This window comes from Pseudomonas sp. PME37.24/006 (genome assembly GCF_055556635.1).
Genome location: NZ_JBVHNL010000003.1, coordinates 1071986 through 1112731 on the forward strand (window position 1 = coordinate 1071986; position 40746 = coordinate 1112731).

A 40746-nucleotide genomic window follows, 5' to 3' on the forward strand; every position below is an offset into this window, starting at 1 on the left:
AACCCACCAGCGCTTTCGCGGGCAAGCCCGCTCCTACAAACCCAGTAGGGTGGATGACGCCTCACCCATCCACCGGAGCCGCGAGCGTGTGGTGGATGAAAAAAGCGTCGGCTACGCGCCCCGATCCACCCTGCGGCGCGCACCACTACCTGCCGATCACAGTGCGATCAGGTGGAAGGCGTCAGAACGCAAAACACGAACACCCAAAGGCGCCCCAGAAGCCGGCGTAGTCGCTGATCGGCACCTTGCTCTGCCGCGCCCGCTCATGGCTGTGGGCATGTACCGCGCAGGAGCCGATGCACTGGTGCACGGCAGCCTGCAGAGGGGCCGACGGCTTCCAGTGCCCAGGTACCTTGGCCACCGGCGACCATTCCGGCAGTACCGGCAGCGGCGGGTTGCCGAGCGTGTCGAACTCACCCGCACCGTAGACGACCTTGCCGCCAACCACGGTGAGTACCGACTCGAGGTGCTTGATGGCTTCTTCGGTCACGCTGAAGTAATCCGCCGAGAGCACCGCCACGTCGGCTAGTTGCCCGACCTTGATCTGGCCTTTCTTGCCCTGCTCGCTGGAGAACCAGGCGCTGCCCTGGGTGAACAGTTGCAGCGCAACGGCGCGAGACAAGCCTTCGGGATACAGCGCGGTGCCGCCCACGGTCTTGCCGCTGACCAGCCAATACAGCGAAGTCCAGGGGTTGTAGCTGGCCACGCGGGTGGCGTCGGTACCGGCACCGACCGGCACGCCTTCGGCGAGCATGCGTTTGATCGGCGGCGTGGCTTCGGCGGCCTTGGCGCCGTAGCGGTCGACGAAGTACTCACCCTGGAAGGCCATGCGGTGCTGGATGGCGATGCCGCCACCCAGCGCCCGAACCCGTTCGATGTTGCGCGGGGTGATGGTTTCCGCGTGGTCGAAGAACCACGGCAGGCCGTTGAACGGAATGTCGCGGTTGACCTTCTCGAACACGTCGAGCATGCGCGAGATGGATTCGTCATAGGTGGCGTGCAGGCGGAACGGCCAGCGGTGCTCGACCAGGTGGCGCACCACCGGTTCGAGATCGGCCTCCATGCCGGCCGGAAGATCCGGGCGCGGCTCGAGGAAATCTTCGAAGTCGGCAGCGGAGAACGCCAGCATCTCGCCCGCGCCGTTGTGGCGGAAGTAGTCGGTGCCCTGGCCGTAGGTAACGGTCTTCGTCCATTTCTGGAAGTCGGCCAGTTCTTCCTTGGGCTTTTGGGTAAACAGGTTGTAGGCGATGCGCACGGTGAGCTGGTCGGAGTCGGCCAGTTGCTGAATCACCTGGTAGTCGTCCGGGTAGTTCTGGTAACCGCCGCCGGCATCGATGGCGCTGGTCAGGCCCAGGCGGTTGAGTTCGCGCATGAACTGGCGCGTCGAGTTGACCTGGTATTCCAGTGGCAGCGCTGGCCCTTTCGACAGCGTCGAGTAGAGGATCATGGCGTTGGGGCGGGCGATCAGCATGCCGGTCGGGTCGCCGTTACTGTCACGCTGGATCTCGCCACCGGGCGGATTCGGCGTGTCCTTGGTGTAGCCGACCACACGCAGTGCGGCGCGGTTGAGCAAGGCACGGTCGTAGAGGTGCAGCAGGAACACCGGGGTGTCCGGCGCCGCCTGGTTGATCTCGGCCAGGGTCGGCATGCGCTTTTCAGCGAACTGGAATTCGTTCCAGCCGCCAACCACGCGTACCCACTGCGGCGTGGGGGTGCGATCCGCCTGGTTCTTGAGCATGCGCAGGGCATCGGCCAGGGACGGCACGCCCTCCCAGCGCAGCTCCAGGTTGTAGTTCAGGCCACCACGAATCAGGTGCAGGTGCGAGTCGTTGAGGCCGGGAATCGCGGTGCGCTTGTTCAGGTCGATGACCTTGCTGCCTGCGCCCTTGGTAGCCATGGCTTCGGCGTCGCTACCCACGGCGATGAAGCGGCCGTTCTTGATGGCGACTGCGGTGGCGTGCGGCCGCTCGGGGTCGACGGTGTGGAATTTACCGTTGAGCAGGATCAGGTCAGCGTCGTTCATGTTCGCTCCGAATGCGTAGCCGGCGCGACCGGCGAAAGGTAAGGCAGACCAGAGCGCGCCAGCGGCGCCAAGCAGGCTGCCGGCAGCGACGACCTGGCGGCGCTTGGGATCTTTGGGATCTGAAGTCATGGCTGGGCGCTCCGGGTGATCAGCGGGACACGAAGGCCAGTAGGTCTTCGTTGAGGCGTTGCTGGTGGGTCACGGCGAAACCGTGGGGCGCGCCCTCGTACACCTTCAGCTCGGAGCCCTCGATCATCTGCGCGGCAAGCCGGCCGGTGGTCTCGAACGGCACGATGGCGTCGGCGTCGCCGTGAATCACCAGGGTCGGCACATCGACCTTGGCCAGGTCGGCACGGAAGTCGGTTTGCGAGAATGCGGTGACGCAATCCACGGTGCCCTTGAGCGATGCCAGCAGGGCGATATTGAGGGTCTGGCTGAGCACGCCATCAGAGACCTGCTGGCCCTTGTCGATGCCATAGAAAGGCGTGGCGAAATCAGCGATGAACTGCGCGCGATCCTTGAGCAGACCGGCCTTGATGCCGGCGAATACCGACTCATCGACACCCTCGGAAAAATCCGCTGCCTTGCCGAAGATCGGCGTGACCGCACCGAGCAGCGCCAGCTTGGCGACCCGCGACGTACCGTGGCGACCGATGTAACGGCTGACGTCGCCGCCGCCCATGGAGAAACCGACCAGAGTCACCTCACGCAGGTCAAGGTGCTCGATCAGTTCATGGATGTCGTCGGCGAAGGTGTCGTAGTCGTAGCCTGTCCACGGCTGGCTGGAGCGCCCGAAACCACGGCGGTCGAAGGCGATGGTGCGATAGCCGCGGTTGCTCAGGTACTCCATCTGGTATTCCCACATGTCCGCGTCCAGCGGCCAGCCATGACTGAACAGCACGGGCTTGCCGCTGCCCCAATCCTTGAAATAGATCTCGGTGCCGTCGCGGGTCGTGAAAGTGCTCATGGGCGTGTCCTCTCGGGTATCGCAATGGATGGGGAAATCAACGGGCGCTCAGCCAACCCGCGCAGCAGCGGGTGACCACCGGCATAATCCAGAACACCACCGGCACGACGATGCACAGGGTGATCAGCAGGTTGCTCGCTACCACTCCACCCAGGGCCGGGTACTGCTGGAACAACGGCAGCCACAATTGCGGGATGAGCATGGTCAGCGGGCAGATGACCAGATAGGTCAGTACCGCCTGCTTCCACTTCGGTGGCTGCGGCGCCTGGGCGTGTTCGGGGGTGAACCAGAATTCATGATCGCGGCTGACCTGGGTCTGGTCGCCGCCTTCGAGCAGTGGCAATACCTCGTCGATCAGCAGGCGCCGGCGGTCGGAGGCGATCCACTCATCCAGCTGCCAGCTTTCGGCAAAACGCAGGACGGTGGTGAAGGTGTCGCTCTGGCCGTCCGAACGGATCACGTTCACGCCCAGGTGACCACTCTGCTGCTCGGCGGCCGTCAGGGCACGCTTGAGCCAGGCCTCATAGGCCGGCACATGACCGGGGCGCACCTTGTGCTGGATGACCAAGGTCACCACGTCGCTGGGTTGAACGGCAGTCATGATCACCGGCCTCCTGCCAGATACACGCAGCCAAGCCACGCACTGAGACGCTCGAAGGCGGATGACGACGCGCGGAGCAACGGCTTCAAGGGCATCTCCCGTAGCGAAATCGACGAAACGCATGGCCATGCAAGGGCCAGCGACGTGACAAGTGACGGGCGCTCAGGCGCACGACGACCGTGCAGCCACTATGCCGCCGGGGTCGGCTTATCGATTGGACGTATGTGCTGAATCGTCGCAGGCCGAGGGGATCGGCCGGAGGGAGTGGTTACTGCAGCACCAGCTCGACGAGCAGGAACAGACCGGCGATGCTCAACAGCAGCACGCCCAGCCAAAAGAACGAAGCGCCGCGCTGCACCGGGGTGTCGATCACCGCACGCTTGGGAAAAGCAGGGTCGTAGCGAACCGGTACCGCATCGCCTTTTCGATAGTGGCGCCAGCTGCTCATGCTGCTCTCGTGCATGTGCAGCTTGCCGTGTTCGTCGCGCCATTCGAAACGCGGATAGCGGCTCGAAGTGCTGAGCCCCAACTCGCTGGCGATGATTCGCCCCTGAACCTGTAGCCAATCCTGGCTGGCGCGGCGACGGGACATGCCAATGCCCACCAGCACAGCACCGACGCAACCGAAGACCAGGGCGAGAAACACGGAAACAGGCATGATTGACTCGAATAGCTGAACGTCAACAATAGGCGCACTAGCGCAGCGAAGGTTCATGGAGAAACAGCACCGTTCGGCGGTTGTATGATCTCCCTCTTGCCGTATGTAACACCGCACGTCCGAAATATTCGGCCGCAGACTGCACCTGAAAATTTAGGTTGAGTTTTCTGCAACCTCCTCCTGTCCATAATCATGGACACGGATTAAGGAGAGTCACCGATGAAAACCACGCCTACCCTCAGCGTTTTGCTTGGCACTTTGATGGTCGCCGGCCTTGCCCACGCGGCCGATCCGGCAGAGCAGGAACCGGCCCGTGAGGTCTATCAGGAGCAGGTGCTCAAGCAGCAACCTGATCAGGAAGACCCGCAAGCCAAGGATCCAATGCACATTGGTGATCTCAAGGAAGGCACCCCCGCGCCACACAAATACTGGCGTGACGATTACGCCATCAAGGATCTGAAAAAGCACGACCTGCCCGAGCCGGAAGACAAGGAACAGGAGCACTGGGTGAAGATCGGTACCGACTACGTGTTGCTGAATAAAGACACCGGTACTATCCAGCGCATCATCAAGGCCAAGTAACCGCTCTAGCGCAGCATGCAGATACGCAAAAAAGCTTATTAGCTGCGCGGAAGTGGCTATTATTCACGGACGTTTCGGCCATGCGCACGTGTCGGCCTTTTCTCTTCTAGAGATGGATGATGAAAGCTCACTTTAGTAAAGCTTACAGCCCGCGCAACGAGCTGATGCTGGGTGCCGTGGCTGTAGCCGTAGGCGCTGTGTTGGCCTATGGAGGGGCGCTTCTGTTCGCCATGCTGCGCCCTGAGCCACAGCCGGCGGCGCCGCAAGCCATCGCAGTGCCAAACATTGCTGCGCGCACGACGCCGATCACTGTCGAAGCACCTGCTGTGGGTGAAGATCCCTGGTGGCGGGGCGACGCTGCGTTTTGGCAGGATCAGGCACGCCTGAACAGCGCGGCTGTGGCACCTCAGTACCGCGACTTGCAGTTCGCCTGGTCCGAGAAGATGGCGGCCAATGCCAAACAGCGTGCCTTGCAGGATGCAACGGGCAGCGAATCACTCGCCGTACCGGCCAAAGAAGCACAAAACACCGAGTTGCACATTACCGCGCCCCTGCGCCGCTGATTGCTGCGCCCCCTCCCTACTTCCTAGTCTTTCGTCGCCGCGCCCCTGTTCGACGGAACGCTTGTGCTAAGCACGGCTCAAACGACTGCCTGAACCCGTGTAGCACGCGCCTTTGCACGCTGACGCGAGCATAATGCCGCCCCCAAGCAGCCCGCCCCTGAACGCGCCGGGCCGCGCATATCGTTGGAGCCCTCGATGGAATTCATTCACCTGGTTATCGATTTCATCCTGCATATCGACCAACACCTGGCGGCCCTGACCGCCCAATACGGCACCTGGATCTACGCGATCCTGTTCCTGATCATTTTTTGCGAAACCGGCCTGGTGGTCACCCCCTTCCTGCCAGGCGACTCGCTGCTGTTCGTGGCCGGCGCCATCGCCGTACACGGCACCATGAACGTGCACCTGCTGGTGCTGTTGCTGATCACCGCAGCGATCCTCGGCGACGCACTGAACTACACCATCGGCCGCTTCATGGGCCAAAAGCTGTTCAGCAACCCAGACTCGAAAATCTTTCGCCGCAGCCACCTGGAAGTCACCCAGAACTTCTACGCACGGCACGGCGGCAAGACCATCATCCTCGCGCGCTTCGTGCCCATCGTGCGTACCTTCGCGCCCTTCGTCGCCGGCATGGGCCGCATGAACTACGCCCACTTCGCCGCCTACAATGTGGTCGGCGCGATTCTCTGGGTGACCCTGTTTACCTACGGCGGCTACTTCTTCGGCAACCTGCCGGCGGTGCAGAGCAATCTGCATTACTTGATCATCGGCATCATCGTGGTCTCGATCCTGCCGGGCGTGATCCAACTGATCCGCCACAAGATGAACCGTTCGCCCCGTGTGCAGACGCCGTAACCGGCGAATCGCGGATATGAAAAAGCCCCGGAATTCCGGGGCTTTTTTTGGCCTGGCCGCAGTGAATCAGGATTGCGGTGCAGCGACTGGCGCAGGTGCTGCCTGGGTACGTTCGTTCCAGCCACCACCGAGTGCCTTGTACAGGTTGACCTCGCTGGTGAGCTGCGACAGACGCACACCGATCAGCTCTTGCTGCGCGCTGAACAGCTGGCGCTGGGCGTCGAGCAGAGTCAGGTAGCTGTCCACCCCGGTACGGAAGCGGCGATCGGCGAGGTCGTAGTAGTTCTCGGAGGTTTCTACCAGGCTGCGCTGAGCCTGCAGTTGCTCCTCAAAGGTGCCACGAGCGGCCAGGCCGTCGGAAACTTCCTGGAAGGCGGTCTGGATCGCTTTCTCGTAGCTCGCCACCTGGATGTTCTTCTGGATCTCGGCATAGTCGAGGTTGGCGCGCAGACGCCCGGCCGTGAAGATCGGCAGGTTGATCTGTGGCTGGAACAACCAGGTACCCGAACCGCCATCGAACAGCCCCGACAGCTGGCTGCTGGCGGTGCCGGCGTTGGCGGTCAGGCTGATGCTCGGGAAGAAAGCGGCACGCGCGGCGCCAATGCTGGCATTGGCAGCGAGCAGTTCACGCTCGGCCTGCAGCACATCGGGACGACGCTGCAGCAGATCGGACGGCAGACCCGCCGGCACATCGGCCAGCAGTTGCTTGTCCAGGCCTTCCCCCTTAGGCAGATCGGCCGGTACCGGGCCACCCAGCAACACGCCCAGAGCGTTGCGATCCTGGGCGACCAGGCGGGTGTACTGCGCCAGGTTGGCCTGGGCGGTCTGCACCGAGGTGCGCGACTGGCTCAGGGCCAGTGCATCGGTCACGCCGACGTCGAAGCTGCGCTGGGTCAATTCCAGGCTGCGCTGGAAGGTTCCCAGGGTGTCACGCGTCAGTTTCAGCAGCGCCTCGTCGGCCTGCAGGGTCAGGTAGGCGTTGGCCACACTGGCGATCAGGCTGATCTGCGTGCTGCGCTGCGCTTCTTCAGTGGCGAAGTATTGCTGCAGGGTCTGTTCGTTGAGGCTGCGCAGGCGACCGAAGAAGTCGACTTCCCAGGCATTCACACCAACGGTCGCACTGTACTGGCCGCCAACGGTGGAGCGACCGGTCTGCGATAGATCGGCCGGCGTACGTTGACGGGTACCGCTGCCGTCTGCCGAGATGTTGGGGAACAGCTCGGAGCGCTGGATGCGGTACTGCGCGCGATACGCCTCAACGTTCAACGCGGCGACACGTAGATCGCGGTTGTTGTTCAAAGAGGCTTCCACCAGACGCTGCAGCGCCGGGTCACGCAGGAACTCGCGCCAGCCGAGATCGGCCGCGGCGACCGAGCCCTGCACGGTGCTGCCCTCGTAAGCCTGGCCCTGAGGCCAGGCACCTTCGACTGGCGCCCCGGGGCGCTGGTAGTCGGGGATCATGCTGCAGCCGCTGAGCACGATGCTCGCGACTGCCAGAGACAACAGGGACTGCCTCACAGGCCGGCCTCCTTCTCGTTGGTTTCTTTGACGCTCTTGTCCTTGAACATGGAGCTGACCACCACATAGAACAGCGGAATCCAGAAGATCGCCAGAACCGCCGCAGTCAGCATGCCGCCGATCACGCCCGTACCGATGGCGTGCTTGCTACCGGCACCGGCACCGCTGGAAATCGCCAGCGGAACCACACCGAGGATGAACGCCAGGGAAGTCATGATGATCGGGCGCAGACGCATGCGGCACGCCTCCACTGCAGCTTCAAGATGGCTCATACCCTGTTCGTGCAAGGACTTGGCGAACTCGACGATGAGAATCGCGTTACGCGCTGACAAACCGATGGTCGTGATCAACCCCACCTGGAAGAAGACGTCGTTCGACAGCCCGCGCCCCAAGGTGAACAGCAGCGCACCGATGATGCCCAGCGGAACCACCAATATCACCGAGAACGGAATTGACCAGCTTTCGTACAGGGCTGCCAGAGCCAGGAACACGACCAGCAACGACAGTGCATAGAGTGCCAGCGTTTGCGAGCCCGCCAGGCGCTCCTCGTACGACTGTCCCGTCCAGGCGAAACCGACACCCTGCGGCAACTCGGCAGCAATCCGCTCGACCTCGGCCATGGCCTCACCCGAGCTGTGTCCTGGTGCTGGCGTACCGAGAATCTCGATACCGCTCACCCCGTTATAGCGCGACAGTTTGGGCGAACCATAGGTCCACTCGCCAGAAGCGAAGGCGCTGAACGGCACCATCTGGCCCTGGTCATTACGCACGTGCCATTTATCCAGGTCCTCGGGGTTCATCCGCGAAGAACTCTCGCCCTGCAGATACACCTTCTTGACGCGACCGTGATCGATGAAGTCATTGACGTAACTGCCACCCCAGCCAATCTGCAGGGTGCTGTTCACGTCTGACAACGACACGCCCAGAGTGCGCACCTTCTCGTCGTCGATCAGCAGCTTGTACTGCGGTTCGTCGAGCAGGCCGTTGGCCCGCACGGCGCTGAGCACCGAGCTCTGGTTGGCCAGTTGCAGGAACTTGTCGCGCGCTTCGTTCAGGGTCGCCTGACCGACGCCGGCACGATCCTGCAGGAACAGGTTGAAACCGGTAGCGTTACCCAGCTCCATTACCGCTGGCGGGGCGAAGGCGAAGACCATGGCATCGCGGAACTCACCACCGAAGAATCGGCCCTGAGCACGCTGCGCGAGGTCGAATACGCTGGTGCCTGCGGCGGTACGCTCGGACCATGGCTTGAGCATGATGAACGCCATACCCGAACTCTGCCCACGGCCGGCGAAGTTGAAACCGGTCACGGTGAATACCGAGTTGACCACATCCTTCTCATCCTCGAGCAAGTACTTGCGCATGTCGTCGACGACGGCCTGGGTACGCTCGGCGCTGGAGCCGGACGGGGTTTGTACCTGGGCGAACAGAACGCCCTGATCTTCCTCGGGCAGAAATGCCGACGGGATCAGGGTGAACAGCCAGATCATCGCCCCGACGATCACCGCGTAGATGATCAGGAACGGTGCCTTGCGCTTGACCACACTGCGCACACCACGCTCGTAGCTGTTAACACTGCGCTCGAAGGTGCGGTTGAACCAGCCGAAGAAACCGCGCTTCTCGTGATGATCGCCCTTGGCGATGGGTTTGAGCATGGTGGCGCACAGCGCCGGGGTGAAGATCAGTGCAAGAATTACCGAGAGCACCATGGCCGAAACGATGGTGATGGAGAATTGCCGGTAGATAACCCCCACCGAGCCGCCGAAGAAGGCCATCGGCAGCAATACCGCCGACAGCACCACGCCGATGCCCACCAGTGCGCCCTGAATCTGGCCCATGGATTTACGCGTTGCCTCGAGCGGCGAGAGCCCCTCTTCGCGCATCACCCGCTCGACGTTTTCCACCACCACGATGGCATCGTCCACCAGCAGGCCAATGGCCAGAATCATGGCGAACATGGTCAGAGTGTTGATGCTGTAGCCGAATACCGCGAGTACGCCGAAGGTACCCAGCAGAACCACCGGTACGGCGAGGGTCGGAATCAGCGTGGCACGGAAGTTCTGCAGGAACAGATACATGACCAGGAAGACCAGCACGAACGCTTCGATCAGGGTCATGATCACGCCGTGAATCGACTCTTTCACCACTGGAGTAGAGTCGTATGGCATGACCACCTCCATGCCTGCCGGGAAGAAGGGTTTCAGCTCATCGATCGTGGCGCGGATCGCATTGGCGGTATCCAGCGCGTTGGCGCCGGAAGCCAGCTTGATCGCCAGGCCGGATGCCGCGTTGCCATTGAACTGCGCACGGATGTTGTAGTTCTCACCGCCCAACTCGACCTTGGCCACATCGCCAAGCCGCACCTGGGAACCGTCACGGTTGACCTTGAGCAGAATATCGCGGAACTGCTCGGGCGTTTGCAGACGGGTCTTGCCGATGATGGTGGCATTGAGTTGCTGACCAGGGCTGGCCGGTAGTCCACCGAACTGACCGGAGGATATCTGCACGTTCTGCGCCTGCACGGCGGTACGTACGTCGACCGGGGTCAGTTGAAAGTTGTTGAGCTTGGCGGGATCCAACCAGATACGCATGGCGTACTGGGCACCGAACACCTGAAAGTCACCGACACCCGAGGTACGGGAGATCGGATCCTGCATGTTGGCGACGATGTAGTTGGACAGATCCTGATTGGTCATGCTGCCATCGGTGGACACTACACCGATTACCAGCAGGAAGTTACGTACCGACTTGGTGACGCGCAGACCCTGCTGTTGCACTTCCTGGGGCAGCAATGGCGTTGCCAGCTGCAACTTGTTCTGTACCTGAACCTGGGCGATATCCGGGTTGGTGCCCTGGTTGAAGGTAACGATGATCTCCATGCTGCCGTCGGAGTTGCTCGCCGAACTGATGTAACGCAGCCCGTCGATACCGTTCATTTGCTGCTCGATCACCTGCACCACGGTGTCCTGCACGGTTTGTGCAGAAGCACCCGGGTAGTTGACCTGGATGCTCACGGCCGGGGCCGCAATACTCGGGTACTGGTTGACCGGCAATTTGAGAATGGACAGACCGCCCGCCAGCATGATCACCAGCGCGATCACCCAGGCAAAAATCGGCCTGTCGATGAAGAAATTCGACATCGTGTAATCGCTCCTTAGCGGTTGTCAGCCTGGTCGGAAGCCGACGCCTGCTGCGGTTCAGCGACATTCTTCGCTTCGGTGGTCTTCACCTCGGCACCTGGCTGCACGAACTGCAGACCTTCGGTGATCAGCTTGTCACCGGCGTTCAGGCCTTCACGAACGACCCAGCGATTGCCTGCGGTACGCTCGGCCTTGAGTTGACGCAGCTCGACCTTGTTTTCCGCATTGACCACCAGTGCGGTCGGATCACCCTTGGGATTGCGCGTTACACCTTGCTGCGGGGCGAGGATGGCTTGTTGATTGACCCCGGCGGCCAGCCGCGCATGCACGAACATGCCGGGCAGCAGATTGTGATCCGGGTTGGGGAACACGGCGCGCAAGGTGACCGAACCAGTGCCCTCGTCGACTGACACTTCGGAGAATTCCAGGGTGCCTTCATGCTCGTAGGTGCTGCCGTCTTCCAAGCGCAGTTGAACCTTGGCGGCATTTTCACCGACCTTTTGCAGCTGGCCACTTTCCAGGTCGCGGCGCAGGCGCAGCAGATCCTTGCTTGGCTGGGTCACATCGACGTAGATCGGATCGAGCTGCTGGATGGTCGCCATGGCGTTGGTCTGGCCGTTGCTGACCAAAGCACCTTCGGTCACCACAGAGCGACCAACCTGACCGGCGATTGGCGCCAGCACCTTGGTGTAACGCACATTGATGCGGGCCTGCTCCAGTGACGCCTCGGCCTGCAGGCGCGCGGCCTGGGCTTCGTCATAGGCTTGGCGGCTCACGGCCTGATCAGCGACCAGATCCTTGTAACGCTCGGCCAGCGACTTGGCGGATGCCAGGGTGGCCTGAGCGCTCTTGGCAGCAGCCTCATAGACCGACGCATCGATCTGATACAGCTGCTGGCCAGCTTTGACTTCCGAGCCTTCCTTGAACAGGCGCTTCTGGATGATGCCATCGACCTGCGGGCGCACCTCGGCAATTCGGTACGCAGCGGTGCGGCCCGGCAATTCGGTGGTCAGGGTGTAGGGTTCGGCCTGCAGCGTGACAATGCCCACAGTAGGCGCTTGGCGGGGCGGCGGCGCGGCATCGTCGCTGCAACCAGCGAGCGTCAGCGTGGCCAGAGCGATAGCGGAAACCATAGCGGCGAAGGCTGGCTTCTTCTGCATCTGAAAGAACCTCATTGTCATATTGATTCGAGCCGTACGGGCGGTACCTAGGCAGATAGCCGAGGTGGATAGTAGGAATAGACGGCAAATATACTTACATCCGAGAATGTTTGTAAACGCATCTTTTATGTAACACTGTGGACGCCTGAGACCCTGCACCAGGGTTTTCATCCACTTTTTCGACCGTGGAAACTGCCCAAATGGCGAGACGCACCAAAGAGGAAGCCGAAGAAACCCGTACGCACATTCTTGATGCGGCCGAGCGGGTGTTCTATGCCAAAGGCGTATCCAGCACTTCGCTGGCCGATATCGCGACCTCGGCCGGTGTGACACGCGGCGCCATCTACTGGCACTTCCAGAACAAGGTCGACGTATTCCAGGCCATGCTCGATCGCCTCATGCTGCCCCAGGAAGAGCTGGCCCGCGCCTGCGAAAGCGAGGACGAGCCCGATCCGTTGGGCAGCATGCGCAAGCTGTTGGTGCAGCTACTCCTGCGCATGTACAGCGACGCCCAGTGCCGCCGGGTTGGAGAAATCCTGCAATACAAATGCGAATACACCGCTGAACTCGGCGACCTGCGCCAACAGATGCAAACATTCAACCAAGATTGCGATCAGCGCATTGCAAAGACGTTACGCAATGCCGTGAACCGCGGCCAACTGCCTGCCGATCTGGACTGCCAGCGTGCGGCCATCTGTCTGCACGCCTATATGGATGGCATCCAGGCACACTGGTTGCTCAACCCCGAGGCCTATGACCTTGGCGCCCATGCTCATGCCATGGTGGAAGCGATGATCGACATGCTGCAGTACAGCAAGGCCCTACGCAGCGCCTGACCCTAGCAAGCGGCTGTGCTGCTCCAAGACGTTCTGGGCATACTCTACCAACGTCGGCAGTGTTTACATTCATGCCACCAGTCAACACAGCGGCAATAGGCTACCGCCGCGCCCAAGCGGCTTGACTCACCGCCAAACCTGCGCAAAAGGATGGCCCATGTCAGCACGCACGCTGCTCCTCACTGCCGTTGCCATGCTCGCCTTCGCGGGCAACTCTCTGCTCTGCCGTCTGGCCTTGAAAACCACGCAGATCGACCCCGCCACCTTTACCAGCCTGCGCCTGCTCAGCGGCGCATTGATGCTGACGCTGCTCTTGCGCCTGCGCCACAGCGGCGCTCCCGTCGGAGGCAGTTGGTATGGCGCCGCCGCTCTGTTCATCTATGCGGCGGCGTTTTCCTTTGCTTACGTCAGCCTGGATGCCGGCACAGGCGCCCTGCTGCTGTTCGGCGCGGTGCAGATCAGCATGTTGCTGTGGGGCTGGCGGCAGGGTGAACGACCAAGCCCGGTGAGCCTTGCCGGTTTGCTGCTGGCCTTCGCCGGGCTGCTGGTACTGCTGCTACCCGGCGCCAGTGCACCCGCACTTGTTCCCTCGTTGCTGATGCTGTTCGCGGGCGCGGCATGGGGCGCTTACTCGCTAATGGGGCGCGGTGCCAGCGATGCACTCGCCGCCACTACAGGCAACTTCCTGCGTTGCGTGCCCGTCGCCGTGCTGCTCAGCCTGGTACTGATCAACAGCGCCAGCTGGGACATGCCCGGCGCTCTCTATGCCCTGGCCTCCGGCGCCCTGGCGTCCGGCCTCGGTTATGCGATCTGGTACACGGCCATCAGCGAGCTCAAGGCCATTCAGGCGGCCACCGTGCAACTGAGCGTGCCGATCATCACCGCCCTGGCTGGCAGCCTGCTCCTCGGCGAAGCACTGAGCCTGCGCTTGAGCTTGAGTTCACTGGCCGTACTGGGCGGAATCGCGCTGGTGCTTGGCGCCAAGCAGCGGGCAAAGGTCTGAGTCGAACGGTGCCATGCGCGGTCACAACTGCATGATCGATTACCCTCGGAGAACGCCATGCGCTTCGTAGCACCCCTGCGCCATCTGACCACCCTGTTTCTAGTCGTGGCTCTCACCGCCTGCGCCAGTTGGGCGCCGCGCGACCCGCTGCATATCGACCTGGTCGGCCTCGAGCCACTGCCAGGTGAAGGCCTGGAAGTGCGTTTTGCGGTGAAACTGCGGGTTCAGAACCCCAACGAAAGCGCCATTGATTTCAATGGCGTGTCGCTGCAGCTGGATATCAATGATCAGCCCCTGGCCCGGGGCGTCAGTGACCAGAGCGGCCAGGTACCGCGTTTCGGCGAGACCGTGATCAGCGTGCCGGTCACCATCTCCGCCTACTCGGTGTTCCGTCAGGCCTGGGGCGCCAGTGTCTATCAACCTGGCCAAAGCCTGCCGTATCAACTACGCGGCAAACTCGCCGACGGCCTGTTCGGTACCCGCCGTTTCAGCGACAGCGGGCAACTGACCTGGCCGACGGCACAGCCCACCGTCAGGTAGTGGGCTCGTTTTCCGGCAGGATTTCCTTGTCGCCCGGCTTCTTGCCTTCTTTCGAGAAATGCTCGATCACGGCATTCAGTTCGGCGCCGAACAACAGCACCGCACAGGAGATATGCAGGTACAGCAGGAAGATGATGATCGCCCCGATACTGCCGTAGGTGGCGTTGTAATTGGCGAAGTTCTGCGCGTAATAGGCGAAGCCCACCGACGCGGCGATCCACACCACCACCGCCAGCACCGAGCCCGGCGTGATGAAGCGAAAGCGTTGCTCGACATCCGGCGCCACGAAGTACACCACCGCCACGACGATCATCAGCAGGGAAATCGCCACCGGCCAGCGCAGCCAGTTCCAAAGGGTGACGACGATCTGCTCGATGCCAATCTGCTGCGCCAGCCAGCTCATCACCTGCGGGCCGAGCACCATCAGTGCGGCAGCGGTGAGCAGCGCGGCGGCAATACCGATGGTGTAGAGCAGCGACAGGGGAATACGCTTCCAGGGCTTGCGCCCCTCTTTCACGCCATAGGCCTTGTTCATCGCATCCATGGTCGAGCGCACTGCTGACGATGCTGTCCACAGCGCAACCACGATACCGATCGAGAACAGACCAGCCTTCTGGGTCTGCAACTGATCGATGACCGGGTTGACCAGTTCTACCGTCGATAACGGCAGCACCAGCTCCGCCTGCTGTCGCAGCCAATCGAAGAACGGTTGCATATCCAGTAGGCTGATCAGTGCGACTAGGAACAACAGGAAGGGAAACAGCGAAAAGAACATCTGGAAGGCCAGGGCCGACGCGTAGGTGGGTAGCTCGTCCTCGATGAAGTCGCTTACCGTCTTCTTCATCACCTGAAACAGGCTGACACCCTCTAACTTGGGTAAAAACATAGCGCCTCCACTGGCTATGCCGAACCGCCCGCTCGCGGCCCGGTGAATCATCAACAGGTGCAACTCCCGATCCCGGATCAAAGGGCTGCTAACGGTTGGAGGTGGCGAACCCGGCATGAGTTCGGGTTATCCATACCCGCATCGTACAACTGGCAACAACTCTCGAATTATCCGATGGTGAAGTCTGCCCTAGACTGCCTGGCCGTTTTTCTAGCCTTGGAGGCATTGATGCACAGGCAGACACTGAACCCGGATTCGGTATTCGACACCCTGCAATATGGTTTCAGCCAGGCGGTGATTAGCCAGGGCGGACGGCGCATTCACCTGTCCGGACAGATCGGGGTGGATGCTCAGGAACGCCTGGTCGGCGAAGACCTGGCCAGTCAGACCCATGCGACCCTGGACAACGTTCGCAAGATCCTTGAACACGCTGGCGGCAGCATGACGAACGTATTGATGCTGCGCATCTATATCGCGGCTGTAGCCCGCAACGAGCAAGCCTGCATCGTTGATGCACTGCGCGAGTTCTTCCCCGAGCGACCTCCCGCAACATCCTGGATCGTGGTCAGCGGCCTTTCGGAGCCCGAGTGGCTGATCGAAATCGAAGCCGAGGCGCTGCTCCCGGACGCCTGAAGCGCCGATCCACCGGCTGGCGATAAAACCCTATATAATCTGCGGCCTTTTTATCATTGGTCTCAGAAGGATCCTCCGTGAGCACGCTGCCACCCTGCCCCGCCTGCAACTCCGAATACACCTACGAAGACGGCACCCAACTGGTCTGCCCGGAATGCGCCCACGAGTGGTCGGCCAATGCCGGCGAGGCGGCCGATGACACCAAGGTGATCAAGGATTCGGTCGGCAATGTCCTGCAGGATGGTGACACCATCACCGTGATTAAGGATCTCAAGGTCAAGGGCTCGTCGTTGGTGGTCAAGGTCGGTACCAAGGTCAAGGGCATCCGCCTGGTCGATGGCGACCACGATATCGACTGCAAGATCGACGGTATCGGCGCGATGAAGCTCAAGTCCGAGTTCGTCAGAAAGGTCTGATCCTAAGCGCTCGCCACGCAGGCGAGTGCTTACTGCACTGGCAGGAAGTTCAGGAACATCAGGCTGTGGGCGTAATTCACGCCGATACGCCGGTAGCGCTCGTCGAGTACGTCGCTGAGGTAATCCAGGCGCGCGACGATCTTGCCGAACTCCACGGCGAAGCTCAGGTTGCGCCCCTGCTCGGACAGCTCGTTGGACAACAGCAACGGATTGCCCTGGGCATCACGCCGGGTCGCCAGCAGCCAGGTGGCCTTCTCGATATTGCGCGCAGCGTTGTGCACGAACTGCGCGTCGATGGTGTCGGTGATGTAGAACTGGGTGTTGCCGCCATGGGCGGTGACCAGCATGCTGCCGATGGCATAGATGAAAGCGCCGACCCTGTCCCCCTGAAACTCCGGGCTCAGCGCGTAGCTGAGGGCGACGATGTCCTGCCTACCGTCCAGTGCGGCTGGCGGCCTGCCCTGCTCGATAGCCTGCTGTACCGCACGCTGGGTGGCCTCGCGATCACCCAGACCACTCTTGCGCCACTCCCGCGGATTACGCTGGTAGAGCTTGCCCATCAGGCGGTAAAGGCTGTTCAGGTTGTTGCGCATACCGATGGTGGCAAGGCGGTCTGAATGCGTCTGGAACAGTTCGCTGGGCGCAGCAGGCGAGCTGTTGCTGAGGAAGGCGCGGTTATCCTGGTTGCGGGCGCAGCCACTCAGAAAAAGCGCCAGCGCCAGCACTATCAGTGCGTGCCAGCGGGCATTGCGCTGAGACACGAAAAACGCCGCCAGCGCAGCGACGGTATTGAGTTTGAAAGCTCGAGAGGCGTGCGAGTAATCCATTAACTCACGATCCATCCTTCCGCAGATGACATAACACTAGCAAGGTTTTGCCGTTATGCCCGTTACGGCGCTGCGTTCGAGACGCACGCCAGCCAACGGCATAGACCTGCGAACATCGTGCAAAGTTTTCCGACGCCGCAAATTAGCCTTACAAAGACCACGGTCAAAGGCTTTCAGCGCGTACGTTTGCAATCTTTACCCGTTGAGAAAGCTTCTCGATCAGCCGTGAGTGCTATGTTCCCCGCCCTGAAGATTTCGGCATATCAGCCGAGATCCAGCACGCCAAGGAGCATCATTGAGGTGAAGAAGGTCACTCTGTTTACACTGCTGGCCATGGCCATTGCCGGCTGCAGCCACGACACCCAGCAACGTGCCAATACCGTCAGCGTCGCCCGAGCTGGTGGGCAGGTCGATGTCGCTCGCGACCCGCAGCGGGTCGTCAGCTACGATTACGGCAGCTACGACACGCTGATCGCCCTCGGCGTTGGTGATCGCGTGGTGGCGACTCCCGCCAATGTGCCGCCCTACCTGGCGGACAAGGCCGGTGAGTTGCGCGATGCCGGCGGCATGAAGACCCCGGACGTGAACACGGTGCGTGCCCTGCAGCCGCAACTGATCCTGATCACCGGGCGTCAGGGCGAAAGCCGCGACGCCCTGCAGCAGGTGGCACCGACGCTGGACATGGGCATCACCGCGGGGGATTACTTCGCGGGTGTGGCCCACAACGTCGAGCTGCTCGGGCAGATCTTCGACAAGTCCACCGAAGCGCAACAGGCGCTCGCCACACTGCGCAGCAAAGCCGACAAGGCGCGCCAAGTCGTCGCCTCGTCAGACAAGCGCACCTTGGTGTTGACCCACAATGATGGCCGTTTCTCGCCGACCGAGCAGCCAGTGATCTATTCGCTGCTGCAGGCCCAACGCACCCTGCCCGCTCCGCCCCCTCAGGCAGCGGATGCACCCCGCCAGCGCCCGCAGCCGATGACCGTGGAGACCATCGCCGCCGCCAATCCGCAAGTGATCTTCATCATTGATCGCAGCGCCGCCATTGGCGCAACACCGCTGGACGTCGCCACCCTGGCTCACTCACCACTGGCCAGTACACCAGCAGCCCAGGCCAAACGTATCGTCTACCTGGATCCGGCACTGTGGTACCTCTCCGGCGGCGGCCTGCAGAGCCTGGATCTGCAGATCGACCAAGTGCTGGCGGCTTATCGCTGAGCAATCGGGTGGGCTGGGCGACGATCCACTTCAGCTCACCGCTTGCTGCGAACGCTTCGGCAAGGTCGCCAGCAGCAGGCCAGCGAAGATCATCGCGCCACCGGCCCAGTGGAACAGCAGCAACGCCTCTCCCAGCAAGATCCAGCCGAGAATGGCAGTGAACACCGGCATCAGGTAATTGCCCATGGCGGCCGTCGATGCACCGAGCACTTTCACCCCGTTGTTCCACCCCAAGTAGGCCAGCAGCGAAGCGAATATCGCGGTGTACGCGATGGCCGCCAAGTTAGCAGGCGTCGCCAGCACTTGAGCGCCCGTGGAGAGTTCGTAGAGGTACAGCGGCAAGATTAGTGGCACACCCAGCAGCATGAAGATGCCGAGCAGCGCCAACGGTGGGATCGGCGCCAGGTAATGGCGCCAGCGCCGCAGCAACACGGTGTAGAGCGCCCAGTCGAGCACCGCCAGCAGCATGATCAGATCGCCACGGTTGAACGCCAGCCCGGCCAGTATCTGCCAGTCACCCCGACAGATCAGCACCAACAACCCCAACACTGCCAGCGCCATGCCCCACCAGGCACGCCGCGCCGGCCACTCGCCAAGCAGCAGCCCGGCGAAGATGAAGGTCATCAACGGGATGCAGGTGTTGACCAAGGTGATATTGATCGCCGCAGTGGTCTGCGCTGCGCTGTACAGGAAGGTGTTGTAACCGGCGATACCAAACGCGGCGATGATCAACAAGCGCCAGCTGGCATGCCGCAAGGCGGCGCGGTGGCGCCACAAGGGCAGTGCCACGAAGGGCAGCACGAGCACCAGCGCCAGGCTCCAGCGCCAGAACGCCAGGGTAAAGGGCGGAATTTCACCGGCGAAGGCCCGAGCCACCAGCGCATTGCCGGCCCAGCACAGCACGGCCACGAGAACACCGGCAATGGCCAGGTTGCGCGAAGCAGCAGGCGTACTCATGGCTGCAGCGGGCGCAGGCGGTACTGCTCGGGCAGTTGTTCGGCAGCGCTGACGGTAACGTCGAGATCTTTCCAGCGTCCATCTTTCAAGCCATAGATGCAGCCATGAACCGACAGCGGCTGACCACGGTGCCAGGCGTTCTGGATGATGCTGGTACGGCTGACGTTACCCACCTGTTTCATCACGTTCAGCTCGCAAAGCCGGTCGACACGCGCCTCTTCGTCGGTGAGAACAGCCAGGTGCTCGTACTGCTCGTAGTAGAGATCACGGATGTTGCGCAGCCAGCCATCGATCAAACCGAATTGCGTGTCGTGCATGGCCGCACGCACACCGCCGCAACCGTAATGACCGGTGACCAGGATATGCCGAACCTTGAGCACGTCGACCGCGTACTGGATCACCGAGAGGCAATTCAGATCCGTATGCAGCACGACGTTTGCCACATTACGGTGCACGAACAACTCGCCGGGGAGCAGCCCGACGATGTCATTGGCTGGCACGCGGGCGTCCGAACAGCCGATCCACAAATACTCCGGCGTCTGCTGTCGAGCCAGGCGGGGAAAGAAGTCCGGGTCATTCTGGGTGATCGTTTCAGCCCAGCGCTCATTGTTGTCGAACAGGTGCTTGAGGTCGCTCATGCCAGCGGCTCCCGGAAAAGGTCGATGCGCACCATACGGATGCACAGCCCTTTTTGACAAGGCGATTTCCATCCACCTCGACGCTTGCCGCCAAGGGCCGACGCACGAAACGCTGAATCTTTCAGCCCGTGCGGCCGTCTACTCCGGTAGCCATCGACAGATTGGGAGTTCGTCATGACTGACAAGACAACAGCAAACAGCGCACAGGGGGTCATCGAGAAGCGGAGCGAACCACCCGTTCTTCATGATGAGGTAGAGGCGCTTTCGCCCAAGGGCTTGCGCGAAGCCGGAAGCCCGCGTGGCGACATAGTCGCCAAACAGCCTCGGAGCGAGAGCGGTAGAGCCGCTGCCCCGGATAGTGGCAAGCTGGTGCCAACATTTTTGGATGAGTACGACCTGAGCCTCGTCGATGAAGAGCGCGAGATGCGCCTTCAGACACGCCGCTGGTAGATCATTCGACCAGCGTGCAGGCCATCACCAGCGCATCTTCACGACCGCCCGGTGCCGGGTAGTAATCCCGGCGCCTGCCAATTTCATTGAAGCCGTATCGCTCGTACAGACGATAAGCAACCTGATTGCTCGAACGTAGTTCGAGAAAGCACTCCCCAGCCTTGAGCTGAGCGGCGCGCTCCATCAGTTGCTCCAGCAAGCGCAACCCCAGGCCGCGCCCCTGGCTTTCCGGTTTGACGGTAATGTTGAGTAGATGGGCTTCATCGATGATCACGTTGATCACACCGTGGCCCACCTGCTGGCTACCTTCGAACATCAGCCAGACTTCGTAAGACTTCAAACTGTCGAGAAAGATACCGCGCGTCCAAGGGTGGCTGAACGCGGCGTACTCGATCTTCAGCACAGCATCGATATCCGCTTCGGTCGCCCGGCGAAAGGAAATCGCGTCATTGATCATGCCGATGCCTCCAACCAGCGCCGGCGAACTCGCTGCATGGCCTGCCACACCTCACGCTTGCGCTGTGGCTCATCCATCAACAGTTCCAGGCCTGGAAGAGCCCAAGCGATCCCCAGCTCCTCGACCTGCAGCTCGCGGTTGTAGGCTTCGGCGTCAGCGTCGCCTGCAAAGCGAATCGCCGGCAGACCGATCAGCCACAGGCAGGCACAGGGCTCCTGCTCTTCCAGCCGCGCGCCGATGAAACTCTGCACGAAATCCAGGGCCGCTTGCGGCCCCTGATCCATATTGCCGCGCACCAGTAGTGGCCAGCGCACCGGCTCGCCAATGATCAGCGGAGCGTCCGGCAAGCCAGCGGCGCGCAGCAGATCCTTGAGCAACAGATAGGCCGGATCGCGGCTCTGGAACGGCTCGCCCGTCGGCAGCTCGACCAGCAGCGCGCAACTGCCAGCACGCAATAGCTGCAAGGAAAACCGCGGGGGCGGTGTCGGGCGTACGCGCGGCGGCACCGCACTGACCTCAGCGGCCGTTTCAGGCTCATCGGTCTTGCCTGCCGAACCTGGCTTGGGAACTTCGATGCGAGGCCGCTCGCGCACTACCTCATTACCAGCAGCCACCACCACGGGCAGTGGCGGTCGCGCTGGCGTCGGCGCCTGGGGCGCCACGACTACCTCGGGCTCTGGTTCGAAAGAAACCAGTAACTCAGGCCGCGATGGCGCCGCAAAAGGTAACTCGACACGCGGCAGCCAACTGGCCACTTGCATGGCATCCAGGTAGGCACGGCGGCGCAACTCGGTATTCAAACGTCAGGTACCTGGCACATCGACTTTCAAGGGCTGTGATTGTCGCGTGAATCGCCTGCTGGGGGTAGCCCCATCTGCATAGAGGGTTACCTGCCAGGCTTGCTAGCATGCTGCTTGAGCAGGCTGACGAAAGCCTGGGCCGGTGGGCTCAGGTAGCAGGGTTTGCGCTGCAGCACGCCAATGCCACGGGCTGGTGCAGCCGGCAGCGGGTGGACGGATAGATTGCCGTCGCTATTGAAGGTATCCACCACGCTCGCGGGTAACAACGCATAGCCCAGGCCCGCACGCGCCAATGCTGCAGCACTGCTCATGTAGGCGACCTCCCACGCCGGTTCGCGCAGCAGGCCCATGTGCTCGAGGGTCTGGTCGGCCATGGTGCGCAGGCTGGTATCCCGGGTAGTCGCCACATAGTCGAGATCTCGTAACGCGACCACCAGCTTTTCGCCACGCAGCCTGGCCAGGCCTCGCACCAGCAGCACCAGGCTGTCGTCGTAGAGGGGCTGGAAATCCAGCACACCGGGTTCGTCCGCCACCGAGGTGATGGCGAAGTCCACTTCGGCGTTGCTCACCCACTGACGGATTTCCCCGGCGCGGCCATCGCGCAGGCTGATCTCGATCCCCGGATAGCGCTGGCGATAGTCGACCAACACCCGTGGCAGCGGCTCGATGGCGACAGAGGGCAGCACGCCGATACGCAGCGAACCGCTCTGCAGATGCAACTGTTCATGGGCGTCGTGCACCGCGTTATGCATGTCGCGCAGCAGGCGGCGGGCCTGCTCGAGAAAGCGCACCCCGGCCTCAGTCAGTTCCACGCTGCGGGTGTTGCGCGCGAACAGCGACAGCCCCAGCGCCTCTTCGAGCTTGCGCAGGCTGTAGCTGAGTGCCGGTTGCGAAAGATGAATCTGCTCGGCAGCGCGACTGAAGCTGCGCTGTTCGGCGATCAGCACGAAGGCTTGAAGCTGACGAAAGCTGATGTCCATGACCACCGACTCATAAAATTAACTTATCAATTGATATCACATTTCGAATTCACAACTAAATCCAGACCCTGCACGCTGCCAGCAGACCATCGACCTGGATCAATAATGATGACAACAGTCCATATCGGTTGTGGGGCAGGTTTCGCCAATGATCGGCCCGATGCCGCCCTGGCGCTGGCCAGCGATCTGGCCACGCGCGACGGCCGCCGCTTCCTGTTCTTCGAACTGCTCGCCGAACGTACCCTGGCCGAAGCGCAGCTGCGTCGCCTGGCCGACGCTGAAAGCGGCTACGCCACCCGGCTGTTCGACTTCCTAGGGCCGGTGCTGGAGATCTGCCTGGATGCCGGCATCCCGATCATCACCAATGGCGGCGCAGCCAATCCCAGCGCCGCCGCCCGGCGCTTGCGCAAGCAACTGCAAGACGGCCGATTCGCAGCGGCGCGAATTGCCTGCGTACTGGGTGACGATCTGCTCGACTCGGGTGAAGCGCTGCAACGCTGGCTGCCGGAGACGCTCGACGGCGAGGTGGTGTCGGTCAACGTCTACACCGGTGCCGATGGCATCGTTCAGGCACTGGACGAGGGGGCCGATATCGTTCTCTGCGGTCGCGTGGCCGACCCCAGCCTGGCGGTTGGCCCGCTCCGCCATGCCTTCGGCTGGCAGGCCGAGGATTGGGATCGCATCGCCCTGGCCACCGCGGTTGGCCATTTACTCGAATGCTGCACCCAGGTCAGCGGTGGCTATTTCGCCCATCCGGGCCTCAAGGACGTGCCGGATCTGGCCAACGTCGGTTGCCCGATCGCCAGCATCCAGGCCGATGGCCGCGTGACCATCGGCAAAGCCGCCGGCACCGGTGGCTGCGTCACCGAGCGCACGGTCAAGGAGCAACTGCTCTACGAAGTTCATGACCCCGCCGCCTACCTGACCCCGGACGTGACCCTCGACCTGAGCCAGGCACGAGTCCGCCAGGTCGGCCCTGATTGTGTGCAGGTAGAAGGCGTGCGCGGTCATCCACGCCCAGCCGAACTCAAAGGGCTGATCGGTCTGCGCGGCAACTGGTTCGCCGAGGCGGAAATCTCTTATGCAGGGCCCGGTGCCCTCGCCCGCGCCGCACTGGCCCGGGACGTTCTGCTACAACGCTGCGCGCGCCTCGCGCCGCGGCTCACGCCGTGGATCGATCTGATCGGCGTCGCCAGCCTGTTCAACGATGCCCGGGGCGAGTGGCTGCAGCAGCGCCTGGCCGAAGCACGGGATCCGCAGGATGTGCGCCTGCGCATCAGCTTCGTCGACCACGACAAGGCACTGCTGGAAAACCTCCTGCTCGACGCCGAGTCGCTCTATACCAACGGCCCCGCAGGCGGTGGTGGTGTGCGCCGGCACCTGAGTGAATCCCTGGGCACGGCGAGCTTCCTGATCCCACGCACCGCGGTGCAGCAACAGGTGGAGTGGTTCTGATGAGCGACGACGTATTGCTATGCGACTACGCCCATGCCCGCGCAGGCGACAAGGGCAACATGCTCAGCGTGGCGGTGTTCGCCTATGACCCGGCGCATTACGCCTGGTTGGCGGCCGAACTGACCACGGAACGCGTTGCAAGCTGCCTGGCCCACCGCCAGATCGGCAGCGTGCGCCGTTATGAATTGCCAAACCTGGGCGGCCTCAACTTCGTGGTGGAAAACGCCCTGGAAGGTGGCGTCAATGCCAGCCCCGGCATCGACCGCCACGGTAAGAGCCTCAGCTACAGGCTGCTCGACCTGAGGCTGCCCGCTCCCTGATAACGCCAGCGCTATCAGCCTCACGACTCCAACAATAATAAAATCGGAGAGATCGACATGATCACCGCCCTCGGCTTCACCTTGATGTTCGCCATCGTCGCCCTGATCCTGATGCGGCGCGTTACGCCACTGGTGGCGTTCGTCACGTTGCCTGTCATCGCCTGCGTCATGGCTGGCTTCGGCCTCGGTGAGATCGGCAAATTCATCACCGAAGGTCTGAAGGCGGTCGCGCCAACGGCCACGTTGTTCATCTTCGCCATCCTGTATTTCGGCGTCATGCGCGAACGAGGCCTGTTCGCTCCGCTGGTGACCTTCCTGCTCAAAAGCACCAAGGGCAGACCACTGGCGGTGGCGATCGTCACCGTGGCAGTGACTGCCGTCACGCACCTGGACGGCATCGGCGCGGCGACCTTTCTGCTGGTCATCCCCGCCCTGCTGCCGCTGTACCTGCGCCTGGGTATGAGTCGCGAGATGCTGCTGTGCCTGGTGGTGCTCAGCGCCGGCGTGATGAACATGGTGCCCTGGGGCGGCACCACCGCACGCGCGTCGGCGGTGACCGGCATTGATGCCTCGCAACTGTGGATATCCCTGATCCCGATCCAGGTGATCGGTCTGGCATTGGTCATGAGCCTGGCGGTATTCCTCGGTTTACGCGCCCAGCGCAACCTCGCCAGTAACGGTGGCGTGGCAGGCCATTACACTGCTGACCAAACGCCGGCAGCGGATACTGCGCACCGGCTCAGCCCACGCGACTGGCGCTACTGGGCCAATCTGGCGCTAACGCTGATCATCCTTGTCTGCCTGTTCACCGGGGCGTTTCCGCTCTTCGCCTGCTTCATGGTCGGCCTGGGCATTGCACTGGTCATCAACTACTCAAGCCTGGCAGAACAGAACAACGCGGTGCTACGTCACGCCAGCGACGCCATGCAAATGGCCCTGGTGATGCTCGCTGCGGGCATATTGCTGGGCGTACTGGCCGGCGCCGGCATGTCCGACGGCATGGCACACTGGATGATCAACATCCTGCCCGAAGGCTCGGGCAACTGGCTGCATGTGATCATCGGTGCTTTCGGCGTGCCACTGGGTATGTTGTTCTCGCCAGACGCCTACTACTTCGCACTGCTGCCTGTCATCCGCGATGTCGCCGTAGCGGCAGGTGTTGACCCGGCCGCCGTGGCCAATGCCATGCTGATCGGCGAAAACACCGGCTTCGGCATCAGCCCCGTGGTGCCGAGCGTCTACCTGGCCATTGGCCTGGCAGGCGTCGAGCTGTACAAGCACATCCGCTACACCGTGCTATGGGCCTGGGGCATCAGCTTGATCATGCTGGCTTCGGCGGTACTACTGGGCGTTGTGACGGTATAGTCGAGATAGCTTGCAGCCCACAAAGCGCATCAGCTCTGCGTACAGCAACAAAAAGGATCGCCGCGGCGATCCTTTTTTGTGGGCCTGAAAACCGATCAGGGCTTGGGCTGCAGGATCTCGATCCACAGCGCGCCATCACCAGATGCCGCCTCGCTGACCCGCTTGAGGCTACCCTTTTCGCCGATGGCGTAGCTGCCGATCGTCTGGCTTTTCTCACCGGTTACCAGCAGCCACTTGCCGCCGGGGAAGAAGGCGATGTTGCGCGGCTGTTTTTCCTTGACCGGGTAGTTGCCGACGAAGCTCAGGCTGCCACTCTCTGTGTCGACCTTGAAGGCCGATACCGAGCTGGTGGTGCGCTCGGTGATGTACAGCAATGTGCCGTCTGGCGACAGGCGAATATCGGCGGCCCAAATACGCGGCGTAGGGTCATCCTTGAGGTCATTGTTGGCGGCGCTGCGGGCTTCGCCGTGAGCAAGCCCCAGGCTTTCGGGAATCCCGTTGGCGTGGCTGACTTCTTTCAACGCACCGCTCGTGGGGTCGATGGCAAAACCGGTGACCGTACCGCTGAGCTCACCCACCACATACAGGTATTTGCCATTGGGCGAGAACGCGATGTGCCGTGGGCCGGTTTTGGCGGCGGTGCTGGCAAAGCCATCACCGATGGGGGTCAGCGCGCCGGTTTTCTTGTCCTGGCTGAACTGCAGCACCTTGTCGGCGCCCAGATTACCGGCGTAGACGAAACGGTCACTGATATCGCTGCGGATCGAGTGTGCGAACGGGCCGGTTTTGTAGACCTCGGCCTTGTCAGAAACACGCTGCTCGGCATCAATGGTTTGAACGGTGAGCACTGCACCGCCATAGGAAGCGCCCATCAGAAAACGGCCGCTGCGGTCAGTCGATATGTACGCGAGGCTGTCGGCCAATGGCGCCTGACTGCGCTTTTCCAGGTGCCCGGTTTTGGCGTCGATGTTGTAGACCAGCACGGTGAACGGCGCGACGCGTTGCGCGGCGAAGAGCGTCTTGCCGTCTGGCGAAAGCGCCATGGGATTGACCTTATCGCCCGCCTTGGTCTGCTCGACCAGGGTGATGGCACCGTTACTTTCGTCCAGCCGGTACTGGGAAATCAGCCCGTCGTTGGGGCTGGAAATATAGGCAAAGGTATCTGCTGCATGCGCCTGCAACGTCATGGACGAAGCAAGAGCGGCAGCGAGTACGAGCGGCTTGAACATAGTCGAACACCTTATTGTTATGGTTATTGTGATCGGTCATCGTACGACCGCCCAATTGCAACTGCAAGTGTCTAAAATTCAAGCAAAGAACGCGTATCCAAAGCCCTCTATCTGCCGTTCAAGCCTGATAGCCAGCAGCCGATATATTGCTCACATTACAACAATACCTGCCCGAGCTAACGAGGCCGTCATGCTATTACGCAACTGGAACATTGCTCCCCGAGCTGCCTTTGGATTTGGTTTGATCGCACTGATGGTGGCCTTTCTAGGCATTTTCTCGCTGCTCACCATGTCGAGCATCCGCGAACGAGCCACTGCCATCGAAACCGACTGGGTGCCCAGCATCCGCAACGTCGACACCATCCGCGAGAACATGCTGCGCATCCGTACGATTTCCCTGCGTGTAGCGCTCGACCCCGATCCCAAAAACATCGACACCTATGTGGGTCAGTACGAGGCGCGCAACAAGGTTCTCATGCAGAACATTCAGGACTTCGAGCCCTTCGTCGATACACCGGACGAGCAGCGCATCTATGACCAGTTTCGCAAGGACTTCGCGGCGTATCAGCGTGGAATGGCCGAGTCGTTCGTACTGGCGCGCAGTGGTGATCGGCAAGCGCTGAACAAGCTACTGCTGGTGGACATGAAGCCCGTGGTCGATGGCACCGGCGCACAACTTGCCGAACTGGGCGAAATCTACGGCAAAGGCATCGAACAGGAAGGCAAGGTCTCGGCGGATGAATATGCCCAGTCGCGCCTGGTGGTCATCGCCGTAATCGTGCTTGCCGCGCTGGTCACCGTACTGCTGGCCTGGTTGCTGACCCGCAGCATCGTCGGCCCGCTGAAGAATGCTGTGCAGGCCGCGCAGCACGTAGCCGATGGCGACCTGACCAAACGCATCGAGGTCGATGGCCGCGACGAAGTCAGCCAGTTGCAGACCTCATTGGCGCAGATGCAGCAGCGCCTGCGCGAAACCCTGGCGGAGATTTCCGGCTCCTCGACTCAACTGGCCGCGGCTGCCGAAGAGCTCAACATGGTGACCGAAGAAGCCGGCCGCGGGCTGCAGCAGCAGAACGACGAGATCGAGCAAGCCGCCACTGCCGTCAATGAAATGAGCGCAGCAGTGGATGAAGTGGCGCGCAATGCGGTGTCGACCTCGGAGGCCTCGAAGGCTTCCAACCAGTCCGCCCAGGTCGGGCAAACGCGGGTCTCGGAAACCATTACCGCCATCAGTGGCCTGTTTGGCGAAGTAGAAAGTACCTCGACGCTGGTGCAGCGTGTCGCAGAGCAATCCCAGGAAATCGGCAAGGTGCTGGACGTGATCCGTGCCATCGCCGAACAGACCAACCTGCTGGCGCTCAACGCGGCCATCGAAGCGGCGCGTGCTGGCGAATCCGGCCGCGGTTTTGCGGTGGTGGCCGATGAAGTGCGGGCGCTGGCCCATCGCACGCAGAACTCCACCCAGGAGATCGAGCAGATGGTCTCCAGTATGCGTACCGGCGCCAGCCAGGCGCTGACGTCCATGCAATCGAGCAGCAGCAGAGCCCGCGAGACCCGCGAACTGGCGCAGAGCGCAGGCACGGCGCTGGAAGAGATCACCGCCGGGATCGGTGAAATGTACGAGCGCAACCTGGTGATCGCCAGCGCGGCAGAAGAGCAGGCCCAGGTGGCCCGCGAAGTCGACCGTAACCTGGTGAACATTCGCGACCTGTCGGTACAGTCCGCAACCGGCGCCCACCAGACCAGCGCATCCAGCCACGAGCTGTCCCGACTGGCTGCAGACCTCAGCCGCCTGGTGAACCGCTTCAGCGTTTAAGCAACCGCCAAGAAACGAAAAAGGATCGCCGAGGCGATCCTTTTTCGTTCAACCGAGGGGGCTCAGAGCGCCTGATCCCAAGGACGGTCGCCGTGCTCATCCTTGATGCGGGTGGGCAGCCCCATCACATCGAGGAGTTTGAGGAACGGCTCGGCCGGCAGCTCCTCGACGTTGACCATGCGCTGCACGTCCCACTCACCACGGGCGACCAGCAGCGCAGCGGCTACGGGTGGTACGCCTGCGGTGTAGGAAATACCCTGGCTGTCGGTCTCGGCGTAGGCTTCTTCGTGGTCGGCCACGTTGTAGATGAACACTTCGCGCGGCTGGCCATTCTTGGTGCCTTTGACCAGATCACCGATGCAGGTCTTGCCGGTGTAGCCCGGCGCCAGCGAGGCGGGATCAGGCAGCACGGCCTTGACCACTTTCAGCGGCACGACTTGCAGACCTTCTGCTGTGGTTACCGGCTGCTCGGAGAGCAGGCCAAGGTTCTTCAGCACGGTGAACACGTTGATGTAGTGCTCGCCGAAACTCATCCAGAAACGCACGTTGGGCACGTTGAGGTTCTTGGAGATCGAGTGCACTTCATCGTGACCGGTCAGGTACAGGTTCTGCTCGCCGACAAAGGGCAGATCATCAGTACGCTTGACCTCGAACATGGTGTTGGTCGTCCACTGGCTGTTCTGCCAGCTGTAGACCTGACCGGTGAACTCACGGAAATTGATTTCCGGGTCGAAATTGGTGGCGAAATATTTGCCGTGGGAGCCGGCATTAACGTCGAGGATGTCGATCGAATCAATGCGGTCGAAATGCGCTTGCTGGGCCAGCGCCGCATAGGCATTGACCACACCCGGATCGAAGCCCACGCCGAGAATGGCGGTGACGTTCTTCTGCTGGCATTCCTCGAGGTGTTTCCACTCGTAGTTGCCGTACCAGGGCGGCGTTTCGCAGATTTTGCCCGGTTCTTCGTGAATGGCGGTGTCCAGATAGGCCACGCCGGTATCGATGCAGGCACGCAGCACCGACATGTTGAGGAAGGCGGAACCGACGTTGATGACAATCTGCGATTCGGTCTCGCGGATCAGCGTCTTGGTCGCCTCGATATCCAGAGCATTGAGCGAGAAGGCCTGGATGTCGGCGGGCACCTTGAGGCTACCCTTGGCCTTGACGCTGTCGATGATGGCCTGGCATTTGGAGATGTTCCGTGACGCGATGGCAATACGACCGAGTTCGTCGTTGTGCTGCGCGCACTTGTGGGCCACCACCTTGGCGACACCTCCTGCACCAATGATAAGGACGTTCTGCTTCAATTGTTTCACCTCCAGATACTGCATGTGTTGAGAAAGTTACTGCGCTATCACAAGCCAACTCACCCGCTCACGCCTGAGCACGGCGCTGAAAGCCATTCGATCTGGTGGGCTGAAGCCCACCCTACCCGCACGCTGCGGTATCACTACGCGTGACTTGTAGGGTGGGCGTCGCTTCATCCGTCCACCAAATACGGCGGACAAAAGAAGCGTTGGCTACGCGCCCCGGGCCACCCTACGTCCACACTCCGGCTGTTACGAAAGGCTGGACAGGTAATCGTCGAAACCGAACTCGCGAACCACCTCGACACTACCGTCGAGCTGCTTGACCACGATGGACGGCATCTTCAGGCCGTTGAACCAGTTCTTCTTGACCATGGTGTAACCCGCCGTATCGACGAACGACAGGCGATCGCCGATGGCCAGCGGCGCGGCGAATTGATACTCCCCGAAAATGTCACCGGCCAGGCAGGATTTACCGCACACCATATAGGTGTGTTCACCGTCGCTCGGCGCCAGCTTGGCGTTGAGACGGTAGATGAGCAGGTCGAGCAGGTGAGCCTCGATGGAGCTGTCGACCACCGCTAGGTGCTTGCCGTTGTACAGGGTGTCGAGCACGGTGACTTCCAAGGAAGCGCTGTTGGTGATCGCCGCCTCGCCTGGCTCCAGATAAACCTGCACAGCGTACTTCTCGGAGAACGCCTTGAGGCGCGCGCAGAAGGCGTCCAGCGCATAACCTTCGCCGGTAAAGTGAATGCCGCCACCGAGGCTGACCCACTCGACCTTGTGCAGCAGATGGCCGAAGCGCGTTTCGATATGGCTGAGCATCCCATCGAACAGGCCGAAATCGCCGTTTTCGCAGTTGTTGTGAAACATGAAGCCGGAGATCTGATCGATCACCGCTTCGATCTTTTCCGGATCCCACTCGCCCAGGCGGCTGAACGGACGCGCCGGGTCGGCCAGCAAATAATCCGAGCTGCTCACCTGCGGATTCACGCGCAAGCCGCGCACTTTGCCCGCGGACGCCTCGGCGAAACGCTCGAGTTGGCCGATGGAGTTGAAGATGATCTTGTCGCAGTTCGCCAACATCTCCTCGATCTCGTCATCGGCCCAGGCCACGCTGTAGGCATGGGTCTCGCCGGCGAACTTCTGGCGGCCGAGTTTGAGCTCGTAGAGCGAGCTCGATGTGGTGCCGTCCATGTACTGCTGCATCAGGTCGAACACCGACCAAGTGGCAAAGCATTTGAGTGCCAGCAGCGCCTTGGCCCCGGAGTGTTCGCGCACGTAGGCGATCTTCTCCATGTTGCCCAGCAGCTTCTGTTTGTCGATGAGGTAGTACGGCGTTTTGATCATTGCGCAGTCCGTAATAAAGGTCGGCCAACAGGAGCCCGCCAGCCTCCTGAAAAAAGCGGACGCGAATTGTGCCGACAACCGCTGCAGATCGAAAGGCCACTGGGCATATTTTGTCCATTTACGGATATTTCAGGCCGCGACCGAAGCAGCGCCGTTCAGTCGATTCGCCGCCGAGCATGCCCACCGGCGATGACGGCCGCGTGACAATGCAGCGACGTGCCGCTTTCCCGTACAATCGGCGTTTTTTCGAAATCGAGCGACAGCCCCGCGATGATCGATCCCAAACGCGTATTGCGCGCCCTTGCCGAGCACTGGGCGCTGCTCGAACCACTCTGCGAAAGCTTCGACAGCGGCACCCTGAGCCTGGTAGATCTGCGCAAGCAGCTCACCGCGCAGTTACCGCCGCAAAGTACCGCGGTGGACGTCACCGCGCTGCTCGACCAGTGGATCCGCCTGGACATCCTGGTGCCGGTGGCCAAGAGCCCCAACCGCTTCGAGCTCAACGCGCAGATTCACGACTTTCTCGCCTACCTGCGTCGTGAGCATCGCCTCGGTCTGTGCCTGGAAATCGAAGCCTACCTGCGCCATCTCGAACGCCTGGCGGGCTATATCCAGGATGCCTTCGAGATACGTGACGGCAACGACCTGGCCCGTCAGTTGCGCCTGCTCGACATGCGCGTTCGCGACGTCCTGAAGAAGCTCGGCAACGATGAGCAGGCACTGGTAGGCGTGGCCGAACGGGCCAAGACCAGCGACCGGCAGATCCCGCTGCGCCAGCGCTACGCCGAAGTGCTGGCTACCTGGGACGAGTATGTCGAACCGATGATCCAGCTGGTCGCCGCCGACGGCGCCTTCGAGCAGGGTGTGCGCCGCGTCGAGCAGGTGCTGCTCAAGCTGCTCGGCGAACAGCAGCGCCTCGGCCAACTGGTCGATGATGACCTGCTGCTGCGCACCCACGCCCGTATCCTGGAAATGCAGACCACCGCCCAGTTGACCCTGCGCAAGGCCCGCGAGCTGCTGCTGCCGCTACGCGAGGAAGCACGCCGGCACAACGCCGTGACCCGTGGCGCGGCGCTGGCCCTGTCAGTGATCCGCAAGAAGGGCATAGAGGCGGTGCCGCAGGCAGCGATGCCGATGTTCACCCGCCCGCAGAGCAACTTCCTCGGCAGCGCGTCCCAGGTCGAGGCCTATGTGTATGCCCTGGCTCGCTTCGAGGCCAAGCCCAATCATTTCCCGAAGGCCAGCGGCAAGCGCAAGGGCGACAGCCCACGGGCACCGAAAACCGCCCGGGAAATGATCGACCGCTGCGAGCAGTCGCTGCCGCTGCCGGATCTGATGACCTGGCTGCTGGAGCAGGAGCCCGAAGGCGCCACCGACGAACTGCTCTACTGGTTCTCGCGCCTGTCGCGCGAAGGCCGCTTCCAGCGCGATCGCCTGGAGCGCCAGGTCTACCTGACCCGCGAGCACGAGATCAGTATCAGCTCCTATGCCCTGGTGGGTCGCCCGAGTGCCTAGCCCTTTGTCCACCACCGACCATCACGAATTCTCGGCTGTAGCCCAGGCTCCAGCTGCCAACGAGCACCGCACATGAATATCGACCTGAAAGAAATGACCCAGCTCGCGGCCGCGTTCCGCGACCTGTTCAAGGGCTACCACATCTCCCGCAGCGAGCCCGAGTGCTACGCCCAGCTGTCGAGCATGCAGGATCAATATCGCGCCCTGTTCCGCGCCCTGGGCTTCGAGCTGGTGTGCGACCCACGCGGCTTCTACTACTTTGTCCCGGAACAGGCCGCGCCGCAGGTCAACAAGACCGCCCAGCGCCTGGCGCTGTTCACCTTCATTCTGGTCGAGCACCTGGCTGACCAGGGCCGTGACCCACTGTCCGTACTCGATGGCGGCACCATTGGCCGTGACGAGTTGCCAGCGCTGCTCGACAAGTACCGCGACCTGTTCCTGCAAGCCGAAGTCACCACCCACGAAGAGCTGGAAGACAAGGTCATCCGCCGCCTCACCCAACTCGGCTTCGCCGAAGACAGCAACGGCGTGTACCGCTTCCTGCCGCCGATGCATCGCTTCCTCGATGTCTGTCTGGCGGTGCAGCACGACCGAGACCTGGCCGCCAGCCTGCACAGCACCGACCTGCCGCTGCCGGCCCCGATCCTGATCGACGATGACAGTGGTGACCCGATCATCACCCTCGACGATGCCGTCGAAGAATCCGAGGAAGAAGCCATGGCCCGTGCCCTGGCCGAAGAGCGCGCTGCACAGGAGCAAGACGCATGACCCAGGAACGCTACGGCATCCGCCGCTTCGCCCTGCTGAACACCGCTGGCTACAGCCTCGGCCTGTTTCCGCTGGAAAACCCGCTGTCGGTGTATGGCGCCAACAACCTCGGTAAGTCGGCATCGATCAACGCCCTGCAGTTCCCGATCCTGGCGCGCATGTCGGACATGAGTTTCGGCAAGTACAGCCTGGAGCAGTCGCGCAAGTTCTACTTCGCCACCGACACCAGCTACATCCTCGTCGAAGTCGCCCTGCCCCATGGCCCCCACGTGATCGGCGTGGCCGGGCGTGGCCCCGGTGGCGGCTTCGGCCATCAGTTCTTCGCCTATGCGGGCGAGCTGGATCTGGATCACTACCAGCAGGGCGGCACCTGCCTGCGTCAGCGCGAGCTGTTCAAGAACCTCGGCCAGGCCGGCATCACCGCCTATGAGCTCAAGCCCGACGAGCTGCGTCGCCTTTTGGTCGGCGGGCACACCAGCATCCCGCTGGATCTGACCCTGATTCCGCTGCGCTCGACCAGCGAGCAGAGCCTGAAAACCTTCCGCGCGCTGTTCATCAACCTGCTGCACATGCGCGAGATCACCGCCGCCAAGCTCAAGCAGCTGTTCCTCGATGCCTTCGAGCACAGCCTGCGCTCCGGCAGCGTCGACTACATCGCCGCCACCGAAGAAGCCTTCCGCGACGTGCGCCGCATGGAGCAGGACTACCAGGCGCTGGTCACCGCCGGCCCGCTGATCGAGGCCCTGGCATCCGGCGTGAACCAGCGCGAACACCTACGCGGCAAGCTGCATCGCCTGTCGCCGCTGCTCGACTCGCTGCTCGGCACCTGGCACGACTACGCCGATGCACGCAAGGAAGAGCTGGTGATCCAGGCCGAGCACTACCGCAACGAGCAGGACGGCCTGCAGAACGATCAGCGCGGCGGCACTCAGGAACTGATGCGCATGGAGCGCGAGATCAGCGAGATCCAGCGCTGGCTCGGTGAGCTGGCGGTGCTGAAGAACCGCTTCGCGCTGGTCGACGACGTCAAGGTACTGGAGGCCCAGTTGCTGGCCGCCAAGGATGCCCACGACGAACTGGCCGGCGCTCTGGCTCAGTCCCGTCAGTTCTCCAGCGAAGACTTGGACGAACGTCTGCGCGATCTGGAAAAACGCCTCAAGTCGGTCAAGCAGCAGCTCGACCACGCCGACAACAACAGCTACTCGCGCCTGCGCGAAGAGTTCTCCCAGGCTGACGTCGATCGCCTGATGCGCCTGTTCAACGGTCAGTTGTTCAGCCTGCCGCTCGGCGAGAAAGGCATTCAGCTCGACGACGGCGACGTGTGGGTCAAATCCCTGGAAGCGATTCTCGACAGCTTCAAGGGCGAGCATTTCCAGGTGCCCGGTCTGGATATCGACCTCTCGAATATCGAGCCGCCTGCCCTGCAGGCCCTGGCCGACCGCGCTGCCCTGCGTGACCAGAAGGATCGCCTCGACCGCGAATACAAGCAGCTCAAGACCCAGCAGTCGGTGGCAGCCGACCGCGCCGCCAGCAAGGCCCAGGCCGAGCAGCTGTACCAGGCCGTACTCGACGCCCAGAAGGCGCTGGAAGACTTCCGTCGCAGCCAGACGCTAGCTGCCGAGGAAGACGGCAAGCTGGAAAAACTCGCCCAGCTGGAAGGCGCCCAGGACGAACTCAAGCGCGCCAGTGATGCCTTCACCGAGCGCGTCCAGCAACTGTCCGCCAAGCTGCAACTGATCGGCCGTCAGATCGCCGATCTGGAAGCCAAGGAGCGCACGCTGGAAGACGCCCTGCGCCGTCGCCAGCTGCTGCCCGCCGACCTGCCCTTCGGCACCCCGTACATGGAGCCGGTCGACGACTCACTGGACAATCTGCTGCCGCTGCTCAACGACTACCAGGACACCTGGCAGGGTCTGCAGCGCAGCGACGGGCAGATCGAGGCGCTATACGCCCAGGTGCGCCTCAAGGGCGTCGCCAAGTTCGACAGCGAAGACGACATGGAGCGCCGCCTGAAACTGCTGGTCAACGCCTACGCCCACCGCCAGGACGAGGCCCTGACCCTGGCCAAGGCACGTCGTGCCGCAGTGACCGACATTGCCCGTACCCTGCGCAACATCCGCAGCGACTACGACAACCTCGAGCACCAGTTGGCACTGTTCAACCGTGAGATCAACAAGCGTCAGGTTTCCAACCTGCAGAGCTTCCGCATCGTCCTGGCGCCGAACAAGGATGCCCTGCGCCATATCGATCAGATCATCCACAGCGCCGGTCAGTACGAAGAAGGCGAAACCCTGTCGGTATTCGACCTGCAACAGAGCAGCGAGCAGGATGTGAAGAACGAAGAAGCCAAGGACTACCTGTCGCGCCTGGTGGCTGCCAACGGCAACCAACTGGGCCTCAAGGATCTCTTCGAGCTGGCCTTCGAAATCACCAAGGTACACGGCCAGCCGGTGATCCACACCGACATCGACGGCGCCGCTTCCAACGGCACCACGATGACCATCAAGGCGCTGACCAACATGTACCTGCTGCTGCACCTGATGGATCGCGATCAGGCCGGCCGTGTACGCCTGCCCTACTACCTTGACGAGGCAGCGGACATCGACGAGCGCAACCAGCAGGCGCTGATCGAGACCAGCCTGCAGCTCGGTTTCGTGCCGATTCTCGCCTCGGTGAAACCTCAGGTCTCGGCCACCGTGGCCATCGACCTGGAAGGTGGCAGCGGGCCGAACGGCATCTACATCGACGAAGCCGACTGGAAGTACATCAAACGCCGCGAGCAAACCGAAGCACCGGCAAGCAGCGAGCAGGATGCGGCCGAGCCGGCCTGATAGCGCTGCACAACGCAAAAGGCCCGCGTTTTTACGCGGGCCTTTTGCTTTCAGTGACGCTTATCTGGGCAAGGCTATTTTCGGCGCCCACTCCAGCCACTCCGGCTGATACTCGTCGAACAACGCAAAGGTCTGACCAGGCCTGGCGGTATTGCTCTCGGTATCTGGCGTTGCGAAGGCAACACCCCCTGCGACCAGGGTCTCCAGAGACTCGGTGCGCACCGTCATGCCCTTGAACAAGCCGACATCGACACCGAACCCCGAGCTGTTCCAGAAGCGGCTACCGGTTTTCACCAACCCGGCATAACGCGGCTCGATAAGAATCTGGATCAGCACCCGGTCGGCAGTTGCTCCCAGCTCATAGCCAGTCACTTTGCCAACCTGAATCTCGCGATAGGTGACTGGCGCACCAGCCTTCAGAGAGCCACGCCTCGCGGCGCTCAACACCAGACGCAGCCCCGGCTCATCGATCACCTGCTCAGGAGCACCCTTGAGCGCAACGAACTGGTTCTGCCGGCCATCCTTCTGCTCCGATGGCAGCACCTCGATGTATTGGCCGCCGATCAGCGTGTCGAGATTCTGCGCGCCGCTCAAACTGACTTCCGGCTTGACCACCCAGAACCGCGATCCAGGCCGCAACACTTCCCGAGCAGCAGTGGTTATGCGCCCGTGCAGGTTTACCGCTTGCAGATCGTCGGTCAGCTCGACCCGCTCGATCTTGCCGATATCCAGCCCCTTGAAGCGGATGGCAGTGCCCGGTGACATGCCGTCGCCACGCTCCACGCGAATGCTGATTACATCGCCTTCCTGCCTGGCCGCTTCTTGGTCGGCAAACAGGTTGAAGCGCTGTACGCGCTTCGGCTCAGCCGGCGCTTTCAAATCATCGGTCTCGAAGGCAATGCCTCCCGATATGAGCGTCTGCAAAGATTCGCTCTTGACCTCGATGCCGGACAAACCACCCTTCAAGGTGATGCCGCTGACATTCCAGAAGCGCGTGGTTCGATTAACCAGCCCAGCGTATTCAGGCTCGATATGCACGCCGAGCACGATCTGCTTGTTGTCACGCGACAACTGGAAGCTCTGCACCGTACCCACTTTCATCTGCCGGTAGAGAATCGGGCTGCCTACGTCCACCGAGCCGAGGGTATCGCTGAACAGCACCAGGTGCAGCCCTTCGGAACCAAGATCCAGCGGCGGCGCCTTGGCCCGCGCAACGAACTCGCGACGCGGCGCGCCGCCCAGCTCACCGGGACGGATGGCGATGTAGTTACCTTTGACCAGCGCCTCAATACCGGTAATGCCTGCCAGTGAGATCGACGGCTTGACCACCCAGAACTGGCTGCCTTCAACCAGATAATCCTCGGCCAGCGGATCCATGGCCAATTCCGCCGTAGCACTCTTCAAATCTGGATCGACTTTCAGGTTCTTCAACGTACCGGCCTGAATACCTTTGTACATCACAGGCGTACGCCCGGCCTGCAGGCCCTCGAAGTCGGTCAGTTTGACCACGGCCTTGATGCCTGCCTGCGCTGCATCGAAGTCCTCATAAAGCCGGAAGGGTTTGCTAGGATCGGTGGGAGGGCTGTCCTTGCGATGTTCCGGCGTCGCAAAAGCGATGCCGCCTGCCACGATACTGGCCAGGGATTCGCTACGAACCTTCACCCCCGAGAAATTGGCATCGATGCTGATGCCGCTGGCATTCCAGAAACGCGTATGTTTGCGCACAAGATCGGCATAGGCCGGCTCGATGAATACTTTCACATCGACCGAAGTCTGGTCATTGGCGAGCTCATAGCTTTTCACCCGACCGACCTGGATCTGCTTGTAGAACACAGGACTATCACGGTTCAACGAGCCAAGTCGCTCGGCCTTGAGGATCAGGTGCAGGCCGGGTTGTTCATCAGAGAGCGGAGGTGCCTGGGGCAGCGCCTGGAAATCATAGGTCGGCTCACCTGCTCCTGGACTAACGGAGATGTAGTTACCGGAGACCAGCGTCTCCAGTCCAGTGATACCCGCGAGGCTGACGCTCGGCTTGACCAGCCAGAAACGCGTACCGGAACGCAGTTGATACTCGACGTCCTTACTCATCTCCAGCGTGGCGATCACTCCGCGCTGCTTCTCGCTCTGATCCAGGGTCAGGCTCGATACCTTACCGATCGACATCCCCTTGTAGACCACCTCGGTCTTGCCGGCTTCGATGCCTTCACCACTGGCGAACACCACCTGAATCTGGATACCCGCCTCACTGTAGGCACGCCAGCCCAGCCAGCCACCGATCAGCAAAGCAATCAGCGGCAGCACCCATATCGCAGACCAGTTGGAAGCCGGACGCGTCCTGGCCGTGGGCAGATCATTCATGGTCGTCATCCGATTCCGTATTATCCCAAATCAATCGAGGGTCGAAGGTCAGTGCTGCCAGCATGGTCAGGATCACCACACTGGCGAAAGCCACCGCTCCTATCCCTGGCTCGACGCTCGCCAAACTGCCGAATCTGACCACCGCCACCAGAATGGCAATGACGAAGATATCCAGCATCGACCAGCGCCCGATCCATTCGATGAAGCGGTACATCAAAATTCGTTGGCGAGCCGACATCGGCTGATGACGCTGCACCGAATAAAGCAGCAAGCCGATGCCGACCAGCTTGAAGGTAGGCACCAGGATGCTGGCGATGAATACCACCGCAGCGATCGGCAGCATGCCATTTTCTACCAGCGTGATGACACCAGACATGATGGTGTCCGGCTGCCCTTTGCCGAGGGAGTTGACTGTCATGATCGGCAGCAGGTTCGCGGGAATGTAGAGGATGGCTGCGGTCACCAGCAACGCCCAGGTGCGAACCAGACTATTGGGCTGGCGTGGATGTACACGTCCGCCACAGCGCGAACAGAACTGTCGCTTCAGTTCGGGCTCGTGGCGATTGATCTGATGGCATTCGTGGCAGATCAGCAACCCGGCATCAATGGCGCGCACTGATATCCTCCCCCGCCAGGGCTTCCCAGATCTGGTGAGGCGACATAGTCACCTCCAACCAGACCTGCACCAACAGCAGTGCAATGAAACAGACCAGACCGAAGCCCAGAGACAAGGCTGCGATATCGGCCAGTTTGACGATGGAAACCAGAATGCCCATCAGGTAGACCTCAAGCATGCCCCATTCGCGCATGTGATGATAAATGCGGTAGAGCAGCAACCCGTAACCCCGGCCAACCTTCAGACTGATGCTCAGGAGCACCAACAGCTGACAGAGCAGCTTGAGCAGCGGCACCGCCATGCTGCACAGGAACACCACCACGGCAATGCTCTGCATGCCGCTGTCATACAGACCGAGCACCCCGCTCCACACCGTGTCATTAGCGGTTTGCCCCAACAGGGTGAGGTGCATGATCGGCAGGAAATTCGCGGGGACGTACAGCAGAAGCGCCGCCAGCACCAAAGCCAGGCTGCGGCGCACCACCTGATGCCGATGGTTGTAGAGCTCATAACCACAACGTGGGCATTCAACGCTCTCACCATCGCCGATGTGCGGCTTACGCATGAGCAGATCGCATTCATGGCATGCGACCAGCTCCGTCAGAGGTACTTCAGCTAACGACTGCTGCTCGGCCAACTCTGGCATGGATGGAATTCTCGAAAGTATCGAAGCATTCTAAACGAGACCCCGGCGGCGGCGCACAGTTGTGCTGATTATTTCCGCTTGCAAACATTTCCCGGGCATCACAGGGCTACGTTCGTTGTGCGTAGGCAAGAAGCATGTGAGCGACCCAGTGAACCTCAGGTCGGCTAACCCAGGCTACAAAGCCGCCTCAAGGCATCCGTAGGGTGGAAGACGCCTCACCCTTCCACCACAAGCTCACCGCAATGCTCAGCACGTACCGCTGCCCCGTAGCCTGGGTCGGGCGCAGCAACACCCAGGATGCCCATTAAAGCTCAAGCCTCGCTGTGCAATCGATCGTTGTAGGAGGCGGCTTGCCGGCGATGCTCGTGCCCGTGGCTCGCCGGCGCCTACGCTCGACCTGCTGCAGCGGTCTTTTTCCTGCGCCGCAAAGACGAAACCCCAGACCTCTGTCGAGATCTGGGG

At 61.7% G+C, this 40746-nt stretch carries 37 protein-coding genes; 17 read left to right on the top strand and 20 right to left on the bottom strand.

All coding sequences use genetic code 11. The annotated features are described in order from the left end of the window. Positions 1-181 precede the first annotated feature (181 nt). The 4 genes from ACZ3GY_RS15965 to ACZ3GY_RS15980 form a co-directional block, all read right to left on the bottom strand. Complete coding sequence (locus tag ACZ3GY_RS15965; RefSeq protein WP_465911055.1) at positions 182-2023, bottom strand: amidohydrolase; 1842 nt, start codon at positions 2021-2023, stop codon at positions 182-184. A 148-nt stretch (positions 2024-2171) separates the two neighbouring features. Then, a complete protein-coding gene (locus tag ACZ3GY_RS15970; protein ID WP_465910973.1) occupies positions 2172-2990 on the bottom strand; it encodes an alpha/beta fold hydrolase in 819 nt (272 codons plus the stop codon). Positions 2991-3027: 37 nt separating this feature from the next. Further along, positions 3028-3591, bottom strand: a complete 564-nt coding sequence (locus ACZ3GY_RS15975; RefSeq protein WP_463562191.1) for an antibiotic biosynthesis monooxygenase — start codon at positions 3589-3591, stop codon at positions 3028-3030. Between the two features lie 268 nt (positions 3592-3859). Continuing rightward, positions 3860-4249 carry a DUF3592 domain-containing protein gene (locus ACZ3GY_RS15980; RefSeq protein ID WP_465910975.1) on the bottom strand — a complete coding sequence of 130 codons (390 nt, stop codon included), beginning with the start codon at positions 4247-4249 and terminating at the stop codon, positions 3860-3862. A gap of 219 nt (positions 4250-4468) precedes the next feature. Here ACZ3GY_RS15980 and ACZ3GY_RS15985 point away from each other — a divergent pair, with 219 nt between their 5' ends. The 3 genes from ACZ3GY_RS15985 (at position 4469) to ACZ3GY_RS15995 (ending at position 6249) form a co-directional block, all read left to right on the top strand. Continuing rightward, complete coding sequence (locus ACZ3GY_RS15985) at positions 4469-4831, top strand: RcnB family protein (RefSeq protein ID WP_465910976.1); 363 nt, start codon at positions 4469-4471, stop codon at positions 4829-4831. Between the two features lie 119 nt (positions 4832-4950). Further along, on the top strand, positions 4951-5394 hold the full coding sequence (locus ACZ3GY_RS15990; RefSeq protein ID WP_465910977.1) for a hypothetical protein: 444 nt from the start codon (positions 4951-4953) through the stop codon (positions 5392-5394). 195 nt (positions 5395-5589) lie between these two features. Further along, entirely contained in the window at positions 5590-6249 is a 660-nt protein-coding gene (locus tag ACZ3GY_RS15995; RefSeq protein ID WP_463562195.1) for a DedA family protein, read from the top strand. 66 nt (positions 6250-6315) lie between these two features. On the opposite strand, the gene ACZ3GY_RS16000 is transcribed toward ACZ3GY_RS15995, so the two are convergent. From ACZ3GY_RS16000 to ACZ3GY_RS16010, 3 genes are read right to left on the bottom strand one after another with little or no spacing between them, the layout of a single operon-like run. Next, on the bottom strand, positions 6316-7767 hold the full coding sequence (locus ACZ3GY_RS16000; protein ID WP_465910979.1) for an AdeC/AdeK/OprM family multidrug efflux complex outer membrane factor: 1452 nt from the start codon (positions 7765-7767) through the stop codon (positions 6316-6318). Beyond that, positions 7764-10907, bottom strand: coding sequence for an efflux RND transporter permease subunit (locus ACZ3GY_RS16005; protein WP_463562197.1), 3144 nt, complete (start codon positions 10905-10907; stop codon positions 7764-7766). Before ACZ3GY_RS16005 ends, ACZ3GY_RS16000 begins: the two co-directional genes overlap by 4 nt. A gap of 14 nt (positions 10908-10921) precedes the next feature. Beyond that, on the bottom strand, positions 10922-12067 hold the full coding sequence (locus tag ACZ3GY_RS16010) for an efflux RND transporter periplasmic adaptor subunit (RefSeq protein WP_463562198.1): 1146 nt from the start codon (positions 12065-12067) through the stop codon (positions 10922-10924). 200 nt (positions 12068-12267) lie between these two features. Between ACZ3GY_RS16010 and ACZ3GY_RS16015 the strand changes: the two genes are divergently transcribed. From ACZ3GY_RS16015 to ACZ3GY_RS16025, 3 genes are all read left to right on the top strand, one after another. Further along, positions 12268-12903, top strand: a complete 636-nt coding sequence (locus ACZ3GY_RS16015) for a TetR family transcriptional regulator (RefSeq protein ID WP_463562199.1) — start codon at positions 12268-12270, stop codon at positions 12901-12903. A gap of 157 nt (positions 12904-13060) precedes the next feature. Further along, entirely contained in the window at positions 13061-13906 is an 846-nt protein-coding gene (locus tag ACZ3GY_RS16020; protein ID WP_465910983.1) for an EamA family transporter, read from the top strand. A gap of 57 nt (positions 13907-13963) precedes the next feature. Beyond that, the gene (locus ACZ3GY_RS16025) at positions 13964-14446 is read left to right on the top strand and encodes an LEA/WHy family protein (protein WP_463562201.1); all 483 of its coding nucleotides are present in this window, start codon (positions 13964-13966) and stop codon (positions 14444-14446) included. On the opposite strand, the gene ACZ3GY_RS16030 is transcribed toward ACZ3GY_RS16025, so the two are convergent. Continuing rightward, positions 14439-15332: a YihY/virulence factor BrkB family protein gene (locus ACZ3GY_RS16030; RefSeq protein ID WP_463562202.1), complete on the bottom strand. Its 894-nt coding sequence runs from the start codon at positions 15330-15332 to the stop codon at positions 14439-14441. The genes ACZ3GY_RS16025 and ACZ3GY_RS16030 overlap by 8 nt on opposite strands. Positions 15333-15560: 228 nt before the next feature. On the opposite strand from ACZ3GY_RS16030, the gene ACZ3GY_RS16035 reads away from it, so the two are divergent. Beyond that, positions 15561-15965: a RidA family protein gene (locus tag ACZ3GY_RS16035; protein WP_465910986.1), complete on the top strand. Its 405-nt coding sequence runs from the start codon at positions 15561-15563 to the stop codon at positions 15963-15965. Positions 15966-16042: 77 nt separating this feature from the next. Beyond that, positions 16043-16381 (top strand): zinc ribbon domain-containing protein YjdM, encoded by a 339-nt coding sequence (locus ACZ3GY_RS16040; protein ID WP_463562204.1) that lies wholly within the window; start codon positions 16043-16045, stop codon positions 16379-16381. A 29-nt stretch (positions 16382-16410) separates the two neighbouring features. Here the strand turns inward: ACZ3GY_RS16040 and ACZ3GY_RS16045 are convergent, their stop codons facing one another. Continuing rightward, on the bottom strand, positions 16411-17208 hold the full coding sequence (locus tag ACZ3GY_RS16045; protein WP_463562205.1) for a hypothetical protein: 798 nt from the start codon (positions 17206-17208) through the stop codon (positions 16411-16413). A 300-nt stretch (positions 17209-17508) separates the two neighbouring features. Between ACZ3GY_RS16045 and ACZ3GY_RS16050 the strand changes: the two genes are divergently transcribed. Then, positions 17509-18426: an ABC transporter substrate-binding protein gene (locus ACZ3GY_RS16050; protein ID WP_465910988.1), complete on the top strand. Its 918-nt coding sequence runs from the start codon at positions 17509-17511 to the stop codon at positions 18424-18426. A 30-nt stretch (positions 18427-18456) separates the two neighbouring features. On the opposite strand, the gene ACZ3GY_RS16055 is transcribed toward ACZ3GY_RS16050, so the two are convergent. Next, on the bottom strand, positions 18457-19383 hold the full coding sequence (locus ACZ3GY_RS16055; RefSeq protein WP_465910990.1) for a DMT family transporter: 927 nt from the start codon (positions 19381-19383) through the stop codon (positions 18457-18459). Beyond that, complete coding sequence (gene can / locus ACZ3GY_RS16060) at positions 19380-20021, bottom strand: carbonate dehydratase (RefSeq protein WP_465910991.1); 642 nt, start codon at positions 20019-20021, stop codon at positions 19380-19382. The genes ACZ3GY_RS16055 and can overlap by 4 nt, the downstream gene beginning before the upstream one ends. Before the next feature lie 174 nt (positions 20022-20195). Here can and ACZ3GY_RS16065 point away from each other — a divergent pair, with 174 nt between their 5' ends. Then, on the top strand, positions 20196-20471 hold the full coding sequence (locus ACZ3GY_RS16065) for a hypothetical protein (RefSeq protein ID WP_465910992.1): 276 nt from the start codon (positions 20196-20198) through the stop codon (positions 20469-20471). Position 20472: 1 nt separating this feature from the next. Here the strand turns inward: ACZ3GY_RS16065 and rimI are convergent, their stop codons facing one another. From rimI to ACZ3GY_RS16080, 3 genes are all read right to left on the bottom strand, one after another. Continuing rightward, positions 20473-20925, bottom strand: coding sequence for a ribosomal protein S18-alanine N-acetyltransferase (gene rimI, locus ACZ3GY_RS16070; protein ID WP_463565934.1), 453 nt, complete (start codon positions 20923-20925; stop codon positions 20473-20475). After that, the gene (locus tag ACZ3GY_RS16075; RefSeq protein WP_465910994.1) at positions 20925-21728 is read right to left on the bottom strand and encodes an energy transducer TonB; all 804 of its coding nucleotides are present in this window, start codon (positions 21726-21728) and stop codon (positions 20925-20927) included. Before ACZ3GY_RS16075 ends, rimI begins: the two co-directional genes overlap by 1 nt. Positions 21729-21814: 86 nt before the next feature. Next, positions 21815-22708 (bottom strand): LysR family transcriptional regulator, encoded by an 894-nt coding sequence (locus tag ACZ3GY_RS16080; protein ID WP_465910995.1) that lies wholly within the window; start codon positions 22706-22708, stop codon positions 21815-21817. Between the two features lie 105 nt (positions 22709-22813). Between ACZ3GY_RS16080 and ACZ3GY_RS16085 the strand changes: the two genes are divergently transcribed. From ACZ3GY_RS16085 to ACZ3GY_RS16095, 3 genes are read left to right on the top strand one after another with little or no spacing between them, the layout of a single operon-like run. Continuing rightward, positions 22814-24163, top strand: coding sequence for an acyclic terpene utilization AtuA family protein (locus ACZ3GY_RS16085; RefSeq protein ID WP_465910997.1), 1350 nt, complete (start codon positions 22814-22816; stop codon positions 24161-24163). Further along, entirely contained in the window at positions 24163-24483 is a 321-nt protein-coding gene (locus tag ACZ3GY_RS16090; RefSeq protein WP_465910998.1) for an AtuA-related protein, read from the top strand. Before ACZ3GY_RS16085 ends, ACZ3GY_RS16090 begins: the two co-directional genes overlap by 1 nt. A gap of 57 nt (positions 24484-24540) precedes the next feature. After that, positions 24541-25848 (top strand): CitMHS family transporter, encoded by a 1308-nt coding sequence (locus ACZ3GY_RS16095; RefSeq protein ID WP_463562214.1) that lies wholly within the window; start codon positions 24541-24543, stop codon positions 25846-25848. Positions 25849-25943: 95 nt separating this feature from the next. Here ACZ3GY_RS16095 and ACZ3GY_RS16100 read toward each other — a convergent pair whose 3' ends face one another. Next, on the bottom strand, positions 25944-27077 hold the full coding sequence (locus ACZ3GY_RS16100) for a lactonase family protein (protein ID WP_465911000.1): 1134 nt from the start codon (positions 27075-27077) through the stop codon (positions 25944-25946). Positions 27078-27267: 190 nt separating this feature from the next. Between ACZ3GY_RS16100 and ACZ3GY_RS16105 the strand changes: the two genes are divergently transcribed. Further along, on the top strand, positions 27268-28893 hold the full coding sequence (locus ACZ3GY_RS16105; RefSeq protein WP_465911002.1) for a HAMP domain-containing methyl-accepting chemotaxis protein: 1626 nt from the start codon (positions 27268-27270) through the stop codon (positions 28891-28893). Between the two features lie 62 nt (positions 28894-28955). Here ACZ3GY_RS16105 and ACZ3GY_RS16110 read toward each other — a convergent pair whose 3' ends face one another. Together ACZ3GY_RS16110 and ACZ3GY_RS16115 are read right to left on the bottom strand one after the other, a co-directional pair. Then, a complete protein-coding gene (locus ACZ3GY_RS16110) occupies positions 28956-30200 on the bottom strand; it encodes a saccharopine dehydrogenase family protein (protein ID WP_465911004.1) in 1245 nt (414 codons plus the stop codon). 252 nt (positions 30201-30452) lie between these two features. Continuing rightward, complete coding sequence (locus ACZ3GY_RS16115) at positions 30453-31550, bottom strand: carboxynorspermidine decarboxylase (RefSeq protein WP_465911005.1); 1098 nt, start codon at positions 31548-31550, stop codon at positions 30453-30455. Positions 31551-31820: 270 nt separating this feature from the next. Between ACZ3GY_RS16115 and mksB the strand changes: the two genes are divergently transcribed. The 3 genes from mksB to mksF all read left to right on the top strand — a co-directional run bounded on the left by mksB (position 31821) and on the right by mksF (position 36664). After that, on the top strand, positions 31821-33065 hold the full coding sequence (gene mksB, locus ACZ3GY_RS16120; RefSeq protein WP_225838559.1) for an Mks condensin complex protein MksB: 1245 nt from the start codon (positions 31821-31823) through the stop codon (positions 33063-33065). Between the two features lie 72 nt (positions 33066-33137). Further along, a complete protein-coding gene (mksE, locus tag ACZ3GY_RS16125) occupies positions 33138-33833 on the top strand; it encodes an Mks condensin complex protein MksE (protein ID WP_465911006.1) in 696 nt (231 codons plus the stop codon). Further along, entirely contained in the window at positions 33830-36664 is a 2835-nt protein-coding gene (gene mksF / locus ACZ3GY_RS16130; RefSeq protein WP_465911007.1) for an Mks condensin complex protein MksF, read from the top strand. Before mksE ends, mksF begins: the two co-directional genes overlap by 4 nt. Positions 36665-36724: 60 nt before the next feature. Here mksF and ACZ3GY_RS16135 read toward each other — a convergent pair whose 3' ends face one another. From ACZ3GY_RS16135 to ACZ3GY_RS16145, 3 genes are read right to left on the bottom strand one after another with little or no spacing between them, the layout of a single operon-like run. Continuing rightward, positions 36725-39022: a PqiB family protein gene (locus ACZ3GY_RS16135; RefSeq protein WP_465911008.1), complete on the bottom strand. Its 2298-nt coding sequence runs from the start codon at positions 39020-39022 to the stop codon at positions 36725-36727. Further along, entirely contained in the window at positions 39015-39638 is a 624-nt protein-coding gene (locus ACZ3GY_RS16140; protein ID WP_463562222.1) for a paraquat-inducible protein A, read from the bottom strand. The genes ACZ3GY_RS16135 and ACZ3GY_RS16140 overlap by 8 nt, the downstream gene beginning before the upstream one ends. Continuing rightward, positions 39625-40284 carry a paraquat-inducible protein A gene (locus ACZ3GY_RS16145; RefSeq protein ID WP_463562223.1) on the bottom strand — a complete coding sequence of 220 codons (660 nt, stop codon included), beginning with the start codon at positions 40282-40284 and terminating at the stop codon, positions 39625-39627. Before ACZ3GY_RS16145 ends, ACZ3GY_RS16140 begins: the two co-directional genes overlap by 14 nt. Positions 40285-40746: the final 462 nt, after the last annotated feature.

What these genes read in the sequence shown, in the direction of transcription:
- ACZ3GY_RS15990 (WP_465910977.1), top strand. Translation starts at nt 4,951, where the DNA reads ATGAAAGCTCACTTTAGTAAAGCTTACAGCCCGCGCAACGAGCTGATG.
- ACZ3GY_RS16045 (WP_463562205.1), bottom strand. Translation starts at nt 17,208, where the DNA reads ATGGATTACTCGCACGCCTCTCGAGCTTTCAAACTCAATACCGTCGCT.
- ACZ3GY_RS16145 (WP_463562223.1), bottom strand. Translation starts at nt 40,284, where the DNA reads ATGCCAGAGTTGGCCGAGCAGCAGTCGTTAGCTGAAGTACCTCTGACG.
- ACZ3GY_RS16030 (WP_463562202.1), bottom strand. Translation starts at nt 15,332, where the DNA reads ATGTTTTTACCCAAGTTAGAGGGTGTCAGCCTGTTTCAGGTGATGAAG.
- ACZ3GY_RS16005 (WP_463562197.1), bottom strand. Translation starts at nt 10,907, where the DNA reads ATGTCGAATTTCTTCATCGACAGGCCGATTTTTGCCTGGGTGATCGCG.
- ACZ3GY_RS16065 (WP_465910992.1), top strand. Translation starts at nt 20,196, where the DNA reads ATGACTGACAAGACAACAGCAAACAGCGCACAGGGGGTCATCGAGAAG.
- ACZ3GY_RS16055 (WP_465910990.1), bottom strand. Translation starts at nt 19,383, where the DNA reads ATGAGTACGCCTGCTGCTTCGCGCAACCTGGCCATTGCCGGTGTTCTC.
- mksE (WP_465911006.1), top strand. Translation starts at nt 33,138, where the DNA reads ATGAATATCGACCTGAAAGAAATGACCCAGCTCGCGGCCGCGTTCCGC.
- ACZ3GY_RS16090 (WP_465910998.1), top strand. Translation starts at nt 24,163, where the DNA reads ATGAGCGACGACGTATTGCTATGCGACTACGCCCATGCCCGCGCAGGC.
- ACZ3GY_RS16135 (WP_465911008.1), bottom strand. Translation starts at nt 39,022, where the DNA reads ATGAATGATCTGCCCACGGCCAGGACGCGTCCGGCTTCCAACTGGTCT.
- ACZ3GY_RS15965 (WP_465911055.1), bottom strand. Translation starts at nt 2,023, where the DNA reads ATGAACGACGCTGACCTGATCCTGCTCAACGGTAAATTCCACACCGTC.
- ACZ3GY_RS16015 (WP_463562199.1), top strand. Translation starts at nt 12,268, where the DNA reads ATGGCGAGACGCACCAAAGAGGAAGCCGAAGAAACCCGTACGCACATT.
- ACZ3GY_RS15995 (WP_463562195.1), top strand. Translation starts at nt 5,590, where the DNA reads ATGGAATTCATTCACCTGGTTATCGATTTCATCCTGCATATCGACCAA.
- ACZ3GY_RS15975 (WP_463562191.1), bottom strand. Translation starts at nt 3,591, where the DNA reads ATGACTGCCGTTCAACCCAGCGACGTGGTGACCTTGGTCATCCAGCAC.
- ACZ3GY_RS15970 (WP_465910973.1), bottom strand. Translation starts at nt 2,990, where the DNA reads ATGAGCACTTTCACGACCCGCGACGGCACCGAGATCTATTTCAAGGAT.
- ACZ3GY_RS15985 (WP_465910976.1), top strand. Translation starts at nt 4,469, where the DNA reads ATGAAAACCACGCCTACCCTCAGCGTTTTGCTTGGCACTTTGATGGTC.
- ACZ3GY_RS16020 (WP_465910983.1), top strand. Translation starts at nt 13,061, where the DNA reads ATGTCAGCACGCACGCTGCTCCTCACTGCCGTTGCCATGCTCGCCTTC.
- ACZ3GY_RS16080 (WP_465910995.1), bottom strand. Translation starts at nt 22,708, where the DNA reads ATGGACATCAGCTTTCGTCAGCTTCAAGCCTTCGTGCTGATCGCCGAA.
- ACZ3GY_RS16100 (WP_465911000.1), bottom strand. Translation starts at nt 27,077, where the DNA reads ATGTTCAAGCCGCTCGTACTCGCTGCCGCTCTTGCTTCGTCCATGACG.
- ACZ3GY_RS16095 (WP_463562214.1), top strand. Translation starts at nt 24,541, where the DNA reads ATGATCACCGCCCTCGGCTTCACCTTGATGTTCGCCATCGTCGCCCTG.
- ACZ3GY_RS16115 (WP_465911005.1), bottom strand. Translation starts at nt 31,550, where the DNA reads ATGATCAAAACGCCGTACTACCTCATCGACAAACAGAAGCTGCTGGGC.
- ACZ3GY_RS16035 (WP_465910986.1), top strand. Translation starts at nt 15,561, where the DNA reads ATGCACAGGCAGACACTGAACCCGGATTCGGTATTCGACACCCTGCAA.
- ACZ3GY_RS16105 (WP_465911002.1), top strand. Translation starts at nt 27,268, where the DNA reads ATGCTATTACGCAACTGGAACATTGCTCCCCGAGCTGCCTTTGGATTT.
- ACZ3GY_RS16085 (WP_465910997.1), top strand. Translation starts at nt 22,814, where the DNA reads ATGATGACAACAGTCCATATCGGTTGTGGGGCAGGTTTCGCCAATGAT.
- mksF (WP_465911007.1), top strand. Translation starts at nt 33,830, where the DNA reads ATGACCCAGGAACGCTACGGCATCCGCCGCTTCGCCCTGCTGAACACC.
- can (WP_465910991.1), bottom strand. Translation starts at nt 20,021, where the DNA reads ATGAGCGACCTCAAGCACCTGTTCGACAACAATGAGCGCTGGGCTGAA.
- ACZ3GY_RS16010 (WP_463562198.1), bottom strand. Translation starts at nt 12,067, where the DNA reads ATGCAGAAGAAGCCAGCCTTCGCCGCTATGGTTTCCGCTATCGCTCTG.
- mksB (WP_225838559.1), top strand. Translation starts at nt 31,821, where the DNA reads ATGATCGATCCCAAACGCGTATTGCGCGCCCTTGCCGAGCACTGGGCG.
- ACZ3GY_RS16025 (WP_463562201.1), top strand. Translation starts at nt 13,964, where the DNA reads ATGCGCTTCGTAGCACCCCTGCGCCATCTGACCACCCTGTTTCTAGTC.
- ACZ3GY_RS15980 (WP_465910975.1), bottom strand. Translation starts at nt 4,249, where the DNA reads ATGCCTGTTTCCGTGTTTCTCGCCCTGGTCTTCGGTTGCGTCGGTGCT.